The 56,568-nt window shown below is 64.9% G+C and carries 53 protein-coding genes (1 of these 53 only partly in view); 20 read left to right on the top strand and 33 right to left on the bottom strand.

From position 1 onward, the window contains the following. The 3 genes from ACLCGK_RS26060 to ACLCGK_RS26070 all read left to right on the top strand — a co-directional run. A partial coding sequence (locus ACLCGK_RS26060; protein WP_410953277.1) for a hypothetical protein occupies window positions 1-1,485 on the top strand: 1,485 nt, incomplete at its 5' end. A 79-nt stretch (window positions 1,486-1,564) separates the two neighbouring features. Beyond that, on the top strand, window positions 1,565-2,416 hold the full coding sequence (locus ACLCGK_RS26065; RefSeq protein ID WP_410953278.1) for a hypothetical protein: 852 nt from the start codon (window positions 1,565-1,567) through the stop codon (window positions 2,414-2,416). A gap of 3 nt (window positions 2,417-2,419) precedes the next feature. After that, complete coding sequence (locus ACLCGK_RS26070) at window positions 2,420-2,692, top strand: PAAR domain-containing protein (protein ID WP_080604882.1); 273 nt, start codon at window positions 2,420-2,422, stop codon at window positions 2,690-2,692. Window positions 2,693-2,908: 216 nt separating this feature from the next. Here the strand turns inward: ACLCGK_RS26070 and ACLCGK_RS26075 are convergent, their stop codons facing one another. The 20 genes from ACLCGK_RS26075 to mnxG all read right to left on the bottom strand — a co-directional run bounded on the left by ACLCGK_RS26075 (window position 2,909) and on the right by mnxG (window position 25,138). Next, window positions 2,909-3,145: a hypothetical protein gene (locus tag ACLCGK_RS26075; protein WP_015270586.1), complete on the bottom strand. Its 237-nt coding sequence runs from the start codon at window positions 3,143-3,145 to the stop codon at window positions 2,909-2,911. A 593-nt stretch (window positions 3,146-3,738) separates the two neighbouring features. Continuing rightward, the gene (locus ACLCGK_RS26080) at window positions 3,739-4,587 is read right to left on the bottom strand and encodes a CsgG/HfaB family protein (protein ID WP_038409719.1); all 849 of its coding nucleotides are present in this window, start codon (window positions 4,585-4,587) and stop codon (window positions 3,739-3,741) included. Window positions 4,588-4,621: 34 nt separating this feature from the next. Then, on the bottom strand, window positions 4,622-5,035 hold the full coding sequence (locus ACLCGK_RS26085; RefSeq protein WP_013972854.1) for a curli assembly protein CsgF: 414 nt from the start codon (window positions 5,033-5,035) through the stop codon (window positions 4,622-4,624). Then, on the bottom strand, window positions 5,032-5,433 hold the full coding sequence (gene csgE / locus ACLCGK_RS26090; protein WP_013972855.1) for a curli production assembly/transport protein CsgE: 402 nt from the start codon (window positions 5,431-5,433) through the stop codon (window positions 5,032-5,034). Before csgE ends, ACLCGK_RS26085 begins: the two co-directional genes overlap by 4 nt. After that, complete coding sequence (locus ACLCGK_RS26095) at window positions 5,430-5,957, bottom strand: type II secretion system protein (protein ID WP_013972856.1); 528 nt, start codon at window positions 5,955-5,957, stop codon at window positions 5,430-5,432. Before ACLCGK_RS26095 ends, csgE begins: the two co-directional genes overlap by 4 nt. Next, window positions 5,932-6,306: a type II secretion system protein gene (locus ACLCGK_RS26100; RefSeq protein ID WP_024087221.1), complete on the bottom strand. Its 375-nt coding sequence runs from the start codon at window positions 6,304-6,306 to the stop codon at window positions 5,932-5,934. Before ACLCGK_RS26100 ends, ACLCGK_RS26095 begins: the two co-directional genes overlap by 26 nt. Window positions 6,307-6,311: 5 nt before the next feature. After that, window positions 6,312-6,791, bottom strand: a complete 480-nt coding sequence (locus tag ACLCGK_RS26105; RefSeq protein WP_085720390.1) for a type II secretion system protein — start codon at window positions 6,789-6,791, stop codon at window positions 6,312-6,314. Beyond that, entirely contained in the window at window positions 6,788-8,653 is a 1,866-nt protein-coding gene (locus ACLCGK_RS26110; RefSeq protein WP_015270590.1) for a secretin N-terminal domain-containing protein, read from the bottom strand. The genes ACLCGK_RS26105 and ACLCGK_RS26110 overlap by 4 nt, the downstream gene beginning before the upstream one ends. Further along, a complete protein-coding gene (locus ACLCGK_RS26115; protein WP_043936184.1) occupies window positions 8,650-9,159 on the bottom strand; it encodes a hypothetical protein in 510 nt (169 codons plus the stop codon). Before ACLCGK_RS26115 ends, ACLCGK_RS26110 begins: the two co-directional genes overlap by 4 nt. Continuing rightward, window positions 9,159-9,722, bottom strand: a complete 564-nt coding sequence (locus tag ACLCGK_RS26120) for a GspMb/PilO family protein (RefSeq protein ID WP_247845942.1) — start codon at window positions 9,720-9,722, stop codon at window positions 9,159-9,161. Before ACLCGK_RS26120 ends, ACLCGK_RS26115 begins: the two co-directional genes overlap by 1 nt. Beyond that, entirely contained in the window at window positions 9,709-10,251 is a 543-nt protein-coding gene (locus ACLCGK_RS26125) for a PilN domain-containing protein (protein ID WP_015270593.1), read from the bottom strand. The genes ACLCGK_RS26120 and ACLCGK_RS26125 overlap by 14 nt, the downstream gene beginning before the upstream one ends. 1 nt (window position 10,252) lies before the next feature. Beyond that, complete coding sequence (locus ACLCGK_RS26130) at window positions 10,253-11,044, bottom strand: hypothetical protein (protein WP_024087223.1); 792 nt, start codon at window positions 11,042-11,044, stop codon at window positions 10,253-10,255. Continuing rightward, a complete protein-coding gene (locus ACLCGK_RS26135; RefSeq protein ID WP_410953279.1) occupies window positions 11,028-12,701 on the bottom strand; it encodes a GspE/PulE family protein in 1,674 nt (557 codons plus the stop codon). The genes ACLCGK_RS26130 and ACLCGK_RS26135 overlap by 17 nt, the downstream gene beginning before the upstream one ends. Window positions 12,702-12,866: 165 nt before the next feature. Further along, the gene (locus tag ACLCGK_RS26140) at window positions 12,867-13,400 is read right to left on the bottom strand and encodes a response regulator (RefSeq protein WP_031325917.1); all 534 of its coding nucleotides are present in this window, start codon (window positions 13,398-13,400) and stop codon (window positions 12,867-12,869) included. 249 nt (window positions 13,401-13,649) lie between these two features. Next, window positions 13,650-14,291 (bottom strand): SurA N-terminal domain-containing protein, encoded by a 642-nt coding sequence (locus ACLCGK_RS26145; RefSeq protein WP_013972866.1) that lies wholly within the window; start codon window positions 14,289-14,291, stop codon window positions 13,650-13,652. Window positions 14,292-14,303: 12 nt separating this feature from the next. After that, window positions 14,304-15,824, bottom strand: coding sequence for an ABC transporter substrate-binding protein (locus ACLCGK_RS26150; protein WP_410953280.1), 1,521 nt, complete (start codon window positions 15,822-15,824; stop codon window positions 14,304-14,306). A 152-nt stretch (window positions 15,825-15,976) separates the two neighbouring features. Next, on the bottom strand, window positions 15,977-16,642 hold the full coding sequence (locus ACLCGK_RS26155) for an SCO family protein (RefSeq protein ID WP_085720395.1): 666 nt from the start codon (window positions 16,640-16,642) through the stop codon (window positions 15,977-15,979). Beyond that, the gene (locus ACLCGK_RS26160; RefSeq protein WP_015270598.1) at window positions 16,639-17,295 is read right to left on the bottom strand and encodes an SCO family protein; all 657 of its coding nucleotides are present in this window, start codon (window positions 17,293-17,295) and stop codon (window positions 16,639-16,641) included. The genes ACLCGK_RS26155 and ACLCGK_RS26160 overlap by 4 nt, the downstream gene beginning before the upstream one ends. Next, window positions 17,292-19,268, bottom strand: a complete 1,977-nt coding sequence (locus ACLCGK_RS26165) for a cytochrome D1 domain-containing protein (protein WP_410953281.1) — start codon at window positions 19,266-19,268, stop codon at window positions 17,292-17,294. The genes ACLCGK_RS26160 and ACLCGK_RS26165 overlap by 4 nt, the downstream gene beginning before the upstream one ends. A gap of 20 nt (window positions 19,269-19,288) precedes the next feature. Then, window positions 19,289-25,138: a manganese-oxidizing multicopper oxidase MnxG gene (gene mnxG / locus ACLCGK_RS26170; protein ID WP_410953282.1), complete on the bottom strand. Its 5,850-nt coding sequence runs from the start codon at window positions 25,136-25,138 to the stop codon at window positions 19,289-19,291. Between the two features lie 627 nt (window positions 25,139-25,765). Here mnxG and ACLCGK_RS26175 point away from each other — a divergent pair. Then, window positions 25,766-26,038: a DUF3077 domain-containing protein gene (locus ACLCGK_RS26175; protein WP_025339381.1), complete on the top strand. Its 273-nt coding sequence runs from the start codon at window positions 25,766-25,768 to the stop codon at window positions 26,036-26,038. Between the two features lie 232 nt (window positions 26,039-26,270). On the opposite strand, the gene madM is transcribed toward ACLCGK_RS26175, so the two are convergent. From madM to mdcA, 9 genes are all read right to left on the bottom strand, one after another. Next, window positions 26,271-27,035 (bottom strand): malonate transporter subunit MadM, encoded by a 765-nt coding sequence (madM, locus tag ACLCGK_RS26180; RefSeq protein WP_024087229.1) that lies wholly within the window; start codon window positions 27,033-27,035, stop codon window positions 26,271-26,273. 2 nt (window positions 27,036-27,037) lie between these two features. Beyond that, window positions 27,038-27,460, bottom strand: a complete 423-nt coding sequence (gene madL, locus ACLCGK_RS26185; protein ID WP_003258591.1) for a malonate transporter subunit MadL — start codon at window positions 27,458-27,460, stop codon at window positions 27,038-27,040. A 192-nt stretch (window positions 27,461-27,652) separates the two neighbouring features. Next, on the bottom strand, window positions 27,653-28,573 hold the full coding sequence (gene mdcH, locus ACLCGK_RS26190) for a malonate decarboxylase subunit epsilon (protein WP_410953283.1): 921 nt from the start codon (window positions 28,571-28,573) through the stop codon (window positions 27,653-27,655). Beyond that, on the bottom strand, window positions 28,570-29,184 hold the full coding sequence (locus ACLCGK_RS26195) for a malonate decarboxylase holo-ACP synthase (RefSeq protein ID WP_410953284.1): 615 nt from the start codon (window positions 29,182-29,184) through the stop codon (window positions 28,570-28,572). Before ACLCGK_RS26195 ends, mdcH begins: the two co-directional genes overlap by 4 nt. Window position 29,185: 1 nt before the next feature. Further along, window positions 29,186-29,977: a biotin-independent malonate decarboxylase subunit gamma gene (gene mdcE / locus ACLCGK_RS26200; RefSeq protein WP_015270605.1), complete on the bottom strand. Its 792-nt coding sequence runs from the start codon at window positions 29,975-29,977 to the stop codon at window positions 29,186-29,188. After that, complete coding sequence (locus ACLCGK_RS26205) at window positions 29,974-30,822, bottom strand: biotin-independent malonate decarboxylase subunit beta (protein WP_253152734.1); 849 nt, start codon at window positions 30,820-30,822, stop codon at window positions 29,974-29,976. The genes mdcE and ACLCGK_RS26205 overlap by 4 nt, the downstream gene beginning before the upstream one ends. Then, entirely contained in the window at window positions 30,815-31,114 is a 300-nt protein-coding gene (locus ACLCGK_RS26210) for a malonate decarboxylase subunit delta (protein ID WP_024087234.1), read from the bottom strand. Before ACLCGK_RS26210 ends, ACLCGK_RS26205 begins: the two co-directional genes overlap by 8 nt. 1 nt (window position 31,115) lies before the next feature. Further along, window positions 31,116-32,060, bottom strand: coding sequence for a triphosphoribosyl-dephospho-CoA synthase (locus ACLCGK_RS26215; protein ID WP_043935669.1), 945 nt, complete (start codon window positions 32,058-32,060; stop codon window positions 31,116-31,118). After that, entirely contained in the window at window positions 32,060-33,721 is a 1,662-nt protein-coding gene (gene mdcA / locus ACLCGK_RS26220) for a malonate decarboxylase subunit alpha (RefSeq protein WP_015270609.1), read from the bottom strand. Before mdcA ends, ACLCGK_RS26215 begins: the two co-directional genes overlap by 1 nt. 394 nt (window positions 33,722-34,115) lie before the next feature. On the opposite strand from mdcA, the gene ACLCGK_RS26225 reads away from it, so the two are divergent. Next, a complete protein-coding gene (locus ACLCGK_RS26225) occupies window positions 34,116-35,186 on the top strand; it encodes an enoyl-CoA hydratase/isomerase family protein (RefSeq protein WP_410953285.1) in 1,071 nt (356 codons plus the stop codon). Between the two features lie 16 nt (window positions 35,187-35,202). After that, window positions 35,203-36,354 (top strand): acyl-CoA dehydrogenase family protein, encoded by a 1,152-nt coding sequence (locus tag ACLCGK_RS26230; protein WP_003258582.1) that lies wholly within the window; start codon window positions 35,203-35,205, stop codon window positions 36,352-36,354. 280 nt (window positions 36,355-36,634) lie between these two features. On the opposite strand, the gene ACLCGK_RS26235 is transcribed toward ACLCGK_RS26230, so the two are convergent. After that, window positions 36,635-37,567, bottom strand: a complete 933-nt coding sequence (locus tag ACLCGK_RS26235) for a LysR family transcriptional regulator (RefSeq protein ID WP_013972881.1) — start codon at window positions 37,565-37,567, stop codon at window positions 36,635-36,637. Window positions 37,568-37,690: 123 nt separating this feature from the next. Between ACLCGK_RS26235 and ACLCGK_RS26240 the strand changes: the two genes are divergently transcribed. Continuing rightward, window positions 37,691-37,954, top strand: coding sequence for a DUF2790 domain-containing protein (locus ACLCGK_RS26240; protein WP_015270611.1), 264 nt, complete (start codon window positions 37,691-37,693; stop codon window positions 37,952-37,954). Between the two features lies 1 nt (window position 37,955). Here the strand turns inward: ACLCGK_RS26240 and ACLCGK_RS26245 are convergent, their stop codons facing one another. After that, complete coding sequence (locus tag ACLCGK_RS26245) at window positions 37,956-38,648, bottom strand: tRNA (adenine(22)-N(1))-methyltransferase (protein WP_410953286.1); 693 nt, start codon at window positions 38,646-38,648, stop codon at window positions 37,956-37,958. A gap of 136 nt (window positions 38,649-38,784) precedes the next feature. Here ACLCGK_RS26245 and ACLCGK_RS26250 point away from each other — a divergent pair, with 136 nt between their 5' ends. The 7 genes from ACLCGK_RS26250 (at window position 38,785) to ACLCGK_RS26280 (ending at window position 47,750) form a co-directional block, all read left to right on the top strand. Continuing rightward, window positions 38,785-39,165, top strand: coding sequence for a RidA family protein (locus ACLCGK_RS26250; protein ID WP_015270613.1), 381 nt, complete (start codon window positions 38,785-38,787; stop codon window positions 39,163-39,165). A 204-nt stretch (window positions 39,166-39,369) separates the two neighbouring features. Beyond that, a complete protein-coding gene (locus ACLCGK_RS26255) occupies window positions 39,370-41,370 on the top strand; it encodes a peptidase U32 family protein (RefSeq protein WP_015270614.1) in 2,001 nt (666 codons plus the stop codon). Window positions 41,371-41,566: 196 nt separating this feature from the next. Further along, window positions 41,567-43,270 (top strand): amidase, encoded by a 1,704-nt coding sequence (locus ACLCGK_RS26260; protein ID WP_410953287.1) that lies wholly within the window; start codon window positions 41,567-41,569, stop codon window positions 43,268-43,270. A gap of 184 nt (window positions 43,271-43,454) precedes the next feature. Continuing rightward, window positions 43,455-44,129, top strand: coding sequence for a transcriptional regulator (locus ACLCGK_RS26265; RefSeq protein ID WP_367245024.1), 675 nt, complete (start codon window positions 43,455-43,457; stop codon window positions 44,127-44,129). Beyond that, a complete protein-coding gene (locus ACLCGK_RS26270; protein ID WP_410953288.1) occupies window positions 44,126-45,043 on the top strand; it encodes a pyridoxal-phosphate dependent enzyme in 918 nt (305 codons plus the stop codon). The genes ACLCGK_RS26265 and ACLCGK_RS26270 overlap by 4 nt, the downstream gene beginning before the upstream one ends. Before the next feature lie 333 nt (window positions 45,044-45,376). Beyond that, window positions 45,377-46,474, top strand: coding sequence for a carboxynorspermidine decarboxylase (gene nspC, locus ACLCGK_RS26275; protein ID WP_280044612.1), 1,098 nt, complete (start codon window positions 45,377-45,379; stop codon window positions 46,472-46,474). Between the two features lie 31 nt (window positions 46,475-46,505). After that, window positions 46,506-47,750: a saccharopine dehydrogenase family protein gene (locus ACLCGK_RS26280; protein WP_003248123.1), complete on the top strand. Its 1,245-nt coding sequence runs from the start codon at window positions 46,506-46,508 to the stop codon at window positions 47,748-47,750. A 62-nt stretch (window positions 47,751-47,812) separates the two neighbouring features. Here ACLCGK_RS26280 and ACLCGK_RS26285 read toward each other — a convergent pair whose 3' ends face one another. Further along, window positions 47,813-48,676 (bottom strand): type 1 glutamine amidotransferase domain-containing protein, encoded by an 864-nt coding sequence (locus ACLCGK_RS26285; RefSeq protein ID WP_410953289.1) that lies wholly within the window; start codon window positions 48,674-48,676, stop codon window positions 47,813-47,815. Between the two features lie 119 nt (window positions 48,677-48,795). Here ACLCGK_RS26285 and ACLCGK_RS26290 point away from each other — a divergent pair, with 119 nt between their 5' ends. Genes ACLCGK_RS26290 through ACLCGK_RS26300 form a run of 3 tightly spaced genes read left to right on the top strand, consistent with a single transcriptional unit; the run spans window position 48,796 to window position 51,215 of the window. Continuing rightward, window positions 48,796-49,731 carry a LysR family transcriptional regulator gene (locus tag ACLCGK_RS26290; protein ID WP_410953290.1) on the top strand — a complete coding sequence of 312 codons (936 nt, stop codon included), beginning with the start codon at window positions 48,796-48,798 and terminating at the stop codon, window positions 49,729-49,731. A gap of 48 nt (window positions 49,732-49,779) precedes the next feature. Further along, complete coding sequence (locus tag ACLCGK_RS26295) at window positions 49,780-51,117, top strand: UDP-glucose dehydrogenase family protein (protein ID WP_182329624.1); 1,338 nt, start codon at window positions 49,780-49,782, stop codon at window positions 51,115-51,117. After that, complete coding sequence (locus tag ACLCGK_RS26300) at window positions 51,105-51,215, top strand: NAD-dependent epimerase/dehydratase family protein (RefSeq protein WP_054573524.1); 111 nt, start codon at window positions 51,105-51,107, stop codon at window positions 51,213-51,215. The genes ACLCGK_RS26295 and ACLCGK_RS26300 overlap by 13 nt, the downstream gene beginning before the upstream one ends. Here the strand turns inward: ACLCGK_RS26300 and mqo are convergent. Continuing rightward, window positions 51,205-52,782, bottom strand: coding sequence for a malate dehydrogenase (quinone) (gene mqo, locus ACLCGK_RS26305; protein WP_023660582.1), 1,578 nt, complete (start codon window positions 52,780-52,782; stop codon window positions 51,205-51,207). The two genes, ACLCGK_RS26300 and mqo, sit on opposite strands and share 11 nt — an antisense overlap. 144 nt (window positions 52,783-52,926) lie before the next feature. Between mqo and ACLCGK_RS26310 the strand changes: the two genes are divergently transcribed. The 3 genes from ACLCGK_RS26310 to treS form a co-directional block, all read left to right on the top strand. After that, entirely contained in the window at window positions 52,927-54,147 is a 1,221-nt protein-coding gene (locus ACLCGK_RS26310; RefSeq protein WP_410953291.1) for a putative DNA modification/repair radical SAM protein, read from the top strand. Continuing rightward, the gene (locus ACLCGK_RS26315; RefSeq protein WP_410953292.1) at window positions 54,138-54,980 is read left to right on the top strand and encodes a TIGR03915 family putative DNA repair protein; all 843 of its coding nucleotides are present in this window, start codon (window positions 54,138-54,140) and stop codon (window positions 54,978-54,980) included. The genes ACLCGK_RS26310 and ACLCGK_RS26315 overlap by 10 nt, the downstream gene beginning before the upstream one ends. A gap of 203 nt (window positions 54,981-55,183) precedes the next feature. After that, window positions 55,184-56,568, top strand: the 5' portion of a protein-coding gene (gene treS, locus ACLCGK_RS26320) for a maltose alpha-D-glucosyltransferase (protein WP_410953293.1). It continues 682 nt past the right edge of the window; 1,385 of the gene's 2,067 nt are visible here — the first part of the coding sequence; its start codon is at window positions 55,184-55,186; its stop codon lies off the right edge, out of view.

Consider the following 56,568-nt stretch of genomic DNA (forward strand, 5'->3'; position numbering starts at 1 on the left):
AGCCAGCACGGTTATGCCTTTGCCCTGCACAGCAATTTCTTGTTCACCGACCACAAGATCTATTTCGCCACCTTCACCCATGTGCAGTGGGCCGAGGCGCAACGGGAAGAGTACGTCGACGAGCACGGCACCCAGCGTATCAGCCTGCCCTATACCTGGCACACGCCCAGTGGCCTGTACCCGATCGAACAGGCCTGTGAACAGCTGGCTCAGCACTACGCCGAAGCCAAGGCCAGGGCTCGCTTCTGGCAAGGCGTCATTGGCGCGGGCGAATTCGCCCTCGGAGTGCTGGCGTTCATACCGGTGGTGCGCGGCATCAAGGGCACCGTATCGCTCGGCCGCTATGCCTTCGTCGCCCTGGAAGCCGCGCTGGCCGCCGATGCCATGGTCGACGGCAGCAGCCGCATGATCACTGGCGAAGGCCTGAGTATCGGCGAGCAGTTCTTCACCGACCTGGCGCGCCTGGCCAATCCCGACACTGCCGAGGCACGTGGCAAGCAGGTATTCATGGCCATCAACCTGGCCCTGCTGCTGCCGGCCGCCATCGGCGGCGCCCGCTGGCTGATGCACAAGTTGCAGCCCGGCAGCATGACCACCGTACGCCTCGACAACGCCGCGCTGTCGCAAGAGGAAGTCCGGCGCCTTGGCAACCGCAGCGCCGGCGAAGTCACCGTACTGGAAACCCGCATCCAGCGACGCCCCCGTGAGGGTGAACTGCCGGTCACCGCCCGTGAACTGCACTCGGTGGAGCGCAATGCCAGCCTGGTCGCGCTCGATGTGGCTGGCGGCAAGGCTGACTACGCCTACATGGCCACCACCCTGCGTGACCGGCTGGTGGCCATGATTCAGCACAGCATCGGGCCGGTGCGCATGGGCGGCAGCCTGACCCGAGTCGTCGCCGATGCCGGCGAAGAAGCCCTGGCGGCTGCCCTGGTCAGCCACTGGAAGGTCAAGCCGGAGAACATCCTCGGCCTGAGCACCCACCCTTCCCGGCCCAGCCAGTTCGGTTTGAAAAACAAGAGCGACCAGGGGATCGACATGCTGGTGTACGTACCACCACCGCCCTCGATGACGGTGCGTAATCCGACGACGCTGGAAATGCGGCATCACATTGATGGGCTGAAGGGGACGGCGCCGCTGGAGGAACTGACGTTCGAGGCTGGGACGTTGTTGGTGATCGAGGTGAAGACGACTCTAGGGAAAAGCAAGACGCCTGGTTTCATCAACACCCAGAAAGCAGGAGGCAAAGCCAACCTTCAGCGCATACAGGACTTGATTCGCAGAAAAAGACAAGGATGGGGAGAAGCCCTTACAAAAACTGACCCAGCCTTTATTACAAAGCACCAAGCAATAGAGGACAGCTTGGACTCGCGAAAGGTTTCATTCCTTCATGCGCAAGTATTCTTTGACTCGAAAGGTCATCCTAACACCATTGTCGGCGACCGAAGCGGAATACAAATTAATCTCTGGAACCAACATGAATAGACAGACAAAAGATCGACTCAAAGTCAGCTTGAAAAAAATACACGAATGGGCGAGAGAGGACCTACTCGTAAGGTGCGACATGCTGACCTCTTACATCATGACTGGCGAAACCATCGGTATCGCTTGCAATCAGATATTCAGAGTTGGCATGAACAATATTGGAAAAGGTTTACAGCTTGCACCGCAGCACCCATACGGGCCAGCGTCATTGGATTTCGTTTCTGGCATTACACAGATGTTAATCGCTGAGGCAATCTTAATACAAAAACTTGCGGGCACTAAAGAAAGTAGCATCGGCGATTTAGATGGGACCACTCACCTAATATTGTGCGCACTAGCTACTGGCCGGTTAGAACTGATTGAGCCCTTTCACCAAGCTATTTTCACGGGTATTCATAATGGCTACGGTGTCAGCGATGGCCACAACCTGCCGATCGGTACCACCTTACGCTACGCCGCCTTCGGTCTGACCATCATCGGCGACTGGCTCGGCAAACCGCTTGACCTCGACAAGCACGCCCTGCCTCGCGACCCTGCCTGGGGTCAATTGGTCGCCCATTGGCGCGAACCTGATCCCAATAAACTGGCGCCAATTCTGGTGGCGGCCTGCGATACCCATGTCCAACGGATCGCCCTGACATCCCGAGAACTTGACTCCGGCAATTTCGAATTCGGCTCCCCCTTCGAGGCCGTCTACCCCGCCGAGATCCTGGCCATTCTCAACCTGCGCCGTTCGCTGGGCCTGCCGAACCCTTCCATCGACCACCCATTGATGAAAACACCCTACGCCAGGCTGACCTGCCCGCCTGGCATGCGCTTCGAGCCGGATGAACTGCTGATGCGCTTCCTGGCTGCCGCCTGCAAACACGATCCTGATGCCGTGCCGGCCGGCCTTTACGAAGCAATCTTGCAAAACAGCGCAAAGGATTGAGCGATGTCCCGACAAGGTGCGATTCGAAAGGGCGATCCCCACAGCGGGGGTGGTCGGATGGGGGAAGGAAGCGGAGTTCTTGTCAACGGGCGGCAGCAATGCGTCCTCGGAGATCGTGCGCCATGCGCGCTTCATGGAGGGACATTTGCGTTGGTCTCTGGCGGTGACGGTAGTGTCTTGTTCAACGGTATTTCGTTGGTGTTCGAGCCGGCAGAGCTTGCTTGTGGGTGCAAGGTTTCATCTACCTGTTCGGGACCTTATGCCAAAGAGGGCTGAACGACCTGAAGATCGTTGGTTTCATGCATCGACCTCATCGCGGGCTTGCACGATTTGAACAGCGCACGCGTTGTCTGTTTCGCGGGCGCGCCCGCTCCCACAGGTACTGTGCTGGCTTCGAGTTGGCGCTGAACCTGTGGGAGCGGGTTCACCCGCGAAGAGGCCATCGAGGTCAATCACGGCTGCCGCTTGAGTCAAACAAAGCCCAAACGCTCGTCAGACACCCGGTACCGTCTTCCGCCCAACCAGCTGCTGCCTCTCCACCCCATCCAGCAACGCCTCCACCACCGCCTTGGCCGAATCCAGCCCATGGTCGTTGCTCAACAACAGATCACGACAGGTCCCCTTGGCCAGCTCCAGTGCCTTGAGATTGGTCGCAAACGCGCCTTTGAGCAGCGTGGACAGATGCACCAGCGCATCTTCGTAGTCCACCCCCGAACGCACGGCAAACAACGGTGGATGGCTGCATTCGCACGTGGAGAAACTGGAGGACGCCGTGGTGGCGCGTACGGGAGGATCGGGTAAGCCTTTTGTCATTGTGTCGCTCCTTGATTCACTGGAGCCGCCACACAACGTGACCAAACGAATGGGTGGCGACTGTACGCGGGTTGGTCAACCGGGAATCAAGGAAACCGGCGCGCACGGAGGCGCCCCACGCACAGCCGCCATAAAATGAAACAGCCAGGCACAAAAAAGCGCCAACTGTATCGCATAGCGGGCGCTTGTGCGCCTTGATGATTGCGGGTGACCAAACCCGACTGCTGGACTTACAGCAGCGGGCAAAGACTACCGGTGTCGGGGAAGCGTTTCAAGCGAAGGGAATGTGCAGAAACACTTCCGTTGCCGCCTCCACAGGGACGGCGTCGCGCTTGAGATCACGCGATACCTGTGGGAGCGGGCATGCCCGCGAACACCGGCAAAGCCGGTGCCATCCACCGCGTCGTCTGCTTCGCGGGCGCGCCCGCTCCCACAGGGACGGCGCGGGCTTCGAGTTGACGCTGTACCTGTGGGAGCGGGTTCACCCGCGAAGAGGCCCTCGTAGCCAATCACGGCTGCTGATTCTGGCTCAGATACTTGTCCACCGTAGCCTGCCCCTCCCCCGCATCCCCTGCCACCTGCCACAGCCGCCGCTCGATCCCCTGCGCCAGCAAGTGCCCCACCGCCGCCTCGATCGCCGACAGCACGCACAGCTGCGCCGGTTCGTTGGTGGTGTACCCCACCTCAGCCTCGAGCAGCTTCTTGAATTCGATGAACTTGAACACCCCGGCGCTGCGGCCGACAGAATAGATGGTCTTGCTGGTCATCACATTGGCCAGCACCTGCCCGGTGCGCACGTCCACCGCGCGCAGGTTCACGGTCACCTGGTCGACGCGGTACTCGCGGGAGATGTCTATCCCTAAGTAGCGGGCACCTTCGCCGCCGCTGCGCACGTTGGTGTCGTAGGCAATGATCCCGCCCTCCAGCATCAGGTTGGCGGCCTGAAGCGGTGGCAGCTCGCCCATGATGTTTTCCGGCACGTCGGGCTTTTTCTGCGAAGCACGGATGATCTTGCGCTCGGTCAGCAGGTTCTGCAGGCCTTCACGCTCCAGCACCACGAACCAGCCACTGGCACTCAGGGCGTCCATCAGCATGCTCGCCGCCCCCTGGGTGACGCTGGTGGAGAACGAGCTGGCCGGGGTCGGCTTGTACTGCCCGGTCTGGTCGCGGAAGCCGTACACCACCGCCATCAACCGGCCCTTGGGCCGTGGCATGTTGATCAGGTCGTAGTAGGTCGAGGCACGGGGGGTCAGGGTCGGGGTTTCCGAATCCTGTTCGGCGGGCATCGGTTCGCGCAGGCCACAACCATGCAGACCCAGGGCAGTGAGGATCAGCAGCGTGCTCAGCAGACGTTTCATGGTGTTCTCTCCCCAAACAAATAGCCTTGCCCCCTCAAGGGTTCAGGCCGCTGACCTCAATGATCGAAATTTCTCCTGTGGCGCGATCGGTGACCTTGATGCTCAGGGCCCCGGAATCGTCGATGACGTCGATGAGAAACGCATCGGTCGCCATGCTGCCGGTGTTGCCGTTACTGATGTTGTCCAGCAACTGCGACAACATCCGCGACTCCAGCTGGTTGCTGAAGCGCTCCAGGGCCGTGGTGCCGGCAAAGGCCGAGGAGCGGTCCTTGAGGTCGGGGTCGTCGTAGTCGTTCTGCGCCTGCGCGTTGTTCAGCAACCAGGTGCCATTGAGCGGGTTGCCGCCAAAGGCCGGGTTGACCGGGGTGTACACCAGCTCGGTGGCCTGGGCGGCACACGCGCTGGCCAACAGGCAGGCGGCGATGCAACGGGGTATGTGGTGCTTCATAGCTCGTCCCTCTCCAGATCGGTGGTGTCCTGCAGCAGGCGTTGCAACTTGCGTTGGATGATTTGCTGCTTGACCAGGTCGGCTGCTGCAACGGCCTCGTCCTTGAGCTCGGTGGTGTTCGGCGGCAGGAAGCGGCGGTACACCACCTCACGCTCGAACTCCACGGTGACCAGGCTGCCCCAGCGGGCATCCGGGCGTTCGCGCACCACCAGGTTGAAATCCAGCCGGCTGGTGGCGCGCAGGCGGTCGGCGAAGTAGTAGTAAAAGTCGTGGCCGATGTGCGAGATGGTGTTGTCGACGATGAAGCCTTGCATCTCGTCCTCGTCCCCGGCCCTGGCCGAGGTGGCCAGCACTGCCACCAGCAGCAGACCCAGGCACAACGCGGCCAGGCGGCTCATGGCGTGTCTCCCGGGCCGGCATGGGTCTGCACGCCACCGGCACTTTCGGTAAAGGCCTGTTCGGCGACGAACTGCCAGTCGCTGTAATGTTCCAGCCCGTCGAAACCGCTCCATTCGGCGCTGAAGCCACTGCGCTTGAACGGGGTGGCGTCCGAGCGGCTGTGCACGCCGGTGATCCGGCCATCGATCGAGCGCAGCAGGCCCCAATCGTCACTGTTGGTGATGGGGTCGGGGTACAACCGGCGAATGTGCCGCCTGGCCTGCGGGAAGCGGTTGTCCTGCAGCAGGTCGGCCAGTTCCTGCGGGTACTGGGCCAGCCCCGGCGAGGCGCGGTAGTAGCTGCGCAGGGCCTGGGCATACTGGCTGCCTACCCACAACAGCTGGCGTTCGCGGTCACGCTGGGCAGCACTGGCCCAGAGCGTGCCGGTAGCGGCCAGGGCCACGCTGCTGACCGCAATCAGCAGCAGTACGCCCAGGTAGGTGAAGCCGGCGTCGGCCTTACCATTCCGCGAACAGGCTGCCATCGCGCGCCCTCCCTGTGGCACCGCTCTTGATATCGGCCACGCCGCCGGCCACGCCTTCAGGCGGTGGCACCAGCTGCCAGGCATCGCTGCGTTCGGTGATCGGGTCGATCGGGGTGTTGCGCAGGTAACGCTGTTCTACCAGCTGCTCCAGTGAGTCCGGGTAGTGGCCGGTGTCGCCGTAGTAGTGGTCCAGCGCCTCGCGCAGTACCGCCAGGCTCTGGCGCAGGGTGGCCTCGCGGGAGCTTTCCAGGCTGTTGAAGTAGCGCGGCATGGCAATGGTCATCAGCGTGGCGATGATCGCCAGCACCACCAGCAGTTCGATCAGGGTGAAGCCTTTGCTGCGTTTCATGGCTGTCACCATTGCCCGTAGGGGATGTTGTTCAGGCCTTTGCCGCGGGCCTTGGAATACACGTCGAACACGTCTTCACCTTCGCGCGGGTTTTCGGGGCTGCTGTCATAGGCGCGCAGCCCCCACCCGCCTTCGTCCTCACCCTTGGCCGCCACCAGCGGGTCGTGCGGGATGCGCCGCAGGAAGTAGAACTTGGCGCCCTTGGCGCTGCGCACATCGCGCACCCCGTCGACCAGCACCTGCAGGTTCGGCGGGTAGCCACTGGCGTCCAGGCGCTTCTCGATGTAGCCGGCATCGAACGCGCGCTTGTAGGCGTCGATGGCGTCGCGAATCTGGTACAGCGCCTCGCGCAGCTGCTGTTCCTTGCCGCGGCGCACCACGGTTTCGGTCAGCGGCGCGGCCATGCTGGCAAGCAGCCCGAGCAGTGCCAGGGTCAGCACCACCTCGATCAGGCTGAAGCCCTGCATGCGGCGCTGCGCGATCATGGCCGCGGGCTCCCTTTGGGTGGGGCGATCGCCATCTGGCTTTCCACCACCGGGGCATCGGTGGCCGGGGCATTGCCAGGCACATCCGCTGGCGGCAACGGCGCCATCTGCCGCACCTGCATGGCCGACTCGGTGCCGGTGGCGAACTCCATGTCCGACGGGCTCTGGTACGGCAGGTTGCGCACGATGCGCGGGGTGATCGCCAGCACCAGCTCCGACTTGCTCATGTCGTCCTTGTTGCTGCCGAACAGCCGGCCCAGGCCAGGGATGTCGCCAAGGCCCGGGATCTTGTTGCCGCTGGCGTTGTGATCGTTGCGCACCAGGCCGGCCAGCACCTGGGTTTCGCCATCGTGCAGGCGCAGGGTGGTCTGGGCGTTGCGGGTGTCGACCTGGACCGGAATGGTGCCCTGGCGGGTGGCTTCCAGCGGGGTGGCGTTGCTCACCTCCAGGGCTACCTTGATCGCCACTTCGTTGTTCAGGTGCACGGTGGGCTGCACCTCAAGCTTCAGGCCCACGTCCAGGTAGGTGACGCTTTCGGTGATCACCGGGCCCTGGGTGGACGGCACCGAGGTGGCGCTGATGATCGGTACCCGCTGGCCGATGTGGATGCGCGCCTGCTCGCGGTTGCTGACGCGGATCACCGGGCTGGCCAGGGTGTTGATGTCCTTGTCCTGGGCATTGATCTTGGCCTGCGGCGCCGGCGCGATGCTGATGCGGCTGGAGTCGATGCCCTTGAGCTGGTCGAGCACGCTTACCGGCTGGCCGTCGGAGCTCAGCACGCCGAAGGTGTTGGGCCATTGCAGGCCGAGGTCGAGGATGCGCGAAGTGGCCACTTCCATCACCTCCACTTCCAGCACCACCTCGGGGTTGGACTGGTCCTGCGACTGCAGCAGCTTCTCGGCCATGCGCACGGCATCGGGGGTGTCGCGCATGGTCAGGGTGTTGAGGCGCTCATCGACAAACACGTCGCGGGTCTTGAGCATGGTCTTGACCATGTTCAGCGCGGTGTTGGAGTCGATGCTGGTCAGGTAGAAGGTGCGCATGACCAGTTCCTGGTAGTCCTTGGTCTTCTGCGGCGAGTCGGGGTAGATCATCAGGGTGTTTTCGTTGACGATCTTCTGCCGCAGCTGGTTCTGTTCCAGCAGCAGCGCCACGGCGTCCTCGATGCGCAACTCGCGCACGAAGATGGTGGCCTTCATGTCCGGGCGCATGTCCTTGTCGAAGATGAAGTTGATGCCGGCAACCTGGGACAGCACCTCGAAGATGGTCTTCAGGTTGGCGTCGCGAAACTCCAGGGTCACCGGCCGCTCCAGTTTGCTGCGCAGTTGCGGGAACGGTTGCGCGGTGCGCGCCTGCACGTTCTCGATGTCGCTGCGCAGGGCAATGCCCTTCTGGTTCTGCGGGTCCAGGCGCAGCACTTCGCGCATGTAGCGCTCGGCACCGAACAGGTCGCCCTGGCGCAGCGCCGCCTGGCCCAGCGCCACGCGCTCGTCGAGGGTGCGGATCAGCTCCAGCTGGCGGATGCCTTCCTGGGCGCGGCGGTTGTTCGGCTCCAGGGTCAGCACCCGGCCATAGCCCATGCGGGCGCTGGCGAAGTCGTGGCGGATGCGGTCGGCGTCGGCCTGGGTCAGCAGCGCCTCGACCGCGGCCTGGCGGCTGTGGGCCAGGGCGATGTTCAGCTCGGTGTCACGTGGGTCTTCGCGCAGGGCTTCTTCCAGGCTGGCGATGCCGGCTTCGTACTGGCCCTCCTTCATCAGCTGTTCGCTGTCCTTGCGTACCGCACTGGAGCCGCAGCCGGCAATGGCCACGCACAGCGCCACTAGCAGGAACGGAGCCGGTTTGCACAGCTTTGACGACTTCATGGTGCGCTCCCTACAGACAAAGTCTGCGACTGATGCAAAGGCAGGTAGACCAGGTGCAGCTCGCTGGCCGATACCCGCTCGAGGCGGTAGGTGTCTTCGATCACGTCGCCCTGGCGCACGACGTAAAGTTTTTCGCCGCTCTGCAGGAAGATCTGCAGGTCGTCGCGGTCGCCAATGCGGCCAATGAACTGGAATGGCAGGGCCGGTGCAGTCGGGGCTGCGACTACGGCGGGTGCGGTGACCACGGGTTGTTCGGTGACAGTGGCCAGAGCCTTGGGTTTGGTCCATTGCTGGGTTGGGAAGAGATCCCTGGAGGCTTGTTCCGGCCCTTTCGCGGGTAAACCCGCTCCCACAGGGACCGTGGATACCGCCGATTTTGTGGGAGCGGGCGCGCCCGCGAAGGGGGCAACACTGTCTTCCTCGCCGAACCAATGACCCGGCGCCCAGGCCAGCGCCGCACTCACGCCGAGGAAGCCAACCCAGATGACAGCACGTTGTGTGTTCATCATGACCTCGACAGGTAAAGGGTCATGCGCAGGCGGGCGTTGAGCTCGCTGTCGCCAATGCGTTTGCGTTGCAGCTCCAGGTCTTCCAGCACCAGGGTCGGCAACTGCTTGAGCAGGCCCTTGAGGAAACCGCGAATCTGCGGGTAGCTGCCGCGTACCGGCAGCACGATCTGGTAGCGCGCCAGTTGCGTCCTGGGGTCGATGCCCAGGGCATATTCGCCACGCGCCAGGCTGATATGCTCGGCGCTGGCCAGGTGGTACAGGCGCTCGATCAGCTCACTGGCCCGGGGCTGCCCCGGCAGTTGCTGGCGCAGGCTGTCGAGGGCCTGCTGCTCGGGTTTGATGGCAATCTTCAGCTCGCCACGCCTGACCCGCTCGACCTGCACGCTGGCGTCCGCTTCGGTGGCGCGCAGTTCGCGCAGGTTCTGCCATTGCGGCAACACCCCGGCGCACAGCACGCCCACGGCCAGCAGGCCCACCGCAACCGCAGCCAGGCCGACCGGGCCGACGCGACGCAGGCGCTCCTGGAGGATCAGGCTGTTCAGCGATTCACGGGCGCGCATGGCCGGTCTCCCAGGTAGCGGTGAGGGTGAAGCGCACCGGGTGTTCGGGCTGCGCGGCCAGCACTTCGTGGTTAAGCAACGACACATCGCTGAGCTCGGCACTGGCCTCCAGGCGCTGGTGGTACTGCAGCATCGCTTCCAGGTTGCGCGCCTCGGCGGTGATGCGCAGCTGGCCTTTGCGCGCGTCGGGGGCCAGGCTCAGCAGCGCCACGTCGTCCTGGGGCTGCGCTTCGAGCATGGCGAACAGCTGCTGCCAAGGCCGTTGCAGTTGCTGCGAGACGCTTTGCATCTGCGCCAGGCGCTCGGCCTGTTCGCGGCTGGCGGCGCTGCTCAGCGGCGCGACAGTGGCCGGGCGACGGCCCAGTTGCTGCTCCAGGCTGTGCACGCTGGCCTCCCGTTCGACCTGCTCGGCCTGCAAGCTTTGTTGCAGCAGCACCAGGCCGGCAACGGTGGCGCTCGCCACGGCCAGCAGCGACCAGGCCAACGGGCCGTTGCGCCGGGGCTGGAATTCCAGGTCGAGGCGGCGCATGTCAGGCCACCGCCCGCCACATGGCGCACAGTGGGTCGGCATCGCTGGCTGGCTGGCACAGCTGCACCGCCGCCAGTTGCGGCACGTCACCCCGGCCCGGGGCATGCAGGTAGACCCGTGGCAGGTGCTCGCCGTACAGCTCGCAGGTACGCTCGATCAGTGCTTGCAGGGCTTGGTCACTGTCGGCACAGCCCTGCGTCAGCACTTGCTGCCAGGCCCCGCCGGCAGCCAGCAGCAGCACGCTGCGGCGCGGTTCGGCCAGGACGAACAGGAAGTCGCCCTGCCCCAGCTGCGCCGAGCAGCGGTTGTAGGCGGCCATCAGGTACGGCTGTACCGAGCGCAGGCTCAGGTGGCTTTCCCGGCCCAGCGCCTGCAGCCGCTGCAGCAGGGCTTCGGGCAACGCCGTGGCGATGCGCGCGGCACCGGCCGGCTCGGGCGACAGCACGATGCGCCAGTCGTCCAGCGGCTGCCCGTAGAGGTTTTCGAAACAGGCCCGGGCGTAGGCGTCCAGCTCGCGCGGGTGGCTGATGGCATCACTCCAGGGCACCAGGCAGAAGCGGCTGTACCGGGCCGACAGCAGTACCCGCAACTGGGCACCGCGCACGGCATGCTCGGCCAGCAGCGTGGCCAGGGCGTCGACGGCGGCCTCCCAGGCCGGTTGGGCGGCATCGCAGGTAAAGTCGCGGCTGCCCAGCCATTGGTGGTGATTGGCGTGCCAGCTACCCAGGCCCACACCTTCGGCACCGAGTACGGCACTGTATCTGTAAGCGCCACGATCAGATGAATGTGACACGGTTGATCTCCTCGAGTGTGGTACGGCCATCCCGGACCAGGTCCAGGGCCGAGGCCCGCAGCAGGCGCAGGCCACGCTGGCAGGCGAGGTTCTTGATTTGCGACAGAGGGCGACGCTCGACGATCATCTGCCGCAGGTCGTCGTCCAGGTGCAGCAGTTCGGCGATGGCGCTGCGGCCGCGGTAGCCACTGCCACGGCACTGGCCGCAGCCCTGGGCGCGGACGAACTTCCAGCCGGCCACGCCCTCGCGGGTCAGGCCCGCGCCGTACAGGGTGTCGTCGTCGACTTCGCACGGCGTGGCGCAGTGCGGGCAGGCCAGGCGGATCAGGCGCTGGGCCAGCACCGCATTGAGCGCGGAGACGAAGCTGTAGGGGTCGACCTGCATCTGGCTGAAACGGCCGATCACATCGAACACGTTGTTGGCGTGGATGGTGGTGAACACCAGGTGGCCGGTGAGCGCCGACTGCACGGCGATTTGCGCGGTGTCCGGATCGCGGATTTCACCGACCAGGATCTTGTCCGGGTCGTGACGCAGGATCGAGCGCAGGCCGCGGGCGAACGTCAGGCCCTTCTTCTCGTTGACCGGGATCTGCAATACGCCAGGCAGCTGGTATTCGACCGGGTCCTCGATGGTGATGATCTTGTCCACGCCGTGGTTGATCTCGCTGATCATGGCGTACAGGGTGGTAGTCTTGCCGCTGCCGGTGGGGCCGGTGACCAGGATCATGCCGTAGGGTTCGGCGGCCAGGCGGCGCAGGGCGCGCAGGGTTTCCTCGGCAAAGCCCAGGGCCTGCAGCTGCACGCCGCTGACCCGGTCGGACAGGTCCTGCTTGTCGAGCACCCGCAGCACGGCGTCTTCGCCGAAGATGCTGGGCATGATCGATACCCGGAAGTCGATTTGCCGGTCGCCCACGGCAACCTTGAAACGGCCGTCCTGGGGCACGCGTTTTTCGCCGATGTCCAGCTCGGCCATCACCTTGATGCGCGAGATCACCTGGTCGGCGAAGGCGCTGCCGCTGGCCTTGCCGGCGCCGTTGAGCACGCCGTCGATGCGGTACTTTATGGTCAGGCCCTGGCCGGTCATGCCCAGGTGGATGTCGCTGGCGTGCAGCTTGAGGGCGTCGTACAGCGTGGAGTTGACCAGCTTGACCACGCGGCTCTGGTCTTCGCTGATGCTGGCCAGCGACAGGCGCTGCAGCGGGTCGCTTTCGCTGCTGGCTTCGGCGTCGTGATCAAGGGCGTCCACGGCGTGGAAGCTTTCTTCGTGGCGGGCCAGGAAGGTGGCAAGGTCGGCGGCATGGGCCAGGTACAGCGGTGCGCCTTGCAGCACATCGTCGATCCAGGCCAGGCGGGCGTGGTCGAAGGGGTCGGCGAACACACCCAGCAGTTGGCCGCCCTGCTCGATCAGGACGAATTCACGCTTCAGGCACATCGCCAGGCTGACCTTGTCGAAGCGTGGGGTGCTGGCCAGCAGGGTGTGGCTGTCCAGCACCGGGTAATGCAGGGTCAGGCCCAGGCGCTGGGTGAAGGTGTCGGGGGTGTCGCAGGCCAGCTGTTCCAGGCGGGTGAGCAGGCGTTCGTCGCTGGTTTGCAGGCGGGCCTGGGCCAGCAGGTCGCGGGGGTAGGCTGAGAATGGTGCTGGATTCTTCGCGGGCACGCCCGCTCCCACAGGCACAGCGCAATCCTGAAGGCAACGCGAATCCTGTGGGAGCTGGCTTGCCGGCGATAAGGCCGTAACGGTTGCATCGAATGCTTCTGGCATGGCCTGCGACTCCGCTCAGGGGCGCGTCGCAGGCTGGCTCGGCCAGGGGTGCGGGCGCCGCTATTCCCCTGTGAGCAGTTGATCGTCGTCGGGCCCCGGGGGCTTGGCGCCGTTGCGGCGGCGGTCGGCCAATACCCAGCTTCCATCGTACAACTGCAGGGGGAACGATTCGTTCCTGTTCTGGCGTCGTTCGACAAACCCTTCAGCCGGGTTGTCCGTGGCCCTGCGCCGGCGCTCGATGCCCATCAGGTCGAAGACTGCACGGGCCAGTTCCACCAACGGGAACGGCTTGAACAGGACATGGCTCACACCCAGTTCGGCGGCCCGCTCACGCACCTCGACGGTGGGGTGGGCGGTAATCAGCACGAAGTGGCACTGCCTGTTCCTGCGTACGGTCTCCAGAACCTGAAAACCCTCCATGTCGGGCAAGCGGTAATCCAGCACGATCACTTGCGGTGCCAGGCTTGCAGCCTGCTCGATACCACTGGCACCGTCGTGGGCAACATGAACTTCCAGGCCTTGCGCCTGCAGGTACGCTTGCAGGTTCTGCGCAAGAGTCTGTTCGTCATCGACTACCAATACTCTGTTCACCAAGGTCGACTCCCAAGAACTGCCCGGTAACCCGGTCTGCGAAGTGCGCCCCTGTACAGGCTTGAGCAGGCTTCGTGCCAGGCGTGAAAAATCATGCTGCACCACTGTAAGTCATTGATTCGCCAGGGGGTACCGATCAACATCCGTAACGCAGCGGGCAGGCGCACCGGCCTGGTTCCCCACATGCGGGGAAACTGATGGCACACTGCCAGATCGTTATTCCCCATGATTGGGGAAACGCCATCAGTCACCTCAGTCGGCAATCTCCACGATAGCGGACGCACGCAAACGTTGGCGCACGGACTGGCGCGCCTGCGCCTCCCGCTGCCCGATGAGCGTGGCCCTGGCTTGAACCAGTCCCTGTTCGCGTATGACCGAAGGTTCGTCATTTTGTTTCTGCACTCCTTGCAGGGTTTCCAGGCTGGCATCGTAGAATGCCTCCACTTCGGCCTGGCTGGGCGCGGCGACAGCGCTGAGCTGGGCATACACCTGCTGCGCGGCCAGCTCGCGCCGGGTGTACTCATTGTACTGTGCCCTATCGAAGCCCGCTTCCGCCAGCCGCCGTTCAAAGATTGCCGGGCTGCCAAGCGCGGCCTCGACCTCGCCCACATGCGCCGACACCTGCTCGTCGCTGATGGCTATGCCGCGGCGCTGGGCCTCCTGCCACAACAGCTCCTTGTCGATCAGTTCATTCAGTGCCTGGTCGCGCAGGCGCTGGTACAGGTTCGGGTTGCGGATGCTGGCCACCGCGCGGCCCTGGGCGTCCAGGTATTCGCTGAAATAGCGCTCCAGGCGCATCGTCTCGATCTCCACACCGTTGACCCGAGCCGCCGGCATATCGGCCCAGCTTGCCTTGGCCAGCACCTGCAACAGGCACAACAACAGAACGCGCATGGCAACCTCCGCTCAAGGGCTGTCCGGCAGTGGCCGGTATGGGGTGACCGCGGTGAAGCGCGGCCCGGGCAGGGCCACCGCCACCACATGGGCACCGGCCATGCCCTGGCGGCGACCGGGGCCGAAGCCCAGGGCCGGGGTCAGGCCGGTGGACACATCATGCAGGCCTTCCAGCGCGGCAATCAGCTGCTCGCGGCTGGTGTCGCGGCCTGTCTGCTTCAACGCTTCACTCAGCAGGCGCAGCGCGCACAGGGTGTTGACCTGCAACGACGCCTGGCGAGGGTCGAGGCCCTGGCGCTGCTGCAGGCCGGCCAGAATCGCCTGGCCCTGTTCGGTCCAGTCCCCAGGCACGTAGGGATAAGCCAGGAACACCCGTTGCGACCAAAACTCGGGCAAGCGCGCCACGGCGCCGGTCACCTGGCTGGAGGCGGCAAACAAGTATGGCTGGCGGCCGGCTGACTGCAGCGCCGAAGCCAGTTCGGCAAAGGCCTGGGCACGGCCGAGGAAGACAATGCCCTGCCCGTCCACGGCCTGGCCAGCAAAGGCCTGGGCCGCAGGTGGTGACCAGCCCTGCTGCTGAAGGCGTTCGCGCACCTGTTCGGCCAACGCCGCTTGTTCATTGCCGGCATACACCACACGCAGGTCGTTGGCAGCCAGCCCCAGTGCCGCGCGGGCGTGGCCGGCCAGGCTCAGCAATTGCGCGGGCAAGCCGGGCAACGGGTCAAAAATCTGTGGGCTGCCGCCGCTGCGTGGGGTACTGCCGATCAGCGGTACATTGTGGGGCGCCAGCAAGGTTGCCAGGCGCTGGTCGAGCATGGGTGCCAATGGCGCGATCAGGGCGAACACCTGCTCCTGCTCCAGCAACTGCTTCAGCGCCCGTTCGGCGCTGGCCGGGTCGGATCCCGGGTCGAGCACCACCAGCTCCAGGCGTCGCCCGTGGATGCCACCCTGCTGGTTGAGTTGCGTCAGGCCGTCTTCCAGCACCGCACGCACCACCTGCCCGGCCTCGGTCAGCGGGCCGGATGCCGGCAGCAAGGTCCCCAGGCGCAGCACGCCCTCCTCCACGCCGGGGTCGCGCTCCTGGGTCAGGCGCTTGAGGTAGGCCGTGAGGTTGCGCTGGTCGGCCAAGGTGAGTTCGAAGCGCGGCATGGCCGGGTCCAGGCGATTGCCTGCCGGGTCGACGCCGTGCTGAATCGCCCGGGCCAGGCTGCTGTCTGTGTAGGCCGGATAGCGGCGGCCGTTGACCTCGCGTTCGCCCTGGCCTTGCGCCAGGCGCTGCCAGTCGAGGCTGGGTGGGCGTAAGCCCCCTTCGGCACGGCCGCGACCATCGTTGCCGTGGCAACTGGCGCAGGGCAGCACGCTGGCGGGGACCGTCATGTCGCTGGCGCCGACACGGGCTTGCAGCTGTGCGTCGCTGCTGGAGACGCCCTGGCGGTAGAGGTGTTTGCCGGCTTGTTCGTTGGCGCTGAGGTCCAGGGCAAAGGCCGGAGCGCAAAACATCAGGCTCAAAAGCACAACCAGGATCGTGCTCATGGCTTTTCCAGCCTGCTCAGGCCTCATCGCCGGCAAGCCAGCTCCCACAGAGATCGCAGCGTGCCTGAAGGCAGTGGCATACCTGTGGGAGCCGGCTTGCCGGCGATGAGGCCGGCAGCAACAGCACAAGGCCGCAAAGGCATTCATGATACTCACCGCCCTGCCAAAGGCAGTGCCAGCAACTGCATGCGCTGGGCAATCGCCGCAGGCGGTGCATCCGGGCGGATCTTGCTCCAGCGCTTGCCGGCCACATCGCCGGCAATCAGCTGTGTCGAATGCTGCTCGGGGCTGGGCAGGAACTGGCCGATGCGGCCGAGCACCAAATCGACATTGGCCTTGTCACCGGTCAGGAACAACCAATTGGGCCCATCCACGCCCTGCTTCCCGGCAAACGCCTTGAGCACTTCGGGGGTGTCATTGAGCGGGTCGCTGCTGATCGACACGAAGGTCACCTGGCTGGCCAGCTGCGGCCCCATGGTCTCGCGCACTTCGCGCAACTTGCGGGTAATCAGCGGGCAGGCGTCGGTGCAATGGGTGAAGATCACGTTGAGCATCACCACCTTGTCCTTGAGCACATCGCTGTAGAAGCGCAGCTCGCGGCCATTCTGGTCCTTGAGCACAGTGTCGGTGAACCAGGCCTGGGCATCGCGGGTACCGCCGCCACTGGTCATCGCCTGCGGTGCCGGCTGCGGTTCTGGCGCCTGCGGGGCATGGCCTTCATGGGCGAACGCCACCGAGGCGAGGATCCACAGGCAACCACCCAGCATCAGCCAGTCAAAACCGCGCATGCCTGCGCGGCGGGAGCTTACCAGGCTCATGGTTGCACCTCGTGATGGTCGGCAATCGCCGTGCTCTTGGCATGCACCCGGCGGGCGCCTAGGCGGTTGATTTCGTCGATCAGCACTGCCGGGTCGGTGAAGCCGTAGTAGCGCGTCCAGTGGCCGGTGCGCCCGTCCCCCACCAGGATCAGTGGCGGGTGCTGGCTGAGGTCGGCGCTGAAGCTGCCCAGGCCCTTGAGGGTTTCGCTGATGGCATATGGCGTGCCGGTCAGCCAGCTCCAGCCCGGCCCCTTCTGGAAGGCCTTGGCGTAGTCCTGCAGGCGCTTGGCGTCGTCACGTTGCGGGTCGACGCTGATCGATACCAGGTGAATGTCTTGCCCCACCCGGCCACCCAGTTGCTGCTGGACCTTGCCCATGATCGACGACACCACCGGGCACACCGTGGTGCAGCTGGTGTAGATAAAGCCCATGACCACCAGGTGGTCGCCTACCAGGTCTTTTTCCAGGCGTACCGGCATGCCGTCCTGGTTCAGCAGCGAGACATCGGCAAAGCGCACGCTGGCCTTTTCCTGGCGCGCCGCCGGCGGCTGTTCGGCGTGGCCGTTGTGGTCGTGGCCGCCATGGGCCAGGGCCAGGTTGCCGGCAAAAGCCAGGCTCAGGGCCAACAGTGTGCAAGCATGCTTGGCGTTCATCGCAGGTTCCTCACGTCATTTTCGGAAACGGTGGACGTTGCGGCCGGCAGCACGCGCAGGCTGGTGTAGTTTTCTTCGGCGAACTTGCGCCCCAGCGACGGCGACTGCACGTGCAGGTACCAGGCACCAGCTTCGGGCAGGCTCAGCGCCGCCTGATAGATGCCCTCGCCCACCTCCTCCAGCTGCAGGTTGCGTGGCATCGACGAAGGCGCCAGGAAGTAGCGCAGGCTCAGGTCGCTCAGGCCCAGGCGCGGCAGGCCGTCGTCGCCGACGATGCGCACCCGTGCGGTCACAGCGCTGTGCTGCGACAACGGCCGGTCCAGGCCGATGAACTCGGCATGCGCGCCCTTGCGCTTGCCGGCATTCGGCGCTGCGACCACATCGGTGCTGAAGCAGTGGATGATCTGCGGCTGGTTGAGCAAAAAGGCCACGTCGAACTTGCCGGCGGCGGGCATCTTCACCGTCGAGCCATACACGCCCGGCGCCAGTTCGCGCAGGCTGCGGTCGACGACGATGGCGGCACGGGCCTGGTGGCCACGGTTGTTGTAGCCGGACATCGGTGCGTTCATGCCTTCGGCGTAGAAGTAGGTGGTGTTGTCCACCGGGTTGACCACGAACACCGAATTGTCATCGCGCGACACCGACAGCCCCTGAGCCAGCGGCAGGTCGCCAGCCTGGCGTGGCGCCGCCGGGCCGGCCTCGAAGCCCTGGATGATCGGCGAACGCCCTTCGCCCAGGCTGGCCAGGTTGATCATGCTCACCTTCGGTGAAGCCAGGCCGCGCACGTAGGCATAGCCCTTGGTGAAAGTCAGCTGATACGGTTCGGCCGCCACCGGGATCCGGTGGATCAGCTTGTCGGTACTGGCGTCGATCACCAGCGCCTGGTTCTCCAGGGTGTTGAGCACGATGCCATAGCGGCCATCGCTGCTGAAACGCATCGGCCCCAGGCCCTGCTCGGCCTGGACCGTGTGGCGCAGCTGGTGGTTGCGGGCATCGAACACGCGCACGCTGCCCTCCTCGCCATCGACCACGTACACCGCCTGGGACAACGCCGAATAGCTGACCGACAGCGGGTGCGGGCCAACCTTGATGGTCTTGGCCAGGCGCATTTCCGGGATGTCGATCACGCTCAGGGTGCCGCTGTCGCGGTTGCTGACATAGGCGTAGCGGGAGTCACCACTGAAGGCGATTTCGTGGTGGCCGCCGCCGGTGTTGAAGGTTTTCAGGGTGTTGCGCCCCGGTACGTCTATCACCGTTACCCCGCCCTTGGCCGGGTCGCTGCTGTTGTTGCCTACCCAAAGCCGGTGCTGGTCCGGTTGCAGGGCCACGCGCAGCGGCTGGTCGCCAGCGTCCAGGTCGGCCACGCGGGTGAAGGTCTCGGTGTCGATCACCGAGACCTTGCCGCGCTCGGGAATGGACACGAACACCTGCCTGTCGTCAGCGGTGGCTACCCAGTCCATGGGCCGCCCAGGCAGGTCGATGCGGGCCATGGTGCTGGTCACGCCGCCCACCGATACGGTCGGGTCGATCACCGTCAGGCTGGCGTCCTTGTTCATCATCAACAGGAAGTAACTGTTCAGGTCGAGCAAAGGCCGCGCGCCAATGCTGCTTTTGAGGAACAGCGCGACACGGGCCTTGCAGCTCTGGTCGCGGTCGCCCTCCGGGGCCGACTGCGTCGGGTCGAGCCACGCCCCCGGGGCCATGCCCGACAGCGGTTGGCCACTGGCCTGGTCGCTGACCTTGAAACGGATGTTGGCGAAGCTGCCCTCCTGCAGCTGATCCCCCGCCAGCGGCCGGGCCTCGAACTCCACGGTCACACCGTCGCGGCTGAGCCGGTGCGGGGCCTGCGGGTCGGCAGAGCCCTGCAAATACTCGCGCGGATCGCACCACAGGCTTTCATAGGCCACGCCCAGGCCGATCAGCGCTGCCCCCAGTGCTACCCCCATGCATGCAAGGCGGGTCTTCTTGTTCATTTTCGCGCCCCCATTTACCGTCACTGCGCCGGTGCCGTTGCCGGCGGCGCTTCATTGGTCACCCGCAAGATCCCCCACAGCCCCGAGAGGTTGCCGTAGGCGGCGTAGTCGCGGAACAGGTAGTCACCCGCCACCGCGTTGGCGCCGCCGGCACTGGGCAGCATGAAGCTGAAGTGCGCGGCCGGCAGCACGCTTTCCTGGGCACCGATGTACATGGCCATCGGGTTGTAGCCGAAGCGCACCGAGCCGATGCCAGGCAGGCTCAGCGGGTAGCCGTCCACGTCGTTCTTCTCGGCCTGGTAGTTGTGCAGCGGCCACAAGTGGCCATCCAGCTGGTAGACCATGCCGCGGCTGCCACCACTGGGCATGACGATATGGTTGCGCACCGGCTGGCCGGGCTTGGCGTACAGCACCGGGGTTTGCGGGTCGCCACCGACCAGGGCGTTGGCGTAGGCCATGTGGGCATTGGGCACATCGCCAAAGCCCAGGCCACCGGCGCGGCCGAAGGGTGAGTCGGGGGCCATGCCGAAGCGCAGCCACAGGGGTTCGGTCTTGTAGTTGACCGCCATGTTGCCGTTGTCCTGCGGGTCGCCGGCGGCGCCGTTGCCTTCGGTATTGATGCCCTCCACCGGGCGGCCGTCGGCCCAGCGCATGTTCAGCGCACGCTGCCAGACCGTGACGAAGTCGCGGTAGTCGGGCTGGCCGGTGACCTTGACCGTGGCCTGGGCCCGTGTTGCGCTGTCCTCGGTCCAGGTGGCGGTCTGTGGCAGGATGCTCATGGCACCCACCAGGCCTTTCTGCGGCTGCTTGATGAAGTCCGACGGGGTCAGGTTGAGGCCGCCGAACTCGATGGCCGTGGTGTTGATGTTGTCCACCGTGCGGCCCAGCTGCGACACCGGCTTGCCTTCACGCTCCAGGTGGCCGGCATAGTACTGGTAGGTACGGGTCGGCCAGGCGCCACTGGTGCCGGCACGCGGGGCTACGGTCTGCACCGGGTTGAGGCCGACGTTGGCGCCATCGGACTTGGTGATGTCGTAGGCCAGCAGCTGGGCATGCAGGCCCACGTGGCTGGACGGCCGCATCAGGTTGTTGGCAAAGGCGGTGGCACCCTCGCTGTCGAAGCGGTCACGCTTGACCACGTTGTGCATCACCGCAGTGCTGGGCAGGTCCGGCATCACCAGCGGCAGGCGGTTTTCCAGGGTGATGCTGATGCACTCGCCGGCATTGGCGCGCAGCACCAGTGGCTCCACGGGCACGCCCGCCTTGAGCTTGCCGGTGGTGGCGTCCAGGTCGGCCTTGCGCACGTACAGGATCGCGGTCGGGTCGTGCAGCGGCGCGCTGTGGCCACCAATGGTGAAGGGTTCCCCATCTTCGGGGTCTACCCCACTGACCAGCGGGATGGCGGTCTTGCGGCTGTTGAACACCAGGGTGCCGCCATTGGCCTTGAGCGGGCCGCCGACATGCTGGCCGACACCGGCCGGGTCATTGATGCTGACGCCGTTGCGGTTCTCGAGGATGTCGTTGGCCAGTGCCGCGACGATTTCGTAGCTGCGCTTGACCGTGGGGCGGCTGCCGATGCCGTTGGGGTTGGCCGTGGTTTTCGGGCAGATGCCGTCGAAGTTGACGGTGTTGCGCATGGCCACCGGCTGCGGGTTGTTGGGCAGCGGGAACAGGTCGGCACGCTGCGCGGTGTAGTTGCGCATGATGCCCCAGATGCCGTTCCAGTAGCCCTCCAGGGCCGCGTCCAGGGAATACAGGTAGTCACCGTTGGTGGCCGCCGAACTGGAGATCATCGACACCGGCGCCATGAAGCCCAGTTGCTCGGAAATACCGATCATCTGCGATGACTTCCAGCCCGAGTTGGAGCTGTTGCCGTAGCCGGTGCCGTTCTGCAGCCACTTCACGCCATGCAAGGTGACGTTGTGCTCCTCTTCATGGCCGCCGGCGTGCATGCGCAGGCGTACGTTGTCACCGGAGTAGGTGCGCAGCATCGGGGTAAACGGGTCGCCCGGTTCGCTGCCGGCCGCGTTGATGTGCGGCGGGAACAGCGTGGTGCCGCCGGTGGGGCCCACGGCCGAAGTAATCGCCGACGGAGCCAGGTTCATGGCCGGAATCGCCCGGTCGGTACGGGTTTGCAAGGCATAGCTGAGGTCGCCGGCCAGGCCGTCGGCCTGCATGCCACGCTTGCCGTCCGGGCCGACCTTGTTCGGGTCGTACACACGCAGGGCCAGGGGCTCGTTGCGGTAGTTGACGACGAACATGCCCGGGTCATCCACCGAGATTGCCTGCGGGCAGGGCCGGCTTGGGCAGCCCGGGTTGATGCCGCCGCGTTCCTCGACGATGGCCTCCAGCAGGTTCGACGCCTTGCCGCGCACCGGCGGGTTGATGGCGTAGCGGAAGCTGTCGGCGGTGGCCGGGTACGACTGGGCATTGGGGATGCCGTCCGGCCCGGCGCCGACGTACACACCGGCCTCGTAGGCGTGCTGGAAGTCGCTGTATTCCAGGAAGAACTCGCGGTAGCTGTCGTTCTTGCCGTCGCCATCGTGGTCACCGGTCTGGATCACGGCCTGCCACGAGGTCGGGCCACCGTCCTGGCGCGTGGCCGGGTTGTACAGCTTCTCGCCGGTTTCGGCGTGGTACCAGGTGGAGTTGGCCGGTTCGGCCAGTACGGTGGCATACAGCCCAAGCTGCTGGTGGGTCGATGGGCCGAGGTGGTCGTGGGTGAAGATGGTGCCCAGGCCACGATCGACGTTGTACACGTTCACCAGCGGGTCGGCGAACCAGCGCTGCATGGCCGTGCGTGCGCCCAGCCAGTCGGCCCGGCCGAAGCGGCCGAAGTATGGGTGCTGCCTGGCTTGCGGGCAGGCGGCGGTGCCGTCGCGGCTATCGCCTTGGGTGCAGCCGTTGTAGGCGCGAATGGCCTGCACCCGCTCGACCACGCTGCCGGGCGAGAGGATGCCGTCCTCGTAGTTCCAGCCGTTGGCCGAGCCGTCGGCGGCGGTCAGGTCCCACTTGGGCAGGTGGATGTGCTGGCCGATCACGTCGGTCGGGGTGCGCACCTGGTAGTCGTCCATCTCGTAGATGTTCGGGATCAGGTTGGTGTGCTGGTACATGGTGCAGTCGAAGGTGTTCATGCGCATCACCAGTGGCTCTGGCGGGCGCTGCTTGGTGATCACCGGCCAGGCGTCCTCCCACAGGGCGATGATGCGGGCCTGCGGGAAGTGGTAGCCGACCTTGTTGTACACCGCGTCGAACTGGATGTTGGCGCCCTTGTAGATGCGTGGGTGGTCGGCGGTGAAGGCCGAGGAGCCCCGGAAGTTCAGGCCCGAAAGGCTTTCGCCGCTGAAGAACTCGCCTACCCCGGAAGATTGGGTCAGGCGTTTGCCCCGGTCATCCATGCATGGCTCGTAGAACGGCGCGCCGGCAGTCGGCAAGGCGCCGTTGGTGCGGAACGCCTTGGCCACCGGCTGGCTGCCGGGGATCAGGGCAAAGCTTTGGTGTTCGGCCTGGGCATGGAACTGCATGGCCGCCTGCTCGACATCGGTGCCCTCTTCCGGCAGGTAGATGGGCTTGGCCTTGTGTACCACCTTGGTGAAATCGAGCTTGGTGGTGGTGGTTTCGGCCTCGCCGCCTGCAGATACGCCGTCCAGCGCGTGGCGCCCCAGGCCGCCATCCCAGCCATCGACCTGGTTCGGGTCAAGGTTGGCCCACAGCGCCTTGCCGCTTTCCTTGAGCTGGCGTGCCATGGCCGGGTCGAGCATGTCCAGTGGCGGGGTTGGTGGGCGGTTGCCCACGCTGCTTTCCATGCCGCCGATCCAGAACGGATAGCCAGGGTTTTTCAAGGTGCCGTCGGCGTTGCGGTTGGCGTCGCTGCGGTCGACCAGCGCCAGCGAGCCGATGGCCTTGCGAACCGGTTCCTGATTGGCTGGCTCTTCATCCTCTTCTTCCTCGGGCTCGTCGTCGTCATCATTGGCGGCAACCAGCGCTTCGGACAGCTTCGGTACCACCACCACCTTGCCTGGCATCGGCGCCATGGCCTTGCCGGGCAGCGGCACGATGGCCGGGATCGGCGTACCCGCAACGATCTCGCCATCGGGCAAGGCCCGCGCGCCAACCGCCGGCTTGCCGCTGCGCAGGGCGAACGGGGTGCTGTGGAAGCCGTTCTCGCCCTGCCCGCTCACTTCCAGGCGGGTGCCTTCCTCGAACACGTCGTGCACACGCCACATGGCCCACATGCCCTGGGCGAAGTGCGGGTAGAAGTGGCAATGGTAAATGGCATCGCCCGCCACCCGGTTGCGGTTGCCCGCACCGCCGTTGGCGATTTCGTAGGTGTAGCCGACCCCCGCGCCGATGCCCTGGGCATCGATGTAGTCGGAATTGTCGTCATTGGGGTTGAACAGCCACTGGTGGCCGTGCAGGTGGAAGATGTGCTGTTCATGGCCGTTGTGGGTGTTGCGGAACTTGGTGAAGTCACCAATGTAGCTGTGGTGCACGTTGGCCGGTTCCGCCGGGAACAGGGCCATGCTGGCCTTGACCCCGACGGCGCTGGCCGGTGGCACCTCGCCAGGGCGAATGTGCTCCAGGCCGACGTTGGCCGGCACGTCCACCAGGGTACCGACGTCACCGACAGTGTGCGCACTGAGGAAGAACTCCTCATAGGCGCACGACAGGCAGTCGTGCATCGGCCCCACGCCCAGGCGGTTGGCCACCACTTCCGCGCCCATGCCACCGGAACCGTAGTTGATCATGAACGAGTCGCGGGTAGGTTCCAGTACGTGGCCCATCACCGGGTCGGCCCAGTAGCCAGGGAACGCCTGGGTGCCGGCGACCTCGTCGGCGAACTGCGAGGCAAAGTCGCGGAACGCCTCCAGGCGGTTGGGCAACGCCGGGTTGCGCTTGCCCAGGCTTTCCAGCGGGTAGGTGGATTTGGGGAAGCTGCCATCGGGGTTGGGGCCCATGACGATGGCATCGGTTTCGCTGTTGATGATTTCGTTGCCGTCGACCATGGCAATGATCGGCTTGCCGGCCTTGCCTTCGGCGATCCAGGGTTGCATTTGCGGGTAGCGGGCTTCGTAGTCGATCACCGGCTGGCCGGTGGCGGTACGGCCGGTGGTGGCCAGGCGCATTTCTTCTTCGGTGAGGGTATTGCGGTAGGCGCGGCCGAGTTTGGGCACTACCACTACCTGGCCGAACAGGCCGTTGGCAACGTTGCCCGCAGTGCCCTCGCCGCCGAAGGTGGCGGCTTTGCTGGTAGCGGCGAACGCGCCTTCGCGTTCGGCGTACAAGGTATAGCTGCGGGTGCTGCCGGGGCTGACGAAGAAGTTGCCGTTACGCCCGGTGTAGGCCGAAATGTCGGCGATGCTGTTGACCGCCTGCATGCCGTTGACCTGGAAGCCGACCATGCGTTCGGCCACCTGTTCATCGGCGACGAAGCCTTCGGCGGCTTCATTTTCGAGCTCCGGCCCCTCCTCTTCGCCCTCAGGCTCTTCGGCCTCGATGCCGTCCTTGTTGGGGTTGGCCTTGTAGTCGAGTAGGTTGGTCAGGTTGACGGTAAGGCATTCACCGGCGGCCACCCGCAGCACGATGGGCCGCGGGCGCTTGTCCGGGCGCAGGGTGACCTTGCCCGGTACCGCCGCCCCGCCGCTGCTGAGGGGGACCATCTTGTCGTCCACCACATCCTCGCGCAGTGCGAACATCATGCCGTTGGCGTTTTGCGCGCCAAGGCGGTTGAACATCAGTGGCTGGTCCAGCGCCACAACGTTGGCGACCAGGGTGCGCTGGCACTGCACGGCGGCTTCGCTGGTCGACTCCCAGCCGAGCAAGGCCAGAACGAGTGATGACAGGATGGGGCCTTTGAGTGGCATGGACATGCTGCACCTCCGGGACACAGGATCTCTGCGTGGAGCTTGAGCAAGGTGTATGCCAGGAGCATATTGCTTTAATTTTCAGTTGGTTGCAGCGGCAAACGAAACAGATTGGGGAGGATTCCCCAGCGGTTTTCCCCGAAACGGGGGGTGGGTTGCGGGTGTTCGTCATGAGATTTTCAGTGCCTGGGAGATCGAGCGCCGCGCGGGCGGCGCTCGATCTCACAGGCGCTGAAAATGCAGTGCCGGACACATGGCAGCCCTGACCCCAACCTCTCGCCCTACACCCCACAGCCAACAAGGCCATCACCTGTAAGACATTTCTGAACATGAAACCAAATACTTCAGAAACGACCCGCTTGGGAATTATCCTACGCGCGCTGCCGAACTATCGCTGTTGTCGGGGAAACACCTCACGGATAACGTTTTCGGGTCGCTCCGGCGACCGGGTGTGAGAACCCGACGGGTAGATTTGGTATCACCGTCATGGTGGCCGTACGTGGGCAGGCTTTTGTCTGGCCGAGTCTTTACCAATTCTCCTCGGTTTCTCACCCCACGTATGGCTGCCACCTTCAATCCGTGAGAAAGATTCTGGTGGCAGTTCCCTTACTAGAGAACTGGAACCCTGAAAACATGACAGACGAACCCAAAGTCATCCTCACCATCGGCGCAGAGACCTTCCTCGAGGTCGGCAACCCGCCGATCAATCTGCTGCGGGTGCAGCCCGGCATTCCTATTGATGATGCCTACGAGCAAGTGTCGATCCTGCTGAGCTATATCAAGCACCTGCTGCGCGAAGGCGATATGGAGGACGACCACAAGTTCCTGGGCGCCGCCGATTATCTCACGGCGTTGGCCAAGGCCTTGATGAACGAAGTTGAGCTGACCAAGAATACCTTGCGCTAAAGCTCAGGGTTCTGCCTGTGCTGGCCTCATCGCCGGCAAGCCAGCTCCCACAGGTACAGCATTGCTCTCGAGGTTGTCGCTGTACCTGTGGGAGCGGCCTTGTGTCGCGAAAGGGCTGCAAAGCAGCCCCAGCAACTTCAACTGTTGCGCATCAATCCTGGGGCCGCGTTGCGGCCCGATCGCGACACAAGGCCGCTCCTACAAGGGGGCTGCGCAGTCCAGGGGATTGATGTCACCCAACCAGGGCGCGTACGCAGAAGTACAGGATCGACGGGCCCATCAGGCAGCCCAACCCGGTATGGAAGGTGGCTGTCAGGGCCCCATACGGCACCAGGCGCCGGTCGGTCGCCGCCAGCCCGGCCGTCACCCCCGACACCGTCCCCGCCAACCCGCCGAACACCATCGCCGAACGTGGGTTGTCCAGCGCCAGCAGGCGCGCTGATACCGGGGTAAACACCATCACCAGGATCGCCTTGATCAGCCCGGTGGCAATCGACAGCGCCATCACGTCCGAGCTGGCCCCCAGCGCCGCCCCGGTCACCGGCCCGACGATATAGGTCACCGCACCCGCACCAATGGTGGTCATGCTCACCGCATCTCGGTAACCGAAGGCGTAGGCCACCGCAGCGCCGACAATGAACGGCAGCACCGTGCCGAGCAGCAGCGCCACCGCGCCGATCATCCCGGCCCTGCGCGCCTCGGTGGCCTGCACCTCGAAGGCCGTGGCGACAATGGCGAAGTCGCGTAGCATGGCCCCGCCCATCAGGCCGATGCCGGAGAACAGCGCCATGTCGGCCAGGCCTTTCTGGCCACCGGTAATGGTGCCGCCGACCCAGGCCAGCACCAGGCCGATGACGATGGCGATGGCCGAGCCGTGCACGCGGCCGAAGGTCAGGTACTTCGACAGCACCACCGACAACCACATGATCGCGCCCACCACCGCGAAGGCAGTGATCAAACCGTTATGTTCCAGGGCATTGTCAATGATCGGCCACATGATCAACGCCCTCCTGCAGGGGCGGCCTGCACATTGCTTTCGGGGCCGGCCTCCACTGCCGGCAGGGGTTCGCCGCGGTGGCTGCGGCTGATCAGGGCAATGGTCGCACCGCACACCAGTACCGCACCCACTGCCGCCAGCAGCGCCACCGGCCCGCCGTGCAGGGCGGTGACCACGTTCTGCTGGGCGGCCATGGCCACCACCACGGGGATATACATGGCGCCCCAGAAGCCCACGCCAAACTCGCATTCCTTGCTCATGCCGCCGTTGCGGTGCATGTACAGGCGTGCGCAGATCAGCAGGATCATGGCGATGCCGACCCCGCCCACATTGGATTTGACGCCCAGCAGCACGCCCAGGAAGTCGCCGACGATGACGCCGGCAAGCGTGCAGACCGCCAGCAGTGCCACACCATAGATGATCATTGTTGTTGTCCTCAGGTAGTGTCGAAGTTGCTTGTTGTTGTTCTTCGTAAACACACTTTTGTGCAGCTTTCGCGGTCATTGTGGGAGCGGGCGTGCCCGCGAACACGGGCAAAGCCCGTGCCATTCACCGAGGTGCCTGCTTCGCGGGCACGCCCGCTCCCACTGGGATCACCATCCTCCGCGGTGTTGCCATCATCGTTCGTCGGCCACCTCCTGGCGCAGCAGCGCATCCAGGGTGTCCCAGCGGGTGCCTTCAACAGCAACCACCCTGCCCTGTTCGAACACCGGCCGGGCCAGCCCGCCGAGCACGTTGCCGGGCGGCAGTTCCAGGTGCAGGCGCACGCCACGCTCATAGGCGTTGCGCAACGTAGCACGCCAGTCGACCACCCGCGCCATGTTGCCGGCCAGGTCGTCGCGCAGACGCTGGGGGTCGAATATCGGCCGAGCGCTGCTGCCGCTGAGGTAGGTGATACGCGGTCGCTGCAGCTCGACCGTGGCGAAGGCACTGGCCAGTTCGGCCGCCGGGCCATCCAGCAACGGGCAATGCGACGGCACGCTGACCGCCAGGCGCCGGGCAACGCCCTGGCCCAGGCGGCGTGCCCTGCCGGCAACCGCAGCCATCGCACCATCGCTGCCGGCGATGACGATCTGGTTGTCGCTGTTGAGGTTGGCGACATACACCTCGCCGCCCGTATCGCTCAACAAGCGTTCGACACAGGCCAGGTCCAGGCCGCTGAGTGCGGTCATGCCGTAGCCTTGCGGATAGGCGCGCTGCATCAGTTCGCCACGCAGGGCAACCAGGCGCACGGCATCGGCAAAGCCCAGGGCGCCCGCGGTGACCGCCGCCGGGTAGGCGCCAATCGACAAGCCCGCCACGTAATCCGGCGCGGGGCTGCGCTGCATCAGCCAGCGCGCCCAGGCCACGCCAGCCAGCAGCAGGCACAGCTGCACGGCACGGGTCGTCTGCAGGGCCTGCTGGCTGTCCAGCGCCAGGGCCTGCTGGCCGAGGGTGTCACTGGCCTCTTCCAGCAATTGCCCGGCACCCTCAGGCAGGCGCTGCAGCATGCCCACCTGCTGGGCGCCCTGGCCGGGGAAGGCGAACAGGCTGCTCATGCGGCACGCTCCATCGCTGCCCATGGGTCGCTGACCAGGCGTGGGCCATGGGCCGACTTGAGCAGCACGCGGCGGGCGAAGCCGGCCCACTCACGCAGGGCGACGGCACCCGCCGGGGTTTCCAGCTGCAGGTCGATACGACAAGGCGCGCAATCGAGGATATCCAGCAGCTCACGCGCCTGCGCCCGGGCCAGCGGTTGTGGCGTACGCAGCAGCAAGTCCAGGTCGCTGTCGGCGTGTACCACCTCCATACCGGTGGCGATCTGGTACCCCACCCCACCTGTCGGCCCCCAGGCCAGGCCGCTGGCATCCAGTACCGGGGCGACCGAGGCCAGGGCCTGCAATGCAGGCCAAGGGCTCTCAGCTTGCCAGCGCAGCGCTTCGGGGCCTTGCTGACACCGGATATCGGCCAGCCGCATCAGTACACCCGACCGCTGCGCCCTGCCCTGGCCACGCAGCCCCACCGCCACCCAGCCGTCCGCACAGGTGGCACGGCGCACCACCACCGGCTGGCCGCTCAGCAGCACATCCTGCGCCCAACGCGGCGCATCAGCAGGCAGGCCCGATAGGGGCATGCCCCAGAGCAGGTCGTGCGGCCTTGGCGCGTTCATCTCAAGCGCCCTGCCACTGACGGCGCAGCTGTTCGCGCACCTGGCGCGAGGCGTTGCGGTTTTCGCCCGCCAGCCGCGACGACAGGTCGCTCGAGCTGCCGATGTCGCGCACCGCATCAGCCAGGCAGGCACGTACCTGGGCGATGTCGGCACTGCTCGGCGTCTCGGCGTTGTCCACCGTCAGGCGGCGCCACAGCAGGCCCAGCGAGGCGTAGCTGGCCAGGTCGTAGGCCATCGGCGGCACCTCGGCGGCCAGGGCTTCCAGTTGCTCGACGCTGCGCAGGGTGATGCGCGCTGCCGCCGCCTTGCCCATGGCGTGCACCATGACCCCGGCATCATCCAGGGCGATCAGGCGCTGGGCCTGGTAACCGTGGGCCAGGAAGGCACCGGACATGGCCTTGCCGACCAGCAGGCCTATCACCGGGTGCCCGGCCAGCCGTGCCTGGGCATAGGCCTGCACCGCAGCGGCCAACGCCTGATGAATCCCCAAAGCTTCCTCACGGCGGCCGTAAGCCTGGCTGGGCACGTCGATCACCGCGACGATGGCCCGCTTCTGGCCCTGGCGGTCCGCCTCGACCGCTTCGCTCACGGCCTTGGCCAGGCCCCAGCCTTCCAGCAGGCCGACTTCGCCCGAGCGCGCCCGGGGGAACGGGTTGTCGGTGTCCGGCACCACGGCGATGAAACGCGCCAGGCGGTTGTCCAGTTCGCCATCGATTACCCGCAACGACGCGGGGTAGCCGGGCAAGGCTTGCCCGCCGGCGAGGCCCGGCAGCCAGTTCAAGGCACGGTTCATTTGGCTTCTCCTTGGTACAGGTCACGCACGGCAGCGGCATCCAGTTGCGTGCAGTCATCGCCCAGCCGGGCCAGGCGATCGAGGAACCAGGCGTGTTGACCGGCGCGATCCCTTGAAGGCTCGTCGAGCAATTGCAGCAAGCGTTCGCGCAAAACCTCGATGTCATCGGCCACACAGGCATCGACCAGGCCGCTGGCGTGGCGCTGCTCGCCGCCGGTCAAGCTCCAGATGAAGGGGCGGTCCTTGGCATCGTATTCACCGATGCCCGCTTCCTGCTCGATTACCTGCGGGCCGTTGAGGCCCACGCGGGCTTCGCGGGTGACCAGCAAGTGGCTGCAAAGGCCAGCGGCGATGGACATGCCGCCGAAACAGCCGACCGAACCTGCGACCAGGCCGACCACCGGCTGCCAGGCGCGCAGCTCGACAATCGCCGCCTGTATTTCGGCAATCGCCGCCAGGCCCAGGTTGGCTTCCTGCAGGCGTACTCCGCCGGTTTCCAGCAGCAGCACGGCGCAGGTGGGGATGCCGTTACGGTTGTCTTCGATGGCCAGCTCCAGCGCACCGGCGATCTTGGCACCACCCACCTCGCCCATGCTGCCGCCCTGGAAACTGCCTTCGATGGCAGCGACCACAGCGTTTCGCCCGTTCAGCAGGCCCTTGGCGATGACCACGCCATCATCGGCCTGCGGCACGATGCCCTGGCGCGGCAGCCACGGTGACATCAACCGGTCGAACGGGCCCAGCAGCTCACGGAAGCTGCCCGGGTCGAGCACGGCGCGGGCGCGCTGGCGGGCACCCAGTTCGACAAAGCTGCGGCTGTGCAGCAAGCGTGCGATATCAGTCATGGGCGATCTCCTCGAAGCCTTGCTCCAGGCGCAGGCGCACCACGCCTGGGGTGGCGCCGAAATCATGGATGTCGATGTTGACGGCAGGCCAGGTGCGGCCCTCGAACAGGCGCTGAAACAGCTGCGCCCAGCGGGCAGCGCTGCCGTTGACCGAAGTCACCACCTGAATTTGCAGGCTGCCGGCGGTGCCGGGTTCGATCAGCACTTCAAGGTCGCCGGAGCTGACGCAGCCCACCAGCGTGCGGCCACGCCCAGGGGCGGCGGCGGGGAATTGAAAGGTCAGGGTTTCCATGTCACAGGCTCCCGGCTTTGTCGAGGAACAGGCAGGCGGCCAGCAGATCGGCGGCGCCGCCCGGTGAGGCATTCAGCTGAAGCAGGTGCTGGTCCAGCCGGCGCAGCTGCCGCCGCCCGGCCAGCGTGGCGCTGCCGCCTTCGCTCAGCACGGTACGGGCGCCGTGCTGGACGGCAGCCAGCCCGGTCGGGCCGCTGCGCCAGAGCACGCAGGTATCGTTGAGCACGGCCATGATCGCCAGCAGCGCGTCGAGCCGGGCGTGGGGCTCGCTGGCACCTGCGGCGCGGCTGCGCTGCAGTTGTGGCAGGCCGTGACCGATAACCGCCGGGAAACCTTGTTGCGCCTGTTCGCGGGCGCCGCCAGTGCCATAGCGGCGGCGTACCTGCAGGCCATGGCTGTCCTGGGTGGTCATGGCGGGGTCGTCGAACAGTGCGATGCGCCCGGCACGGGCAGCCAGGGTGTTGGTATCGGCCTGGGTGTCGAGGGCCTTGGATGCTACCAGCAGGCCGAGGGCCCAGATTGCGCCGCGGTGGGTGTTGACCCCACCGGTCGCGGCCAGCATCGCCGCCTCGCCTTCGCGGCCGAGCTGGCCCAAGGTGGCGCGCAGGGGCTGGCCGAGGGTGCCGATGGCCTGGGCGGCTTCGGCCATGTTGCGCAAGCATGGCCACAGGGCCAGGGCCGAGGCATGCATCAGGGCCAGGGTCATGTCGTGGTGGGCGCCATTGCCACGGCGGTCGACCAGGCCGGGTTTGGGGGACAGGTCGGCTTCGTCGATCAGGGCCTCCACGGCCAGGTCGGCCAGGTGGTCGGCCAGGGGTAATTCGGTTGCCTGTGCTGGCCTCTTCGCGGGCACGCCCGCTCCCACAGGGACCGCGCAATCTTCAAATGGATCACTATTCCTGTGCTCGCGAAGAATTCCACGCGGTTGCAAGTCGAGTGCTTTCATCACCAGCTCCTGAACCGTGCAGGCGGGTTGTAGAGGCCGCCGGACCATTCGACCAGGTCGGCGATGCTGCGCGCGGCCAGCAGTTCGCGGCTGGCGTCGGTGCGGCGGATGCCGAGGTCTTCGGGCAAGGCGACCAGGCCCTGCTGGCGCAGGCGCTGCGTGTCCTTGGGGTCGTGCCGCAGGCCGATGGCGGTAACCCCGGCCACGGCGGCGATCATCTGCTGGCGCTCTTCCAGGCTGCGGGCCTTGTACAGGTAGGCAATGCCCTCCTCGGTCAGCAGGTGGGTAACGTCGTCGCCGTAGATCATCACCGGCGCCAGCGGCATGCCGGCTTTCCTGGCCACTTCCACGGCATCCAGGGTTTCCACGAAGGTGGGCTTGCCGCCTTCCTGGTAGGTCTCGACCATCTGCACCACCAGCTTGCGACCGCGTTCGAGCATTGTTTCCGGCACGGTCATGTCGAGCCAGGCCGGGGTCGCATGGCGCCGGCCACGGGGGTCGTGGCCCATGTTCGGGGCACCGCCGAAGCCGGCCAGGCGGCCGCGGGTCACGGTCGAGGAATGGCCATCGCCATCCACCTGCAGGGTGGCGCCGATGAACAGGTCGACGGCGTACTGCCCGGCCAGCTGGCACATCATGCGGTTGGAACGCAGCGAACCATCACGGCCAGTGAAGAACACATCCGGGCGCTGGGCGATGTAGTCTTCCATGCCCAGTTCGGTGCCGAAGCAGTGCACGCTTTCCACCCAGCCGGTCTCGATGGCCGGGATCAGTGTCGGGTGCGGGTTGAGTGTCCAGTTGCGGCAGATCTTGCCCTTCAGGCCCAGGGATTCGCCATAGGTGGGCAGGATCAGCTCGATGGCGGCGGTGTTGAAGCCAATGCCATGGTTCAGCGACTGCACCTGGTGCTTTTCGTAGATGCCGCGAATGGCCATCATCGCCATCAGCACATGCACCGGCTTGATGTGGCGCGGGTCGCGGGTGAACAGCGGCTCTATATAGAAAGGCTGGTCGGCAACCACCACGAAATCGACCCAGGATGCCGGGATATCGACCCGTGGCAGGTCATCCACGCGGTCCACCAGCTGGTTGACCTGGGCAATGACGATGCCGTCGCTGAACGCAGCCGGCTCCACCAAGGCCGGGGTGTCTTCGGTGCTGGGGCCGGTGAACAGGTTGCCGTCGCGATCGGCCATGAAGCCAGCCACCAGGGTGACGTTGGGGATCAGGTCGACCAGCAGCCGCGAGTACAGCTCGATATAGGTGTGGATGGCACCGACTTCGAGCAGGCCGTCTTCCAGCAGTTGGCCAATGCGCAGGCTCTGCGGGCCGGCGAAGGAGAAGTCGAGCTTGCGGGCTATACCACGCTCGAACAGGTCCAGGTGCTCGGCCCGGCTGACGCTGGGCATGATCATGTGCAAGTCGTGCAGGCGCCCAGGGTCGACCTTGGCCAGCGCGCGGGAAAGGAAGTCGGCCTGCTTCTGGTTGTTGCCTTCGAGCACTACCCGGTCGCCGGGGGCCAGCAGCAGTTCCAGGGCTTCGACAATACGCTCGGTGGGCAGCACCACGCCGTCGGCGAGGTGGCGGACCCGGTCAAGGCGGCGCTGCTTTTCGGCGCGCCGCCGCGACCATTGCGGCGGTGGATTCTTGGTTGTTGTCATGGTGACTCCACGGGTTCGCTGTCGTGGGGGTCACCTTAGGGCTGGGGTGGTTGCGCATCAATCAAGCTCAGGCACTAATCGTTACGGTCAGGGTAACGATTTAGCATATGCGCTGTCGCTCATGGCCCTATCGCAGGCAAGCCAGCTCCCACAGGTACAGCGCAGGCCTTGAAAGTTGTGCGGTACCTGTGGGAGCTGGCTTGCCGGCGATAGGGCCAGCCCGGCCAACCTGAAACCTTGCTAGAGTGGCGTTATCGCCACACAAGACAAAAATGCAGAATCCCCCTGCAGATTTGTCGATTGTGCAAGGCAAATTCGCATGACAGGATCCTGCGATCCTCCAGCGAACTCCAGACTTCACTTGGAAAATCAATAACAAAGCAGGGAGAACGCAATGACTGCGCACGCTCATACCTCGGCAACCGACCATGTGCTGGCCGAGGTCCGCAACCAGATCGGCCATCTGACCCTGAACCGCCCCGCCGGCCTCAATGCCCTGACCCTGGACATGGTCCGCAGCCTGCGCCAGCACCTCGACCAGTGGGCCGAAGACCCGCACGTGCACGCCGTGGTACTGCGTGGCGAAGGCCCGAAAGGGTTCTGCGCCGGTGGCGATATCCGCTCGCTGCACGACAGTTTCAAGGCCGGCGAAACGCTGCATGAAACCTTCTTCGTCGAGGAATACGCCCTCGACCTGGCCATCCACCGCTACCGCAAGCCGGTGCTGGTGCTGATGGACGGCTTCACCCTCGGTGGCGGCATGGGCCTGGCCCAGGGCTGCGACCTGCGCGTGGTCACCGAACGCAGCCGCCTGGGCATGCCCGAAGTGGCAATCGGCTACTTCCCGGATGTGGGTGGCAGCTACTTCCTGTCGCGCATCCCTGGCGAGCTGGGCACCTACCTGGGGGTCAGCGGCAGCCAGATCCAGGCAGCCGATGCACTGTACTGCGGCCTGGCCGACTGGTACCTGGCCAGCGACCAGCTGGCAGCCCTCGACCAGGGCCTGGACCAGCTGCACTTCGGCGACCAGCCACTCAAGGACCTGCAGAACCTGCTGGCCAAGCTCGGCACCCAGGTGCTCGACGATGCGCCGCTGGAAAAACTGCGCCCGGTCATCGACCACTTCTTCGCCCTGCCCGACGTGCCCGCCATCGTCGAGCAACTGCGTGCGGTGAGCATTGGCGACAGCCACGCCTGGGCGGTAGCCACCGCCGACCAGCTGGAAAGCCGCTCGCCGCTGGCCATGGCGGTTACTCTGGAGATGCTGCGCCGGGGTCGCCACCTGAGCCTTGACGACTGCTTTGCCATGGAGCTGCACCTGGACCGCCAGTGGTTCCAGCACGGCGACATCATCGAAGGCGTGCGCGCGCTGATCATCGACAAGGACAAGCAGCCACGCTGGAACCCGCCGACCCTGGCCGCACTGCACCGCCAGCGGGTCGACCAATTCTTCGAAGGCCTGTGAGCCCGGGAGTACACAGATGCAAGACCTGGAACTGAGCGAAGAACAGATCATGATCCGCGACATGGCCCGGGACTTTGCCCGTGGCGAGATCGCCCCGCATGCCCAGGCCTGGGAAAAGGCCGGCTGGATCGACGATGGCGTGGTACGCAAGATGGGCGAACTGGGCCTGCTGGGCATGGTGGTGCCGGAAGACTTCGGCGGCAGCTACACCGACTATGTCGCCTACGCCCTGGCGGTGGAGGAGATCGCCGCCGGCTGCGGCGCCACCGGAGCGATGATGAGCATCCACAACTCGGTGGGCTGCGGCCCGCTGCTGGCCTACGGCACGGCCGAACAGCAACAGCAGTGGCTGCCACGCCTGGCCACCGGCGAGGTGATCGGCTGCTTCTGCCTGACCGAGCCACAGGCCGGTTCCGAGGCGCACAACCTGCGCACCCGCGCCGAACTGGTGGATGGCCAGTGGGTGATCAACGGTGCCAAGCAGTTCGTCAGCAACGCTCGCCGCGCCGGCCTGGCCATCGTCTTCGCGGTGACCGACCCGGAGCTGGGCAAAAAGGGCCTGTCGGCGTTCCTGGTGCCCACCGACAACCCGGGCTTCAAGGTCGATCGCAGCGAGCACAAGATGGGCATCCGCGCTTCCGACACCTGCGCTGTCACCTTCGACAACTGCCGCATCCCTGCCGCCAACATCCTCGGTGAGCGTGGCAAGGGCCTGGCCATCGCCCTGTCCAACCTCGAGGGTGGCCGTATCGGCATTGCTGCCCAGGCACTGGGCATTGCCCGCGCCGCGTTCGAGGCGGCGTTGGCCTACTCGCGTGATCGGGTGCAGTTCGGCAAGCCGATCAACGAACACCAGAGCATCGCCAACCTGCTGGCCGACATGCAGGTGCAGGTGAATGCCGCGCGCTTGCTGATCCTGCATGCCGCGCGCCTGCGCAGCGCCGGCAAGCCGTGCCTGTCGGAAGCTTCGCAGGCCAAGCTGTTCGCCTCGGAAATGGCCGAGCGGGTGTGTTCGATGGCGATCCAGGTGCATGGCGGGTATGGCTACCTGGAGGATTACCCGGTCGAGCGCTACTACCGCGATGCGCGGATCACGCAGATCTATGAAGGGTCTAGCGAGATCCAGCGGATGCTGATTGCGCGGGAGTTGAAGCACTACCCGCTGTAATCAGACGGGATACTGGGGCCGCTATGCGGCCCATCGCCGGCAAGCCAGCTCCCACAGGCACTGCACCGCCTTCGCGACCTGTGGAGTACCTTGTGGGAGCACTACCCGCTGTAATCAGACGGGATACTGGGGCCGCTGTGCGGCCCATCGCCGGCAAGCCAGCTCCCACAGGCACTGCACCGCCTTCGCGACCTGTGGAGTAACTTGTGGGAGCTGGCTTGCCGGCGATGGGCCAGTACAGGCAGTGCAAGAAGTTGCCCCAAAAAAGCAGATCAGTGCTTCAACGCCAATACCGCGAATCATCCACCACCCTGGCATGCCCCTCGAACAGTGCCGGCAACTGCTCCTTGAGGTAGTCGATCCAGGTGCGCACCTTGGCATCCAGGTAATGCCGTGACGGGTAAATCGCATAAAGCGCGCTCTCGCGCAGGCGATACGGCGCCAGCAAGCGGCACAACCGCCCCTGCTCGATCGCCTGGCTGGCGGTGTAGAACGGCAGCAGGCCAATGCCCATGCCCAGCTCGCTGGCCACCAGCATGGCGTCGGCGACGTTGGTGGAAAAACTGTCGTTCGGTGCGATCACGCACTGGTCCACCCCTTGCGGGAACACCCAGTCACCTTCGTACATCGGATAAGCCATGCGCAGGCAACGGTGCTGGTGCAGGTCTTCCGGGCGCTCTGGCACGCCGTGGGCCAACAGGTAGCTCGGCGCCGCGCAGGGGATGCTGAAAATGTTGCCCAGCGGCACAGCGATCAGCTGCGAATCCGGCAACGCACCGTCCACGGTAATCACCACGTCATGCCCTTCGGCCAGCGGGTCGGGGTTGCGCTGGGACAGGGTCAGTTCGATCACCACCTCCGGGCACAATGCGTTGTAGCCGGCCACCAGCGGCATCAGCAACAGGCCCATCCCGTGCGGGCAATGCAAGCGCAGGCGGCCGCGGGGCGTGAGGTGCGCGCCACGGGCTTCACCCACCGCCTCTTCGGTCAGCAACATGATCTGCCGCGCGCGCTCAAGAAACCGCTCGCCCGCCTCGCTCATGCGCAAACGCCGCGTGGTGCGGTGCAGCAGGCGGGTCTGCAGCTGGTTTTCCAGCTCGGCAACGATACGCGAAACCTGCGCCGCGGAAATATCCAGGGCATTGGCGGCCGCAGCGAAGCTGCCGCATTCCACCACACGGGCGAAGGTACGCATGGCATGCAGCATGTCCATGAAGGTGCTCCTTGTTCGGTCTTATTCTTGCGTTACAGGCAGGAATCTATCACGGGTTAGCCCATTTATTGTGGATGGCCAATGAATGGATCATTAGTCATACATTGAAAAAAGGAGCCTGCCATGAAACGTTCGATCGCTGTCCTTGCTGTTACCGCTGCCCTCGCCTCGTTCGGTGCCCTTGCCGACACCGGCAGCAACCAGCCGGTCAGCAGCAGCAACTACGAATACGGCATGCCGCTGGACGTGGCCAAGGTCATCTCCATCACCCCGCCCAGCAACGCCGCCGACTGCCAGGTTGGTACCGCGCACATGGTGTATGTCGACCACCAGGGCCAGAAGCGCGAAATCGACTACCGGGAAATGGGCAACTGCTCGCAGCAGTGAGTCAGGCCAGCACCTCGGTGATCCAGCCGACCTGTTGCCTGAAGTCGTCGATTTTCGCCTGAGGCACCGCACCGCGGGCCCGCTCGAAGTTGGCCAGGGTCTGCTGCTTCTGCCGCAGCATGCGCCGCCACTTGACCAGAAACGCCTCGCTTTTCTCCTGCAGCAACACCGGGCCGAAGTACAGCTGTTCAGCGGTGTACGCCGCCCCGCCCGGCTCGGCGACGATGATCTCGTAGTCGAAGCGGTTCTCCCGCAGCAGTTCTTCGCTGACGATCCGGTAACCATTGCCCATCAGCCACTGGCGCAGTTCGCGCTCGGCGCCATTGGGCTGCAGCACCAGGCGCGTGACGCCAGCCAGGCGCTGCTTGCCGGCCTCGAGGATCTCGCACATGGTGTCGCCACCCATGCCGCAGATGCTGATCACCGAGATGCGATCTTCCGGCTCGACCGCTGCCAGGCCATCGGCCAGGCGCACGCAGACCCGCCCTTCCAGGCCGTTCCTGCGCACGTTGCGCTGGGCCGAGGCGAACGGCGTCTGCGCCACCTCGCCCGCTACCGCCGCGTCCAGTATGCCGCGCAGCATCAAGGCTACTGGCAGGTAGCCATGGTCCGAGCCGATGTCGGCCAGGCGCGCGCCTTGCGGTACTTGTGCAGCCACGCGCTCCAGGCGCCTGGACAATGTCTGTTCGTTCAAACTAAACCCCTGCTTTGCAATCGGCCGCGATTCTGACGGCGAACGCCACGCATTTCAAACACCGGGGCGCCCTCGACCGGGCCGGCGCGCTCGCGTAGGCTTGCCGCTTTCCTTCCGTAGCAAGGCAAAACACACCATGGCACAAGCAGACATCATCTACACCCCGGACCCGGACGCCGAGTCGATTTCTTCCGACGTTGCCGAATACAACGGCGTGCTGGTCACCACGCAGATCCCGACCCACGCTGATGGCAGCCTGGAGCTGGGCGGCATCGTCGAGCAGAGCGAGTGCACCCTGCAGGCGCTGAAGGTGGCGCTGGAGAAGGCCGGCAGCGGCATGGACCGCGTGCTGCACCTGACCATCTACCTCACCGACATGGCCGACCGCGCGGCATTCAACGAGGTGTACCAGCGCTTCTTCAGCAAGCCCTGGCCGGTACGCGCCGCCGTGGGCGTGGCTGCACTGGCGTTCGAAGGCATGCGCGTGGAAGTGACCGCAATGGCTGCCAAGCGCTGATTCACCTTCAAGGGCCCTATCGCCGGCAAGCCAGCTCCCACCTCGACCGCGCTGCCCTCAAGCCTGTGCAGTACCTGTGGGAGCTGGCTTGCCGGCGATAGGGCCGGTGCAGGCAGTACACCTCTCGGCACCCCGATGATGCCGCCAGCCCGTTTCGCCGCTACAATGCCCGCCTAAACCGTGACAGCCCGAACCTATAACGACATGTCCCTTCCAAAGAATCACCTGGAACTGCTCAGCCCTGCCCGTGACGTGGCCATCGCCCGCGAAGCGATCCTGCACGGCGCAGACGCCATCTACATCGGTGGCCCGAGCTTCGGCGCGCGCCATAACGCCTGCAACGAAGTCAGCGATATCGCCGAACTGGTCGAGTTCGCCCATCGCTACCATGCACGCGTGTTCACCACTATCAACACCATCCTCCACGACAACGAGCTGGAGCCCGCGCGCAAGCTGATCCACCAGCTGTACGACGCTGGTGTCGACGCACTGATCGTGCAGGACCTGGGGGTGATGGAGCTGGACATCCCGCCGATCGAGCTGCACGCCAGCACCCAGACCGACATCCGCACCCTGGAACGGGCCAGGTTCCTCGACCAGGCCGGCTTCTCCCAGCTGGTGCTGGCGCGTGAGCTGAACCTGCAGCAGATCCGCGCCATCGCCGCCGAAACCGACGCCGCCATCGAATTCTTCATCCACGGTGCGCTGTGCGTGGCCTTCTCCGGCCAGTGCAACATCTCCCATGCGCAGACCGGCCGCAGCGCCAACCGCGGCGACTGCTCGCAAGCCTGCCGCCTGCCCTACACCCTGAAGGATGACCAGGGCCGCGTGGTCGCGTTCGAGAAGCACCTGCTGTCGATGAAGGACAACAACCAGACCGCCAACCTGGCTGACCTGGTCGACGCCGGCGTACGCTCGTTCAAGATCGAAGGCCGCTACAAGGACGTGGCCTATGTGAAGAACATCACCGCCCACTACCGCAAGGAACTCGACGCCATTCTCGAAGGCCGCCCGGAGCTGGCCCGTGCCTCCAGCGGCCGCACCCAGCACTTCTTCGTGCCCGACCCGGACAAGACCTTCCACCGCGGCAGCACCGACTACTTCGTCACCGACCGCAAGGTCGACATCGGCGCCTTCGACTCGCCAACCTTCACCGGCCTGCCGGTGGGCGTGGTGGAAAAGGTCGGCAAGCGTGACATGCAGGTGGTCACCGAGGTGCCGCTGACCAACGGCGACGGCCTCAACGTGCTGGTGAAGCGTGAGGTGGTGGGCTTCCGTGCCAACATCGCCGAACCGCGTGGCGAATTCGAGGAAGACGGCGAGAAGCGCTACCGCTACCGCGTCGAGCCCAACGAAATGCCTGAAGGCCTGCACAAGCTGCGGCCCAACCACCCGCTGTCGCGCAACCTCGACCACAACTGGCAGCAGGCCCTGCAACGCACCTCGGCCGAGCGCCGCGTCGGCGTGCAATGGCACGCGGTACTGCGCGAGCAACGCCTGGTGCTGACCGTCACCAGCGAGGAAGGCGTGAGCACGCAAGTGGCTCTGGAAGGCCCGTTCGGCCCGGCCAACAAGCCGCAGCAGGCGCTGGACCAGCTGCACGACCTGCTCGGCCAGCTGGGCACCACCATGTACCACGCCGACAGCATCGAGCTGGACGCCCCGCAGGCTTACTTCATCCCCAACTCGCAGCTCAAGGCCCTGCGCCGCGAAGCCATCGAGGCGCTGACTGCAGCACGGGTGCAGGCGCACCCGCGAGGCGGGCGCAAGGCCGAGACCACGCCACCGCCGGTTTACCCAGAGTCGCACCTGTCGTTCCTGGCCAACGTGTACAACCAGAAGGCCCGCGACTTCTACCACCGCCACGGCGTGCAGTTGATCGACGCAGCCTACGAGGCCCATGAAGAGCACGGCGAAGTGCCGGTGATGATTACCAAGCACTGCCTGCGCTTCTCCTTCAACCTGTGCCCCAAGCAGGCCAAGGGCGTGACCGGCGTGCGCACCAAGGTGGCGCCGATGCAGCTGATCCAGGGTGATGAAGTGCTGACCCTGAAGTTCGACTGCAAGCCGTGCGAAATGCACGTGATCGGCAAGATGAAAAGCCACATCATCGACCTGCCGACCCCGGGCAGCGCGGTGGCCCAGGTGGTTGGGCACATCAGCCCGGAAGACCTGCTGAAGACCATTCCGCGCGGGCCGCATTGATCGGTGGCCTGCAAGGGCCCTTTTGCGGCTGAAGCCGCCTGCATGGTGATACTCGAAGGGGTGGTGGGACGACTCGGGAAGACCCGACAATGCTCGCCTGCAAAAAACCGTTTGCCCCCGCGCAAACCTGCGCCCGCCAAGCCCTTCTTGTACACTCCTCGCATTAGCCCCCACCTGCACATTTTTTGGTGAACGCATGATCGAGGTAACCGAGGTTTCCATTGCCGAGCTGCGCGATGCGCTCGAGTCGGGCCGCACGACGGCGGTCGAGCTGGTCCAGGCCTACCTGGCGCGCATCGACGCCTACGATGGCGCCGACACCGCCACCGCCCTGAACGCCGTTGTGGTACGCAACCCCGAGGCGCTGAATGAGGCCGCAGCCTCCGACGCCCGTCGCGCCAAAGGCCAGGTCCTGAGCCCGCTGGACGGCATCCCCTACACCGCCAAGGACAGCTACCTGGTCAAAGGCCTGACCGCTGCCTCCGGCAGCCCTGCCTTCAAGGACCTGGTGGCCCAGCGCGACGCCTTCACCATCGAACGCCTGCGCGCCGCCGGCGCCGTGTGCCTGGGCAAGACCAACATGCCGCCCATGGCCAACGGCGGCATGCAGCGCGGCGTGTATGGCCGCGCCGAAAGCCCGTACAACGCCAACTACCTGACCGCACCGTTCGCCTCGGGCTCGTCCAACGGTGCCGGCACCGCCACTGCCGCCAGTTTCAGTGCCTTCGGCCTGGCCGAAGAAACCTGGTCCAGCGGCCGTGGCCCGGCGTCCAACAACGGCCTGTGCGCCTATACCCCGTCGCGTGGGGTGATTTCGGTGCGTGGCAACTGGCCGCTCACACCGACCATGGACGTGGTGGTTCCCTATGCCCGTACCATGGCCGACCTGCTGGAAATCCTCGACGTGGTCGTAGCCGACGACGCTGACAAGCGCGGCGACCTGTGGCGCCTGCAACCCTGGGTGCCAATCCCGGCCGCTTCGACTGTGCGCCCGGCTTCGTATCTGGACCTGGCCGTGGATGCCAGCGCGCTCAAGGGCAAGCGCTTTGGCGTGCCACGCATGTACATCAATGCCGATGCCGAAGCCGGTACTTCCGAGAAGCCAGGCATCGGCGGCCCGACTGGCCAGCGCATCCACACCCGCGCCACGGTGATCGACCTGTGGCAGCAGGCCCGCCAGGCACTGGAGGCGGCTGGTGCCGAAGTACTGGAAGTGGACTTCCCGCTGGTGTCCAACTGCGAAGGCGACCGCCCGGGGGCACCGACCGTGTACAACCGCGGCATCGTCAGCAAGGAATTCCTGCATGACGAGCTGTGGGAGCTGTCGGGCTGGGCCTTCGACGACTTCCTGCGCGCCAACGATGACCCCAGGCTCAACCGCCTGGCCGATGTCGACGGGCCGCAGATCTTCCCCCACGACCCGGGCACCCTGCCCAACCGTGAGGACGACCTGGCCGCTGGCATGGACGAGTACGTCAACATGGCCAAGCGTGGCCTGAAGACCTGGGACCAGATCGAGACCCTGCCCGACGGCCTGCGCGGCCTGGAGCAGACCCGCAAGATGGACCTGGAAGACTGGATGGACAACATGGGCCTGGACGCGGTGCTGTTCCCCACCGTGGCCGACGTGGGCCCGGCGGATGCCGACGTCAACCCGGCATCGGCGGACATCGCCTGGAGCAACGGTATCTGGGTGGCCAACGGCAACCTGGCGATCCGTCACCTGGGCGTGCCTACCGTGACCGTGCCAATGGGCGTGATGGCCGATATCGGCATGCCGGTGGGGCTGACCTTTGCTGGCCGGGCTTACAGCGACAATGCGCTGCTGAGCTTTGGTGCAGCCTTCGAGGCGACCGGGTCGCGTCGAATGATCCCACCGCGTACCCCGCCCCTGGGCTGAGGGTTAAAGGGGCCGCTTTGCGGCCCATTCGCGGGTAAACCCGCTCCCACAGGGACCCCACAGGTATTGAATACCGTGGGGTCCCTGTGGGAGCGGGTTTACCCGCGAATGGGGCTGGAAAAGCAAATCGCCTAATTCAACTTTATGTGTAAAAATACACAAAACGTTGATTTTGCGATCTGCCATGCCTATCACCCCAAGCGAAGAACGCCAGCTCACCCTCACCGTCCTCAAGGCCGCCATCCAGGCCCTGGGCAGCGTTGCCGCGCGCAACATGGAAATCCTCCTGCACGACCTCGACCACCCGGAACACTCCGTGGTGGCGATCGTCAACGGCCATCTTTCCGGGCGCAGCGTCGGTAGCCCAATCCTCGCCGCCCCGGAACAGGACCAGGGTTTCAAGGCACTGATGCAGGCCTCGGCCGATCAGCACGGCTGCGAGCCGGTGGTGCTGCCCGACTACCCCACCACGCTGAAGGGCCGCACACTGCGCAGCGCCACGGCCATCTTCCGTGACAGCAGCGGCCACCCCTTCGCCAGCCTCTGCGTCAACACCGACGTCACCGGCCTGGACGCCGCCATGAACTTTCTTCAGCAGTTCCAGCCGCTGGGGGCCACACCTGCCGTCAGTGAACCCGCCGACATGGAACTGCTGATGAGCGAGATAATCCAGGCATCCCTGCAGCGCAGCGGCCAAGGGCGGATGAACAAGCAGGCCAAGGTCGAGGCCGTGCGCATGATGCAGGAGCGTGGCCTGTTCATCGTCAAGGGCGGCGTGGAAAAGGCCGCCAGCGCCCTGGGTGTGACCCGCTACACCGTTTACAACTATCTCGAGCAACTGCGCGGAGCCAGCCAATGACCTTGCATATCCATACCCCCCTGATCGAGTCCCGCCCGCTGTCGCTGGCCGCGGACAGCAACGTCTGGCTCAAGCTCGATGCCCTGCAGCCCTGCGGCTCGTTCAAGCTGCGCGGCGTGGGCCATGCCTGCGAGGTGCACCATGCCCGTGGCGCGCGGCACTTCGTGTCTTCCTCGGGCGGCAACGCGGGCCTGGCAGTGGCCTATGCCGGGCGCAAGCTGGGCGTGCCGGTGACCGTGGTAGTGCCCGAGACTACCACCGAGCGAGCCAAAGATCTGCTGCGCCTGGAGGGCGCCAAGGTGGTGGTGCATGGCAGCTCCTGGCAAGAGGCCAACGCCCTGGCGCAGACCTTGGTCGGCCCGGATGACGCCTTCATCCACCCATTCGACGACCCGCTGCTGTGGGCCGGGCATGCCAGCCTGGTGGATGAAGTCGCCGAGGCCGGCGTGAAACCGGATGCCGTGGTGTTGTCGGTAGGCGGTGGTGGTTTGCTCAGTGGTGTGGTCGAGGGGCTACAGCGTAACGGCTGGGGCGATGTGCCGGTGCTGGCGGTGGAAACCGAGGGCGCGGCATCGCTGCATGCGGCCATGCAGGCGGGGCATTCGGTGGAGCTGGAACATATTGCCTCGGTGGCGACCTCGCTGGGGGCCAAGCGTGTGGCTGACCAGGCGCTGGTGTGCGTGAAGGAGCATCCGGTGCACAGCCACCTGGTCAGTGACCGCGCTGCGCTGGAAGCCTGCGAGCGGTTCCTGCTGGACCATCGCGTGCTGGTGGAGCCAGCTTGTGGAGCAGCCTTGGCGTTGGCCTATGCACCGGGCGCCCTGGCGCAGTACCAGAATGTGCTGGTGGTGGTTTGTGGCGGGGCTACCGCCACGCTGGAGCAGATCCAGGCGTGGTTGCAGCAGGTGGATTGAGGTTACCTGTACCGGCCTCTTCGCGGGCTTGCCCGCTCCCACAGGAACCGCGCATTTTCTGAGCCTCGCGCCAAACCTGTGGGAGCGGGTTCACCCGCGAACACCGGCGGAGCCGGTGCCATCCAATACAACACTCATCGGATTCTCCTTGCGGCACCCGGTTGCTGATTACGATAGTCACATGCCGCTGTTCTACTGAGCCCGCCGCAACCGGAAAAATCCTCTCGCAACAGCGTCGACCACGACGAAATGCGTAACCCACCCTTTCGGTCTGCGGCAAGTGAAGGCACAATGCGTGTCCTTTTTTTGGCCGGCCTGGCCGGGGGCCTTTAAATGATCAAGACGCCGTACTACCTCATCGATAAAACCAAGCTGCTGGGCAACATGGAGAAGATCGCCTACGTGCGCGAACACTCCGGCGCCAAGGCACTGCTCGCCCTCAAGTGCTTTGCCACCTGGTCAGTCTTCGACCTGATGCAACAGTACATGGACGGCACCACCTCTTCGTCGCTGTACGAGCTCAAGCTCGGCCGCCAGAAGTTCGCCGGCGAAACCCACGCCTACAGCGTGGCGTGGGCCGACGACGAGGTCGAGGAAATGCTCGAGAACTGCGACAAGATCATCTTCAACTCGATCGGCCAGCTGCAGCGCTTCGCCGAACAGTCCGAAGGCAAGGTCCGTGGCCTGCGCGTCAACCCGCAGGTCAGCAGCTCCGACTACCTGCTGGCAGACCCTGCCCGCCCGTTCAGCCGCCTGGGCGAATGGGACCCGGCCAAGGTCGAACAGGTGATCGAGCAGATCTCCGGCTTCATGTTCCACAACAACTGCGAGAACGGCGACTTCGGCCTGTTCGACAAGATGCTCACGCACATCGAAGAGCGCTTCGGCCACCTGCTGCACAAGGTCGAGTGGGTCAGCCTCGGTGGCGGCATCCACTTCACCGGTGAAGACTACGCGCTGGACGCCTTCTGCGCGCGCCTGAAAGCCTTCTCGGAAAAGTACGGCGTGCAGGTGTACCTGGAGCCGGGCGAAGCGGCCATCACCAACAGCGCCTCGCTGGAAGTGACCGTGCTCGACACCCTGTACAACGGCAAGCACCTGGCCGTGGTCGACAGCTCGATCGAAGCGCACATGCTCGACCTGCTGATCTACCGCCTCAACGCCAAGATGGCCCCCAACGACGGCACGCACACCTACATGGTCTGCGGCAAGTCGTGCCTGGCCGGTGACATCTTCGGCGAATACCAATTCGATCGTCCGCTGGCCATCGGTGATCGCCTGTCGTTCGTCGACGCGGCGGGTTACACCATGGTCAAGAAAAACTGGTTCAACGGTCTGAAAATGCCATCCATCGTGGTCAAGCAACTCGACGGCAGCGTCGAAGTGGTGCGCGAGTTCGGTTTCGAAGACTACGTTTCCAGCCTGTCGTAAGACCGGCTTTCAGTAAGGAGCAAGGGATAAATTGAAGAAGAACGTTCTTATCATTGGTGCAGGAGGTGTCGCCAAGGTGGTGGCCCACAAGTGCGCGCAGCATAACGACGAACTGGGTCGTATCGCTATCGCGTCACGGAACATCTCCAAATGCCAGGCCATCATCGACAGCGTCAAGGCCAAGGGTAGCCTCAAGGTACCCGCCGACATCCAGGCCTTCTCGCTCAATGCCCTCGATGTCGAGGCTACCAAGGCGCTGATTCGCGAGACCGAATCGCAGATCGTGATCAACGTTGGTTCCGCCTTCCTCAACATGTCGGTGCTGCGTGCCTGCATCGATACCGGTGTCGCCTACCTGGACACCGCCATCCACGAAGAGCCGGGCAAGATCTGCGAGACCCCGCCGTGGTACGGCAACTACGAGTGGAAACACCTCGAAGAGTGCCAGGCAAAGAACATTACCGCCATTCTCGGCGTCGGTTTCGACCCGGGTGTGGTGAACAGCTACGCCAAGCTGGCGCAGCAACAGTATTTCGACAGCATTGACTCGATCGACATCCTCGACGTCAATGCCGGTTCGCATGGCAAATACTTCGCCACCAACTTCGATCCGGAAATCAACTTCCGTGAGTTCACCGGGCAAGTGTGGAGCTGGCAGAACAGCCAGTGGACCAGCAACACCATGTTCGAGGTCAAGCGTACGGACGACCTGCCGGTGGTGGGTTCGCAGAACCTGTACCTGACCGGCCACGATGAGGTTCACTCGATTTCGAAGAACCTCAACGTGCCGAACGTGCGTTTCTGGATGAGCTTCGGCGAGCACTACATCAACGTGTTCACCGTGCTGAAGAACCTGGGCCTGCTCTCCGAGCAACCGGTGAAAACCGCCGAAGGCCTGGAAGTGGTACCGCTGAAAGTGGTCAAGGCCGTGCTGCCGGACCCAGCCTCTCTGGCCCCGGGCTACACCGGCAAGACCTGCATCGGTGACCTGGTCAAGGGCACCAAGGATGGCCAGCCGCGCGAAGTGTTCATCTACAACGTGGCCGACCACGAAGAAGCCTACGCCGAGACCGACAGCCAGGGTATTTCCTACACCGCCGGTGTACCGCCAGTGGCCGCCGCCCTGCTGGTCGCCCGTGGCGAGTGGGATGCCAAGCGCATGGTCAACGTCGAGGAGCTGCCAGCCGAGCCGTTCCTCAAGGCACTGGACGTCATGGGCCTGCCGACCCGCGTCAAGGATGAAAAAGGCGATCGTCCTTGGGACGCTGAAGCCTAAGCAGCAAAGCAGAGGGGGCGCCATCAAGGCGCCCCCTCTGCTTTTGCAGGCCACGTGTAAGTCTAGATGCCCAGGCCAGAGGGCTTTGCCTGCTCAGCCAGCTTTTCCAGCAATACCTTGGCCAGCGCCTTGTCCGAGAACGGGTTTTGCCCGGTGATGAGTTCGCGGTCCACCACCACATTGGGTTGCCAGGCCTTGGCGTAGCCCATGTCGCCCCCTGCCATTGCCATGGCGTTGGCCGGGTAGAACAGCAGCCGCTGGTCCTTGAGCGAACCTTCGAATACCTGCTCCTCCGGGTCGGAGAAAATGGTCATCTTGTAACCCTTGTACAACCAGTCGGTGGCTGCCGGCTTTTCACCACGCGCCAGCGCCGACTGGTAGCTGGCCGGGTCCTGCTGGGCCGAGAGCAAGGCGATGGGGCCGTGGCAGATCGCGGCTGTAGGCTTGCCGGCTTGATGGAAATGCCGCAGCAAGGCGCCCACGTCCGGGTTGTTGGCCAGGTCGATCAACGGCGCATGGCCGCCGGGGATGAACAGCCCGGCATAGCGGCCCAGGTCACCTGCCAGTACTTCTTTCACCGACAGGGTATCGTCAATGCCCGGCAGGCCTTGCACGACCTTCTCGATCCGGCGCATCTCCACCGCATCGCCGGCAAAGTAGCTCGGGTCGATCGAACGCTGGTCGACACTCGGGGCATTACCCTTGGGGGTAACCAGCACCAGCTTGTAGCCAGCCTTGAGCAACTGGTCGGCAGGCACGCCGAATTCGTTCAGGTAGTAGCCGGTGGCGTAGCGCTTGCCGTCCTGCAGGGGCAGCTGGTGCTCGCTGGACAACAGCACCAGCACCTCTCCCTTGGGCGCAGCGTGGGCGCCGGTGGCAAGCAGGGTGCTGGCAACAGCCAGGGCAAGCCGGGACATCTTGGTCATGCAACAATCTCCTGATCAGGCAAATAGAGCTGTCCGCTCATGTTGGCGGGGATGCGTGCATGCTAACGGCAAGGCTATGATTCGATAATTCGAAAGCTCTCATGCCTGTGATCCAGAAAATGAATATCTCCAGCAAGGACTTCAACCTGCTGTACCTGTTCCATGTGCTGTACCAGGAACGCAATGCCACCCTCGCCGCCCAGCGCATGGCGCTGAGCCAGCCGGCCCTCAGCCACAAGCTCAACAAGCTGCGCCATCAGTTTGGCGACCCGCTGTTCGTGCGCGCGCCCAGGGGCCTGACCCCGACGCCACGCGCCCACGAACTGGCCCCTGAGGTAGAACGCCTGGTCGTGGGCCTGGAAGGTTTTTATGAGCGCTGCGAAGGGCAGGACTTCCTCGCCCGCCCTGCCCGACTGCACCTGTACAGCACCGATTACGTGGAGCAGACCCTGTTGCCCAGGCTGCTGCCGACCCTGCGTAGCCAGGCACCGAACCTGACGCTGGTCACCTGCAATACCCGCGGTCTTCTGCCTCGCGAAGAACTGGAGAAAGGCACCTGTGACCTGGCCGTTGCCGGGTTCTACACCGACCTGCCGGAAACCTTCCACCAACAGCGCCTGCTCAGTGAACACTTGGTAGTGCTGGCCTCGCGCAGCCATCCAGGCCTGGAAAACGGCCTGGACCTCGATACCTTCCTTGCCAGCGACCACCTGCTTACCACCCTCACCGGCGACCTCGATGGCCTGGTCGACCGCGCCTTGCGCAGCCAGGGCATGCAACGGCGGGTCGTGGCTGGCCTGTCGAGTTTCCTGGCCCCCATGCGCCTGCTGCGCGGCACCGATCTGCTGCTCACCTGCCTGCGCTCGCTGGCCACCGAAGCCGTCGAACGTGACGACGACCTGCTCATGTACCCGCTGCCGCTGACATTGCCAGCGATCGAGGTGATGCAGATCTGGCACGAACGCACCCACGCCGACCCCTTGCGCCGCTGGTTTCGCCAACAGCTGTGGAACGTCGCCCAAGAGGCAGCCGCCTGCGCGAGTAACAATTTCTAAACAACGATGTGACATTTTTTTTCAGCTTTCTCGCCAAGGAGCTGTCAGATGAAGGTCACGGTTTTCGGTACCGGCTATGTCGGCCTCACCCAGGCAGTGTGCCTGGCCCAGGTGGGCCATTCGGTGTTGTGCATGGATGTCGACGCCGAGCGGGTCGCCAGCCTCAATGCAGGCCATTGCCCGATCTTCGAGCCCGGCCTTGCGCCGATGCTGGAGAAGAACCTGGCCTGCGGTCGCCTTCGCTTCACCACCGACGCCAGCGAAGCGGCCAACTACGCAAAGGTGCAGTTCATTGCCGTCGGCACCCCGCCTCAGGCCGATGGCAGCGCCGACCTGAAGCACGTGTTCGCCGTGGTCGACAGCATCCTCGAACATGCCGATGGCCCCAAGCTGATCGTCAACAAATCCACCGCGCCGGTTGGTACGGTGCACCGCATCAAGGCGCGCATCGCCCAGGCCGTGGCCGATACCAGCCGCTTGCGCGTCGTCAGCAACCCGGAGTTCCTCAAGGAGGGCTCGGCGGTGGATGACTGCATGCGCCCGGAGCGCATCATCATCGGTGGCGCGGAACCCGCCGAAGTAGAGCTGCTGCGCGAGCTGTACCTGCCGTTCAGCCGCAACCGCGAAAAACTGATGGTGATGGACGCGCGCAGCGCCGAGCTGACCAAGTACGCGGCCAACTGCATGCTGGCGACCAAGATCTCGTTCATCAACGAAATCGCCAACCTGGCCGAGCATCTGGGCGCCGACATCGAACTGGTGCGCCGCGGCATCGGCTCGGACCCGCGCATCGGCTACGACTTCATCTATGCCGGCTGCGGCTTTGGCGGCTCATGCTTCCCCAAGGACCTGCAAGCCCTGCGCCGCAGCGCCGAGGCCGAGGGCTTCGAACCACAGTTGCTGCGTGCGGTGGAATCGGTCAACGAGCAGCAAAAGAACCGGCTGTTCGGCAAGATCCAACGCCACTACCCACGCGGCCTGCGAGGCAAGGTCTTCGCCGTGTGGGGGTTGTCGTTCAAGCCCAATACCAACGACATTCGCGAGGCCTCCAGCCGAGTCTTGCTGGAAGCGCTGTGGGCCGCCGGCGCGCGGGTGCAGGCCCATGACCCGCAGGCCATGGAGGAAATCCAGCGGCACTATGGCTGCCGCGCCGACCTGCAACTGGTACCGTGCAAGGACGACGCGCTGCGCGGCGCCGATGCCCTGGTGATCGTCACCGAATGGCAGGAATACCGCGTGCTCAACCTGGACAAGGTGCCGCAACAACTGGCCGACCGGGTGGTGTTCGACGGGCGCAACCTGTTCGAACCCGAGCACATGGCCGCCGCCGGCCTGACTTACTACGGCATCGGCCGCGGCCAGGTGCAGCCAGCATGCCCGAACTGATTACCGGCGTGGCCGGCTTCACCGGCGACCACATTGCACGGCGCCTGTGCGAAGCAGGCATCGAGGTGGTCGCCGCATGGTACTTTGCTACGGCGTAACGGCGCCCTCGGGAGGATTCAGTTGCAACACCTCGTTGGTGTATGCCCACTCCTTCTGCACCTGGTCCGGGTGGTCGTTAAGGCGGATGCCGTAGGACGGGATGATCTGCCTGATCTTCGCCTGCCACTGCGGCGATGCCATCTTGTCCTTGAACACCTTGCTCAGCACATCGAGCATGATCGGCGGCGCGGTCGAGGCGCCAGGCGAAGCACCCAGCAATCCTGCAATGCTGCCATCCTTGGACGTCACCACTTCAGTGCCGAGCTTGAGCACTCCACCCAATGCTTCGTCCTTCTTGATGATCTGCACCCGCTGGCCCGCCTGCCACAGCCGCCAGTCCTCTTTCTTCGCCTCGGGGAAGTAGGTGCGCAACGCTTCGAAACGGTCATCGTCAGATTGCAGCACCTGGCCGATGAGGTACTGCACCAGGTCGAACTCACGCACCCCGACCCTTACCATCGGCCAGGCATTGTGCACACTGGCGCTGGCGAACAGGTCAAGCAGCGAGCCCTGCTTGAGGAACTTGGTCGAGAAGGTGGCGAACGGCCCGAACAGGATCATGCGCTTGCCATCGAGCACACGGGTGTCCAGGTGCGGCACCGACATCGGTGGTGCGCCGGTGGCGGCGATACCGTAGGCCTTGGCCATGTGACGCTGGGCGATGGCCGGGTTGTCGGTGACCAGGAACGAACCACCTACCGGGAAACCGGCATAGTCCTTGGCCTCCTCGATACCCGACTTCTGCAGCAGTGGCAGCGCTGCACCACCTGCGCCGATGAACAGGAACCTGGCGTCGGTGGCCGCGTTGCTGCCGTCCTTGAGGTTCTTGTATTCGACATGCCAGGAGCCGTCGTCGTTGCGGGTGATCGCCTGCACTTCGGTCGACAGCTTGAGGTCGAAGTTCGGCCGGGTCTGCAGATAGCCCACGTATTGCCGGGTGATCTCGCCAAAGTTGACGTCGGTGCCGATCGGCGTCCAGGTCACGGCCAGTTTCTGGTTGGGGTCGCGGCCCTCCATCATCAACGGTACCCACTTGCGGATCTGCTCGTGGTCCTCGGAGTACTGCATGGGCTTGAACAACGGGCTGGCCTGCAGCGCCTCGTAGCGCTTCTTCAGGAAGCGAATGTTGTCGTCGCCCCAGACGAAGCTCATGTGCGGGGTAGTGTTGATGAAGGAATGCGGGTTCTTCAGCACGCCCTGCTTGACCTGCCAGGCGAGGAACTGACGGGTGACCTGGAACGACTCGTTGATCTCCACCGCCTTGCTGATATCGACCTTGCCGTCCTTCTCCGGGGTGTAGTTCAGTTCGGCCAGGGCCGAGTGGCCGGTACCAGCGTTGTTCCAGCCGTTGGAGCTTTCTTCGGCGACCTTGTCCAGGCGCTCGACCATTTCCATCGACCAACCCGGCTCCAGCTCATTGAGCCAGACGGCCAGGGTTGAACTCATGATGCCGCCGCCCACCAGCATGACATCGACCCTTCTGGTTTCCGCGGCCTGGGCATCGAGCATGCCGAATGCCAAGGCCAGCCCGGTCAGCGCCAGTACCGGCTTGATGGTGATCCTCATAACCTCCCCCTTGCCTCGTTGCTATCCGTAAGTCAGCCACAAGCTTAGATGACGGATTTGGTCGGGCGTGGCTGGTGCACAATCACTTGCAATCCGTCACGCCTCAAAATACTGTATGAATATTCAGTATCACAGGTCAGGCCCATGCAACTCATCGCCAAACTCGGCATCCTTGCCGATGCTGCCAAGTACGACGCATCCTGCGCCAGCAGCGGCGCGCCCAAACGCAACTCGCGCGGGGCTGATGGGCTGGGTGCTACCAATGGCATGGGCATCTGTCACAGCTACACCCCTGATGGGCGCTGCGTATCGCTGCTCAAGGTGCTGCTGACCAACTTTTGCCTCTACGACTGCCAGTACTGCGTCAACCGCCGATCCAGCAACGTGCCACGCGCACGCTTCAGCCCCGAGGAAGTGGTCCGGCTGACCCTGGACTTCTACCGGCGCAACTGCATAAGCGGCCTGTTCCTCAGCTCAGGCATCATCCGTTCGGCGGACTACACCATGGAGCAACTGGTCCGCGTGGCTCGGCTGTTGCGCGAAGAGCACGAGTTCCGCGGCTACATCCACCTCAAGACCATCCCCGATGCCGACCCGTTGCTGATCGAGGAGGCCGGGCGCCTGGCAGACCGGCTCAGCGTCAACATCGAGCTGCCGACCGACGCCAGCCTGAAACGCCTGGCACCGGAAAAACAGGCGCACACCATTCGCCAGGCCATGGGCGTGATCCACCAGGGCCAGCAAGCTGTGGCCCACGAACCCAAGGCGCCGCGCTTTACCCCGGCCGGGCAAAGCACCCAGGTGATCGTCGGGGCCGACAGCACCGACGACAGCACACTGCTGCGCAATGCCGAATCGCTGTACCAAGGCTACGGCCTCAAGCGTGTGTTCTACTCCGCCTTCAGCCCCATCCCTGACAGCCCCGGCAGCGTCCCCCTGGCCGCACCACCGCTGCTGCGCGAGCACCGTCTGTACCAGGCTGACTTCCTGTTGCGTGGCTATGGCTACAAGGCCGGCGAGCTGCTGGGCCAGAGCGGCAATCTGGCACTGGACATCGACCCCAAGCTGGCCTGGGCGCTGGCCAACCGCGACGTGTTCCCGCTGGATGTGAACCGTGCCGAGCCGGCGCTACTGGCGCGCATCCCCGGCATCGGCCTGCGCAGCGTGCAGCGCCTGGTAGCCCTGCGACGCGAACGGCGCATTCGCTACGATGACCTGATCCAGTTGCGCTGCGTGCTGGACAAGGCGCGGCCATTCATTGTCACCAGCGACTACCGCCCGCCCCAGGCCGAACTGCGCAGCGGCCTGCTGAGGGCGCGCTTGCGTGAGCCGCAGGCCCCGGTGCAGATGGGCTTGTGGGGGTGATCGCGCTCGACTGCGACGGCCTGTTCGCCACTTGGCGTGAGCAGGCCCGGGTGTTGTTGGGGCATGGCATCGACCCGTCGGAGGTCACCTGGGCGCAAGGGCCGGTGGCTGATTTGCTGGCCGTACCGACAGCGCTGCCGGAAGGCTCCGGTCCCTTTCGCGCCAAGGTGCCTGCGGCGCTGCTCGGCCAGCTGGAACAGGCGGCCCGCTACCGTGGCGAGCACCGCTGGAACCTGCTTTACGAGGTACTGTGGCGGGTGGCCCATGGCGACCGCACTGCAATGCTGCCGGGTGACCGATTGGGCAGTGAGCTGCATAGACGGATCAAGCAGGTCTATCGCGAAGCACACCACCTGCATGCGTTTGTACGCTTCGTGCCACTACCCGAAGTATTGGCTGAACAGCTGCAACTCGACCTGGTGGCCTATCACGAGCCGGCGCATGACATTCTCGAAAGCGCCAGTGGGCATTTCGCCGACCGCCTGGGGCGTTTGCGTTGGATGATTGCCACGGCCCACGACGGCATACGCTTCGATGGCCAGGCATTCGACTACCAGCGACAGTGCCCCGAACCCTGGCGCCAATGGGCCCGCAACGCCGAAGACCCTGGTGCCGAATTATGGCGCACCTACTATCGTCATACCTTCAACCCCGCCCGCCTCAACCCCGACGCCTTGCGCTTGCACATGCCCGGGCGGTTCTGGCGTCATTTGCCGGAGGGTATGCTGATTCCGCAGCTCGAAGGCCTGGCTCGGCAAGGCAAGCAACGGGACGGCCAAGCACTGGAGGTCGCCTCTCAGGCTGGCAAACAAATCAGCAAGCCCATACGGTAGTTGCGTATTCGCAAACCTTGATCAGTGGCAGTTTCTTCGCGGGCATGCCCGCTCCCACAGGTATTGCACAGTTCTCGAAGTGTGTAGAGATCCGGTGGGAGCGGGCGCGCCCGCGAAACAGCCAAAAGCAATCTCAAGCCGAACGATCAGCCGCCACAGCCGTCATAACCTGAGCCGCTGCCGACACGCAAAGAGGACGCGAAATGACCCAACCCGACCCGTCATACGTCAAATGGCTCGAAGACCGCGCCATGCTCAAGGCCTCCCAGCAACGCACCCACTTGTACTCGGGCCAGTCGCGCCTGTGGCAACAGCCCTACGCCGAAGCGCAGCCCCGCCGCGCCACTGAAATCGCTTCGGTCTGGCTGACCGTCTACCCCGATGCCATCATCGCCCCCGAAGGTTGTTCGGTGCTTGGCGCCTTGGGCCACGAGGCGCTGTGGAAGCGTTTGTCGGAGATCGGCATTCAGGGCCTGCACACCGGCCCGATCAAGTTGTCCGGCGGCATTCGTGGCCGTGAACTCACCCCCAGCGTGGACGGCAACTTCGACCGCATCAGTTTCGACATCGACCCGCTGTACGGCAGCGAGCAGGAGCTGATCCAGATGAGCCGCATGGCCGCCGCGCACAACGCCGTGACCATCGACGACCTGATCCCCTCGCACACGGGCAAGGGCGCCGACTTTCGCCTGGCCGAGCTGGCCTACGGTCCCTATCCGGGGCTGTACCACATGGTCGAAATCCGCGAGGAAGACTGGCCGCTGCTGCCCGAAGTGCCTGCCGGGCGCGACGCGGTCAATCTGCTGCCGGCCCAGTGCGACGAGCTCAAGGCCCGCCATTACATCGTCGGCCAGCTGCAACGGGTTATCTTCTTCGAACCAGGTGTGAAGGAAACCGACTGGAGCGCCACGCCGCCGGTGACCGGTGTAGATGGCAAGACCCGGCGCTGGGTGTACCTGCACTACTTCAAGGAAGGCCAGCCATCGCTGAACTGGCTGGACCCGACCTTCGCCGCCCAGCAGATGATCATTGGCGATGCCCTGCACGCCCTGGACTGCCTGGGTGCACGTGGCCTGCGCCTGGATGCCAACGGTTTTCTCGGTGTGGAGACCCGCGCCAGCGGCACTGCCTGGTCGGAAAGCCACCCGCTGTCGATCGTCGGCAACCAGCTGATCGGCGGCATGATCCGCAAGGCCGGCGGTTTCAGCTTCCAGGAGCTGAACCTGACCCTCGACGACATCGCGCAGATGTCCAGGGGTGGTGCCGACCTGTCCTACGATTTCATTACCCGGCCGGCCTACCAGCATGCGCTGCTGACTGGCGACACCGAGTTCCTGCGCCTGATGCTCAAGGAGACGCATGCTTTCGGCATCGACCCGGCCTCGCTGATCCATGCCTTGCAGAACCACGACGAGCTGACCGTGGAGCTGGTGCATTTCTGGACCCTGCATGCCCACGACATGTACCTGTACAAAGGCCAGACCTTGCCTGGCGGCATCCTGCGCGAGCACATCCGCGAAGAGATCTACGAACGGCTGTCGGGCGAGCATGCGCCATACAACCTGCGCTTCGTCACCAATGGCATAGC

Source organism: Pseudomonas sp. S1(2024) (genome assembly GCF_046557535.1).

Excerpts from the sequence above, each read along its gene's own strand:
- ACLCGK_RS26210 (WP_024087234.1), bottom strand. The coding sequence starts at position 31,114 with ATGGAAACCCTGACCTTTCAATTCCCCGCCGCCGCCCCTGGGCGTGGC.
- nspC (WP_280044612.1), top strand. The coding sequence starts at position 45,377 with ATGATCAAGACGCCGTACTACCTCATCGATAAAACCAAGCTGCTGGGC.
- ACLCGK_RS26285 (WP_410953289.1), bottom strand. The coding sequence starts at position 48,676 with ATGACCAAGATGTCCCGGCTTGCCCTGGCTGTTGCCAGCACCCTGCTT.
- ACLCGK_RS26105 (WP_085720390.1), bottom strand. The coding sequence starts at position 6,791 with ATGATCGCGCAGCGCCGCATGCAGGGCTTCAGCCTGATCGAGGTGGTG.
- mdcH (WP_410953283.1), bottom strand. The coding sequence starts at position 28,573 with ATGAGCAGCCTGTTCGCCTTCCCCGGCCAGGGCGCCCAGCAGGTGGGC.
- ACLCGK_RS26255 (WP_015270614.1), top strand. The coding sequence starts at position 39,370 with ATGTCCCTTCCAAAGAATCACCTGGAACTGCTCAGCCCTGCCCGTGAC.
- madM (WP_024087229.1), bottom strand. The coding sequence starts at position 27,035 with ATGTGGCCGATCATTGACAATGCCCTGGAACATAACGGTTTGATCACT.
- ACLCGK_RS26120 (WP_247845942.1), bottom strand. The coding sequence starts at position 9,722 with ATGCGCGCCCGTGAATCGCTGAACAGCCTGATCCTCCAGGAGCGCCTG.
- ACLCGK_RS26265 (WP_367245024.1), top strand. The coding sequence starts at position 43,455 with ATGCCTATCACCCCAAGCGAAGAACGCCAGCTCACCCTCACCGTCCTC.
- ACLCGK_RS26070 (WP_080604882.1), top strand. The coding sequence starts at position 2,420 with ATGTCCCGACAAGGTGCGATTCGAAAGGGCGATCCCCACAGCGGGGGT.
- ACLCGK_RS26095 (WP_013972856.1), bottom strand. The coding sequence starts at position 5,957 with ATGGCAGCCTGTTCGCGGAATGGTAAGGCCGACGCCGGCTTCACCTAC.
- ACLCGK_RS26270 (WP_410953288.1), top strand. The coding sequence starts at position 44,126 with ATGACCTTGCATATCCATACCCCCCTGATCGAGTCCCGCCCGCTGTCG.
- ACLCGK_RS26100 (WP_024087221.1), bottom strand. The coding sequence starts at position 6,306 with ATGAAACGCAGCAAAGGCTTCACCCTGATCGAACTGCTGGTGGTGCTG.
- ACLCGK_RS26195 (WP_410953284.1), bottom strand. The coding sequence starts at position 29,184 with ATGAACGCGCCAAGGCCGCACGACCTGCTCTGGGGCATGCCCCTATCG.
- ACLCGK_RS26065 (WP_410953278.1), top strand. The coding sequence starts at position 1,565 with ATGCTGACCTCTTACATCATGACTGGCGAAACCATCGGTATCGCTTGC.
- csgE (WP_013972855.1), bottom strand. The coding sequence starts at position 5,433 with ATGAGCCGCCTGGCCGCGTTGTGCCTGGGTCTGCTGCTGGTGGCAGTG.
- ACLCGK_RS26085 (WP_013972854.1), bottom strand. The coding sequence starts at position 5,035 with ATGAAGCACCACATACCCCGTTGCATCGCCGCCTGCCTGTTGGCCAGC.
- ACLCGK_RS26235 (WP_013972881.1), bottom strand. The coding sequence starts at position 37,567 with ATGGACATGCTGCATGCCATGCGTACCTTCGCCCGTGTGGTGGAATGC.
- ACLCGK_RS26260 (WP_410953287.1), top strand. The coding sequence starts at position 41,567 with ATGATCGAGGTAACCGAGGTTTCCATTGCCGAGCTGCGCGATGCGCTC.
- mdcA (WP_015270609.1), bottom strand. The coding sequence starts at position 33,721 with ATGACAACAACCAAGAATCCACCGCCGCAATGGTCGCGGCGGCGCGCC.
- ACLCGK_RS26225 (WP_410953285.1), top strand. The coding sequence starts at position 34,116 with ATGACTGCGCACGCTCATACCTCGGCAACCGACCATGTGCTGGCCGAG.
- ACLCGK_RS26080 (WP_038409719.1), bottom strand. The coding sequence starts at position 4,587 with ATGAAACGTCTGCTGAGCACGCTGCTGATCCTCACTGCCCTGGGTCTG.
- madL (WP_003258591.1), bottom strand. The coding sequence starts at position 27,460 with ATGATCATCTATGGTGTGGCACTGCTGGCGGTCTGCACGCTTGCCGGC.
- ACLCGK_RS26250 (WP_015270613.1), top strand. The coding sequence starts at position 38,785 with ATGGCACAAGCAGACATCATCTACACCCCGGACCCGGACGCCGAGTCG.
- ACLCGK_RS26295 (WP_182329624.1), top strand. The coding sequence starts at position 49,780 with ATGAAGGTCACGGTTTTCGGTACCGGCTATGTCGGCCTCACCCAGGCA.
- ACLCGK_RS26300 (WP_054573524.1), top strand. The coding sequence starts at position 51,105 with ATGCCCGAACTGATTACCGGCGTGGCCGGCTTCACCGGCGACCACATT.
- ACLCGK_RS26215 (WP_043935669.1), bottom strand. The coding sequence starts at position 32,060 with ATGAAAGCACTCGACTTGCAACCGCGTGGAATTCTTCGCGAGCACAGG.
- ACLCGK_RS26230 (WP_003258582.1), top strand. The coding sequence starts at position 35,203 with ATGCAAGACCTGGAACTGAGCGAAGAACAGATCATGATCCGCGACATG.
- ACLCGK_RS26175 (WP_025339381.1), top strand. The coding sequence starts at position 25,766 with ATGACAGACGAACCCAAAGTCATCCTCACCATCGGCGCAGAGACCTTC.
- ACLCGK_RS26290 (WP_410953290.1), top strand. The coding sequence starts at position 48,796 with ATGAATATCTCCAGCAAGGACTTCAACCTGCTGTACCTGTTCCATGTG.
- ACLCGK_RS26310 (WP_410953291.1), top strand. The coding sequence starts at position 52,927 with ATGCAACTCATCGCCAAACTCGGCATCCTTGCCGATGCTGCCAAGTAC.
- ACLCGK_RS26115 (WP_043936184.1), bottom strand. The coding sequence starts at position 9,159 with ATGAACACACAACGTGCTGTCATCTGGGTTGGCTTCCTCGGCGTGAGT.
- mnxG (WP_410953282.1), bottom strand. The coding sequence starts at position 25,138 with ATGTCCATGCCACTCAAAGGCCCCATCCTGTCATCACTCGTTCTGGCC.
- ACLCGK_RS26155 (WP_085720395.1), bottom strand. The coding sequence starts at position 16,642 with ATGAGCCTGGTAAGCTCCCGCCGCGCAGGCATGCGCGGTTTTGACTGG.
- ACLCGK_RS26150 (WP_410953280.1), bottom strand. The coding sequence starts at position 15,824 with ATGAGCACGATCCTGGTTGTGCTTTTGAGCCTGATGTTTTGCGCTCCG.
- ACLCGK_RS26125 (WP_015270593.1), bottom strand. The coding sequence starts at position 10,251 with ATGCGCCGCCTCGACCTGGAATTCCAGCCCCGGCGCAACGGCCCGTTG.
- ACLCGK_RS26160 (WP_015270598.1), bottom strand. The coding sequence starts at position 17,295 with ATGAACGCCAAGCATGCTTGCACACTGTTGGCCCTGAGCCTGGCTTTT.
- ACLCGK_RS26240 (WP_015270611.1), top strand. The coding sequence starts at position 37,691 with ATGAAACGTTCGATCGCTGTCCTTGCTGTTACCGCTGCCCTCGCCTCG.
- mdcE (WP_015270605.1), bottom strand. The coding sequence starts at position 29,977 with ATGAACCGTGCCTTGAACTGGCTGCCGGGCCTCGCCGGCGGGCAAGCC.
- mqo (WP_023660582.1), bottom strand. The coding sequence starts at position 52,782 with ATGAGGATCACCATCAAGCCGGTACTGGCGCTGACCGGGCTGGCCTTG.
- ACLCGK_RS26110 (WP_015270590.1), bottom strand. The coding sequence starts at position 8,653 with ATGAAGTCGTCAAAGCTGTGCAAACCGGCTCCGTTCCTGCTAGTGGCG.
- ACLCGK_RS26165 (WP_410953281.1), bottom strand. The coding sequence starts at position 19,268 with ATGAACAAGAAGACCCGCCTTGCATGCATGGGGGTAGCACTGGGGGCA.
- ACLCGK_RS26145 (WP_013972866.1), bottom strand. The coding sequence starts at position 14,291 with ATGCGCGTTCTGTTGTTGTGCCTGTTGCAGGTGCTGGCCAAGGCAAGC.
- ACLCGK_RS26205 (WP_253152734.1), bottom strand. The coding sequence starts at position 30,822 with ATGACTGATATCGCACGCTTGCTGCACAGCCGCAGCTTTGTCGAACTG.